Source organism: Sphingomonas sp. R-74633, assembly GCF_013416555.1.
In the GTDB taxonomy this organism is placed as follows: domain Bacteria; phylum Pseudomonadota; class Alphaproteobacteria; order Sphingomonadales; family Sphingomonadaceae; genus Sphingomonas.
Map to the genome: position 1 here is coordinate 1,186,169 of NZ_JACCFG010000001.1, position 55,452 is coordinate 1,241,620.

Annotated in this window: 54 protein-coding genes and 1 tRNA gene (2 of these 55 only partly in view); 24 read left to right on the forward strand and 31 right to left on the reverse strand. The window is 66.4% G+C overall.

Going from position 1 to position 55,452, the window contains the following annotated elements; all coding sequences use genetic code 11:
- Window positions 1-390 carry the 3' portion of a hypothetical protein gene (locus tag HZY97_RS05690; protein ID WP_257214881.1) on the forward strand. 225 nt of this gene lie to the left of the window's left edge, so only the last 390 of its 615 coding nucleotides appear in the window; its start codon lies off the left edge, out of view; it ends in the stop codon at window positions 388-390.
- Between the two features lie 88 nt (window positions 391-478).
- Here the strand turns inward: HZY97_RS05690 and HZY97_RS05695 are convergent, their stop codons facing one another.
- Window positions 479-850, reverse strand: a complete 372-nt coding sequence (locus tag HZY97_RS05695) for a dihydroneopterin aldolase (protein ID WP_180141408.1) — start codon at window positions 848-850, stop codon at window positions 479-481.
- Window positions 851-1,022: 172 nt separating this feature from the next.
- On the opposite strand from HZY97_RS05695, the gene HZY97_RS05700 reads away from it, so the two are divergent.
- The 4 genes from HZY97_RS05700 (at window position 1,023) to HZY97_RS05715 (ending at window position 4,199) form a co-directional block, all read left to right on the forward strand.
- On the forward strand, window positions 1,023-1,553 hold the full coding sequence (locus HZY97_RS05700) for a GNAT family N-acetyltransferase (RefSeq protein WP_218942951.1): 531 nt from the start codon (window positions 1,023-1,025) through the stop codon (window positions 1,551-1,553).
- Between the two features lie 317 nt (window positions 1,554-1,870).
- Window positions 1,871-2,437 carry a DUF1285 domain-containing protein gene (locus HZY97_RS05705; RefSeq protein WP_180141411.1) on the forward strand — a complete coding sequence of 189 codons (567 nt, stop codon included), beginning with the start codon at window positions 1,871-1,873 and terminating at the stop codon, window positions 2,435-2,437.
- The gene (locus HZY97_RS05710) at window positions 2,434-3,024 is read left to right on the forward strand and encodes a CoA pyrophosphatase (protein ID WP_180141412.1); all 591 of its coding nucleotides are present in this window, start codon (window positions 2,434-2,436) and stop codon (window positions 3,022-3,024) included. Before HZY97_RS05705 ends, HZY97_RS05710 begins: the two co-directional genes overlap by 4 nt.
- Window positions 3,012-4,199: a CCA tRNA nucleotidyltransferase gene (locus HZY97_RS05715; protein WP_180141414.1), complete on the forward strand. Its 1,188-nt coding sequence runs from the start codon at window positions 3,012-3,014 to the stop codon at window positions 4,197-4,199. The genes HZY97_RS05710 and HZY97_RS05715 overlap by 13 nt, the downstream gene beginning before the upstream one ends.
- Here the strand turns inward: HZY97_RS05715 and HZY97_RS05720 are convergent.
- The 5 genes from HZY97_RS05720 to HZY97_RS05740 form a co-directional block, all read right to left on the reverse strand.
- The gene (locus HZY97_RS05720; RefSeq protein ID WP_180141694.1) at window positions 4,172-5,788 is read right to left on the reverse strand and encodes a bifunctional diguanylate cyclase/phosphodiesterase; all 1,617 of its coding nucleotides are present in this window, start codon (window positions 5,786-5,788) and stop codon (window positions 4,172-4,174) included. The genes HZY97_RS05715 and HZY97_RS05720 overlap by 28 nt on opposite strands.
- A gap of 161 nt (window positions 5,789-5,949) precedes the next feature.
- Window positions 5,950-8,190 carry a DNA topoisomerase IV subunit A gene (parC, locus tag HZY97_RS05725; RefSeq protein WP_180141416.1) on the reverse strand — a complete coding sequence of 747 codons (2,241 nt, stop codon included), beginning with the start codon at window positions 8,188-8,190 and terminating at the stop codon, window positions 5,950-5,952.
- Between the two features lie 266 nt (window positions 8,191-8,456).
- Window positions 8,457-8,750 (reverse strand): hypothetical protein, encoded by a 294-nt coding sequence (locus HZY97_RS05730; RefSeq protein ID WP_180141418.1) that lies wholly within the window; start codon window positions 8,748-8,750, stop codon window positions 8,457-8,459.
- 31 nt (window positions 8,751-8,781) lie between these two features.
- Window positions 8,782-9,069 carry a hypothetical protein gene (locus HZY97_RS05735; protein ID WP_180141420.1) on the reverse strand — a complete coding sequence of 96 codons (288 nt, stop codon included), beginning with the start codon at window positions 9,067-9,069 and terminating at the stop codon, window positions 8,782-8,784.
- A gap of 22 nt (window positions 9,070-9,091) precedes the next feature.
- Complete coding sequence (locus HZY97_RS05740; RefSeq protein WP_180141422.1) at window positions 9,092-9,361, reverse strand: hypothetical protein; 270 nt, start codon at window positions 9,359-9,361, stop codon at window positions 9,092-9,094.
- Window positions 9,362-9,588: 227 nt separating this feature from the next.
- On the opposite strand from HZY97_RS05740, the gene HZY97_RS05745 reads away from it, so the two are divergent.
- Window positions 9,589-10,203: an outer membrane protein gene (locus HZY97_RS05745; protein WP_180141424.1), complete on the forward strand. Its 615-nt coding sequence runs from the start codon at window positions 9,589-9,591 to the stop codon at window positions 10,201-10,203.
- A 174-nt stretch (window positions 10,204-10,377) separates the two neighbouring features.
- On the opposite strand, the gene HZY97_RS05750 is transcribed toward HZY97_RS05745, so the two are convergent.
- Window positions 10,378-11,310 carry a LysR substrate-binding domain-containing protein gene (locus HZY97_RS05750; protein WP_180141426.1) on the reverse strand — a complete coding sequence of 311 codons (933 nt, stop codon included), beginning with the start codon at window positions 11,308-11,310 and terminating at the stop codon, window positions 10,378-10,380.
- A 115-nt stretch (window positions 11,311-11,425) separates the two neighbouring features.
- Between HZY97_RS05750 and HZY97_RS05755 the strand changes: the two genes are divergently transcribed.
- From HZY97_RS05755 to HZY97_RS05785, 7 genes are all read left to right on the forward strand, one after another.
- The gene (locus HZY97_RS05755) at window positions 11,426-11,746 is read left to right on the forward strand and encodes a UrcA family protein (protein WP_180141428.1); all 321 of its coding nucleotides are present in this window, start codon (window positions 11,426-11,428) and stop codon (window positions 11,744-11,746) included.
- A gap of 179 nt (window positions 11,747-11,925) precedes the next feature.
- Complete coding sequence (locus HZY97_RS05760) at window positions 11,926-12,849, forward strand: hypothetical protein (RefSeq protein ID WP_180141430.1); 924 nt, start codon at window positions 11,926-11,928, stop codon at window positions 12,847-12,849.
- A gap of 149 nt (window positions 12,850-12,998) precedes the next feature.
- On the forward strand, window positions 12,999-14,006 hold the full coding sequence (locus HZY97_RS05765) for a DUF4349 domain-containing protein (RefSeq protein WP_180141432.1): 1,008 nt from the start codon (window positions 12,999-13,001) through the stop codon (window positions 14,004-14,006).
- A gap of 104 nt (window positions 14,007-14,110) precedes the next feature.
- Window positions 14,111-14,893, forward strand: coding sequence for a phosphoribosylaminoimidazolesuccinocarboxamide synthase (gene purC, locus HZY97_RS05770; protein ID WP_180141433.1), 783 nt, complete (start codon window positions 14,111-14,113; stop codon window positions 14,891-14,893).
- A gap of 138 nt (window positions 14,894-15,031) precedes the next feature.
- Window positions 15,032-15,262, forward strand: coding sequence for a phosphoribosylformylglycinamidine synthase subunit PurS (purS, locus tag HZY97_RS05775; protein WP_180141435.1), 231 nt, complete (start codon window positions 15,032-15,034; stop codon window positions 15,260-15,262).
- Entirely contained in the window at window positions 15,259-15,924 is a 666-nt protein-coding gene (gene purQ / locus HZY97_RS05780) for a phosphoribosylformylglycinamidine synthase subunit PurQ (RefSeq protein WP_180141437.1), read from the forward strand. The genes purS and purQ overlap by 4 nt, the downstream gene beginning before the upstream one ends.
- A gap of 38 nt (window positions 15,925-15,962) precedes the next feature.
- The gene (locus HZY97_RS05785; protein ID WP_180141439.1) at window positions 15,963-16,505 is read left to right on the forward strand and encodes a PH domain-containing protein; all 543 of its coding nucleotides are present in this window, start codon (window positions 15,963-15,965) and stop codon (window positions 16,503-16,505) included.
- Window positions 16,506-16,571: 66 nt separating this feature from the next.
- Here the strand turns inward: HZY97_RS05785 and HZY97_RS05790 are convergent, their stop codons facing one another.
- The 4 genes from HZY97_RS05790 to HZY97_RS05805 all read right to left on the reverse strand — a co-directional run bounded on the left by HZY97_RS05790 (window position 16,572) and on the right by HZY97_RS05805 (window position 20,062).
- Window positions 16,572-17,909 (reverse strand): methyl-accepting chemotaxis protein, encoded by a 1,338-nt coding sequence (locus HZY97_RS05790; RefSeq protein ID WP_180141441.1) that lies wholly within the window; start codon window positions 17,907-17,909, stop codon window positions 16,572-16,574.
- 149 nt (window positions 17,910-18,058) lie between these two features.
- Entirely contained in the window at window positions 18,059-18,886 is an 828-nt protein-coding gene (locus tag HZY97_RS05795) for an alpha/beta hydrolase (protein ID WP_180141443.1), read from the reverse strand.
- Between the two features lie 84 nt (window positions 18,887-18,970).
- Complete coding sequence (locus tag HZY97_RS05800) at window positions 18,971-19,306, reverse strand: hypothetical protein (RefSeq protein ID WP_180141445.1); 336 nt, start codon at window positions 19,304-19,306, stop codon at window positions 18,971-18,973.
- Between the two features lie 6 nt (window positions 19,307-19,312).
- Window positions 19,313-20,062 (reverse strand): queuosine precursor transporter, encoded by a 750-nt coding sequence (locus tag HZY97_RS05805; RefSeq protein WP_180141447.1) that lies wholly within the window; start codon window positions 20,060-20,062, stop codon window positions 19,313-19,315.
- A 59-nt stretch (window positions 20,063-20,121) separates the two neighbouring features.
- On the opposite strand from HZY97_RS05805, the gene HZY97_RS05810 reads away from it, so the two are divergent.
- Together HZY97_RS05810 and HZY97_RS05815 are read left to right on the forward strand one after the other, a co-directional pair.
- Window positions 20,122-20,198: transfer RNA gene (locus HZY97_RS05810), tRNA-Arg, on the forward strand.
- Window positions 20,199-20,263: 65 nt separating this feature from the next.
- On the forward strand, window positions 20,264-20,638 hold the full coding sequence (locus tag HZY97_RS05815; protein WP_180141449.1) for a YidH family protein: 375 nt from the start codon (window positions 20,264-20,266) through the stop codon (window positions 20,636-20,638).
- A gap of 208 nt (window positions 20,639-20,846) precedes the next feature.
- On the opposite strand, the gene HZY97_RS05820 is transcribed toward HZY97_RS05815, so the two are convergent.
- Entirely contained in the window at window positions 20,847-21,077 is a 231-nt protein-coding gene (locus tag HZY97_RS05820; protein WP_180141451.1) for a hypothetical protein, read from the reverse strand.
- Window positions 21,078-21,160: 83 nt separating this feature from the next.
- On the opposite strand from HZY97_RS05820, the gene HZY97_RS05825 reads away from it, so the two are divergent.
- Complete coding sequence (locus HZY97_RS05825) at window positions 21,161-22,318, forward strand: aminotransferase (protein ID WP_180141453.1); 1,158 nt, start codon at window positions 21,161-21,163, stop codon at window positions 22,316-22,318.
- Between the two features lie 135 nt (window positions 22,319-22,453).
- A complete protein-coding gene (locus HZY97_RS05830; protein ID WP_257214882.1) occupies window positions 22,454-23,146 on the forward strand; it encodes a hypothetical protein in 693 nt (230 codons plus the stop codon).
- Between the two features lie 64 nt (window positions 23,147-23,210).
- Here the strand turns inward: HZY97_RS05830 and mtnA are convergent, their stop codons facing one another.
- The 5 genes from mtnA to HZY97_RS05855 form a co-directional block, all read right to left on the reverse strand.
- Window positions 23,211-24,257 (reverse strand): S-methyl-5-thioribose-1-phosphate isomerase, encoded by a 1,047-nt coding sequence (gene mtnA / locus HZY97_RS05835; RefSeq protein WP_180141455.1) that lies wholly within the window; start codon window positions 24,255-24,257, stop codon window positions 23,211-23,213.
- Window positions 24,254-24,895: an acireductone synthase gene (gene mtnC, locus HZY97_RS05840; protein WP_180141457.1), complete on the reverse strand. Its 642-nt coding sequence runs from the start codon at window positions 24,893-24,895 to the stop codon at window positions 24,254-24,256. Before mtnC ends, mtnA begins: the two co-directional genes overlap by 4 nt.
- Before the next feature lie 85 nt (window positions 24,896-24,980).
- On the reverse strand, window positions 24,981-25,529 hold the full coding sequence (locus HZY97_RS05845) for an acireductone dioxygenase (protein ID WP_180141458.1): 549 nt from the start codon (window positions 25,527-25,529) through the stop codon (window positions 24,981-24,983).
- The gene (locus HZY97_RS05850) at window positions 25,526-26,140 is read right to left on the reverse strand and encodes a methylthioribulose 1-phosphate dehydratase (protein WP_180141460.1); all 615 of its coding nucleotides are present in this window, start codon (window positions 26,138-26,140) and stop codon (window positions 25,526-25,528) included. Before HZY97_RS05850 ends, HZY97_RS05845 begins: the two co-directional genes overlap by 4 nt.
- Window positions 26,141-26,185: 45 nt before the next feature.
- Window positions 26,186-26,866, reverse strand: coding sequence for a L,D-transpeptidase family protein (locus HZY97_RS05855; protein WP_373684300.1), 681 nt, complete (start codon window positions 26,864-26,866; stop codon window positions 26,186-26,188).
- A gap of 296 nt (window positions 26,867-27,162) precedes the next feature.
- Here HZY97_RS05855 and HZY97_RS05860 point away from each other — a divergent pair, with 296 nt between their 5' ends.
- On the forward strand, window positions 27,163-27,876 hold the full coding sequence (locus tag HZY97_RS05860) for a murein L,D-transpeptidase catalytic domain family protein (protein ID WP_180141464.1): 714 nt from the start codon (window positions 27,163-27,165) through the stop codon (window positions 27,874-27,876).
- On the opposite strand, the gene HZY97_RS05865 is transcribed toward HZY97_RS05860, so the two are convergent.
- Entirely contained in the window at window positions 27,873-29,384 is a 1,512-nt protein-coding gene (locus HZY97_RS05865) for a hypothetical protein (RefSeq protein ID WP_180141466.1), read from the reverse strand. The two genes, HZY97_RS05860 and HZY97_RS05865, sit on opposite strands and share 4 nt — an antisense overlap.
- A gap of 96 nt (window positions 29,385-29,480) precedes the next feature.
- Between HZY97_RS05865 and HZY97_RS05870 the strand changes: the two genes are divergently transcribed.
- The 3 genes from HZY97_RS05870 (at window position 29,481) to HZY97_RS05880 (ending at window position 34,647) form a co-directional block, all read left to right on the forward strand.
- The gene (locus HZY97_RS05870; protein WP_180141467.1) at window positions 29,481-31,532 is read left to right on the forward strand and encodes an NAD(+) synthase; all 2,052 of its coding nucleotides are present in this window, start codon (window positions 29,481-29,483) and stop codon (window positions 31,530-31,532) included.
- A 70-nt stretch (window positions 31,533-31,602) separates the two neighbouring features.
- Complete coding sequence (locus tag HZY97_RS05875) at window positions 31,603-32,355, forward strand: hypothetical protein (RefSeq protein WP_180141469.1); 753 nt, start codon at window positions 31,603-31,605, stop codon at window positions 32,353-32,355.
- Between the two features lie 72 nt (window positions 32,356-32,427).
- Window positions 32,428-34,647 (forward strand): beta-glucosidase, encoded by a 2,220-nt coding sequence (locus tag HZY97_RS05880; RefSeq protein WP_180141471.1) that lies wholly within the window; start codon window positions 32,428-32,430, stop codon window positions 34,645-34,647.
- 114 nt (window positions 34,648-34,761) lie between these two features.
- On the opposite strand, the gene HZY97_RS05885 is transcribed toward HZY97_RS05880, so the two are convergent.
- On the reverse strand, window positions 34,762-35,796 hold the full coding sequence (locus HZY97_RS05885; protein ID WP_180141473.1) for an oxidoreductase: 1,035 nt from the start codon (window positions 35,794-35,796) through the stop codon (window positions 34,762-34,764).
- Between the two features lie 49 nt (window positions 35,797-35,845).
- On the opposite strand from HZY97_RS05885, the gene HZY97_RS05890 reads away from it, so the two are divergent.
- Window positions 35,846-37,063, forward strand: a complete 1,218-nt coding sequence (locus HZY97_RS05890; RefSeq protein ID WP_180141475.1) for a cysteine desulfurase-like protein — start codon at window positions 35,846-35,848, stop codon at window positions 37,061-37,063.
- A gap of 3 nt (window positions 37,064-37,066) precedes the next feature.
- Here HZY97_RS05890 and HZY97_RS05895 read toward each other — a convergent pair whose 3' ends face one another.
- The 6 genes from HZY97_RS05895 to HZY97_RS05920 form a co-directional block, all read right to left on the reverse strand.
- On the reverse strand, window positions 37,067-38,410 hold the full coding sequence (locus HZY97_RS05895) for a Gfo/Idh/MocA family protein (protein ID WP_180141477.1): 1,344 nt from the start codon (window positions 38,408-38,410) through the stop codon (window positions 37,067-37,069).
- An 18-nt stretch (window positions 38,411-38,428) separates the two neighbouring features.
- Entirely contained in the window at window positions 38,429-39,574 is a 1,146-nt protein-coding gene (locus HZY97_RS05900; RefSeq protein WP_180141479.1) for a Gfo/Idh/MocA family protein, read from the reverse strand.
- A gap of 14 nt (window positions 39,575-39,588) precedes the next feature.
- Window positions 39,589-40,032, reverse strand: coding sequence for a cupin domain-containing protein (locus HZY97_RS05905; protein WP_257214883.1), 444 nt, complete (start codon window positions 40,030-40,032; stop codon window positions 39,589-39,591).
- A 51-nt stretch (window positions 40,033-40,083) separates the two neighbouring features.
- On the reverse strand, window positions 40,084-42,036 hold the full coding sequence (locus HZY97_RS05910) for a glycoside hydrolase family 97 protein (RefSeq protein WP_180141483.1): 1,953 nt from the start codon (window positions 42,034-42,036) through the stop codon (window positions 40,084-40,086).
- Window positions 42,033-42,755, reverse strand: a complete 723-nt coding sequence (locus tag HZY97_RS05915) for a GDSL-type esterase/lipase family protein (protein WP_180141485.1) — start codon at window positions 42,753-42,755, stop codon at window positions 42,033-42,035. The genes HZY97_RS05910 and HZY97_RS05915 overlap by 4 nt, the downstream gene beginning before the upstream one ends.
- A gap of 210 nt (window positions 42,756-42,965) precedes the next feature.
- Window positions 42,966-44,297: an MFS transporter gene (locus HZY97_RS05920; protein ID WP_180141487.1), complete on the reverse strand. Its 1,332-nt coding sequence runs from the start codon at window positions 44,295-44,297 to the stop codon at window positions 42,966-42,968.
- A 224-nt stretch (window positions 44,298-44,521) separates the two neighbouring features.
- Between HZY97_RS05920 and HZY97_RS05925 the strand changes: the two genes are divergently transcribed.
- Together HZY97_RS05925 and HZY97_RS05930 are read left to right on the forward strand one after the other, a co-directional pair.
- The gene (locus HZY97_RS05925; RefSeq protein ID WP_180141698.1) at window positions 44,522-45,997 is read left to right on the forward strand and encodes a murein L,D-transpeptidase; all 1,476 of its coding nucleotides are present in this window, start codon (window positions 44,522-44,524) and stop codon (window positions 45,995-45,997) included.
- Window positions 45,998-46,014: 17 nt separating this feature from the next.
- On the forward strand, window positions 46,015-46,314 hold the full coding sequence (locus HZY97_RS05930) for a hypothetical protein (RefSeq protein WP_180141489.1): 300 nt from the start codon (window positions 46,015-46,017) through the stop codon (window positions 46,312-46,314).
- 39 nt (window positions 46,315-46,353) lie between these two features.
- Here HZY97_RS05930 and HZY97_RS05935 read toward each other — a convergent pair whose 3' ends face one another.
- From HZY97_RS05935 to HZY97_RS05960, 6 genes are all read right to left on the reverse strand, one after another.
- A complete protein-coding gene (locus tag HZY97_RS05935) occupies window positions 46,354-47,556 on the reverse strand; it encodes an MFS transporter (RefSeq protein WP_180141491.1) in 1,203 nt (400 codons plus the stop codon).
- 34 nt (window positions 47,557-47,590) lie between these two features.
- A complete protein-coding gene (locus HZY97_RS05940) occupies window positions 47,591-48,646 on the reverse strand; it encodes a LacI family DNA-binding transcriptional regulator (RefSeq protein WP_180141493.1) in 1,056 nt (351 codons plus the stop codon).
- Complete coding sequence (locus tag HZY97_RS05945) at window positions 48,633-50,174, reverse strand: tryptophan halogenase family protein (RefSeq protein WP_218942866.1); 1,542 nt, start codon at window positions 50,172-50,174, stop codon at window positions 48,633-48,635. The genes HZY97_RS05940 and HZY97_RS05945 overlap by 14 nt, the downstream gene beginning before the upstream one ends.
- Window positions 50,171-51,709: a tryptophan halogenase family protein gene (locus HZY97_RS05950; protein ID WP_257214884.1), complete on the reverse strand. Its 1,539-nt coding sequence runs from the start codon at window positions 51,707-51,709 to the stop codon at window positions 50,171-50,173. Before HZY97_RS05950 ends, HZY97_RS05945 begins: the two co-directional genes overlap by 4 nt.
- A 111-nt stretch (window positions 51,710-51,820) precedes the next feature.
- Window positions 51,821-54,964, reverse strand: a complete 3,144-nt coding sequence (locus HZY97_RS05955) for a TonB-dependent receptor domain-containing protein (RefSeq protein ID WP_218942867.1) — start codon at window positions 54,962-54,964, stop codon at window positions 51,821-51,823.
- Between the two features lie 88 nt (window positions 54,965-55,052).
- Window positions 55,053-55,452 carry the final stretch of a beta-glucosidase gene (locus HZY97_RS05960; protein ID WP_257214885.1) on the reverse strand. The gene runs 1,886 nt beyond the window's last position, so only the last 400 of its 2,286 coding nucleotides appear in the window; its start codon lies off the right edge, out of view; it ends in the stop codon at window positions 55,053-55,055.

Consider the following 55,452-nt stretch of genomic DNA (forward strand, 5'->3'; position numbering starts at 1 on the left):
GACGCCCAGGTCCGCGCTATCACCAAGGACGCGCTTGCGTCCAACGCGCCGCCCGCGATCACCGGCGTCGGCAACGCCTTTCACGTCCCCGGATCGCTGCCCGGCGAGGGCGAGACCCAGGTCTTCCTGCAGACCGCGAGCGGCCTGCCGGTCTCGCTCCAGATCCTCCGCCGCCCGGGCGAGACGACGCGCTGGAGTGTTTCATTGGGGGACATTGTCGACGATTCGGCCGGCGCGCCGAGCGCGAACACCTTCCTCTGGTACCGTCTCGCCTGCGGCCTGCCGCGCAGCCTGCCGGCGGAAGCGGTCGAGTCGGACGACGCCCAGAACGCAGGCAAGGCGCGCGAAGACTATCAGTACGTCCTGCGCTCGCTGGGGCCGTGCACGTAACAAAGCGTCACCCCGGCGAAAGCCGGGGCCTCGTGCCTCAGGCCGTCCGCTTACCGCCTGAGATCCCGGCTTTCGCCGGAGTGAACGATTAGCGGCGCCCGCGCACCAGCGTGATCCCGATCGATTCGCCCTGCTCGGCGATCGCCAGCTTCACGATTCGCACCTCGACACGGCGCACCCGCGCATCGCCGACGAACAGCGTGTCGCAGATATGCTCGGCCACCGCTTCCACCAGCGTGAAGTGCACGTCCTTGGGCAGCGCGTCGGTCGCGGCGTGCTTGACGTCCATATAGTTCTTCGACGCCTTGAGCGGCGTATCCGGCTCGAAGCGCTCGGGCAGGTCGATATCCACCGTCACCGAGATCCGCAGCGGCTGCGGCAGATGCGTCTCTTCCGAATAGACGCCGGTGAGGAGTTCGACTTCCAGGTCGTGCACCTGGAGCTGCAGGGAATCGGACAAGTGGCCTGAGCCTTTCAGGGGGAAACAGGCCGCGGCCAATAGCAGATGCGCGCCCGGGGGGAACCCCGCCCCTCCCGCAGGCGCCCGGGATACTTATATTCAGACTTGCGAAAGCGCCCATCGGCGCTATTGCGCGCGGCCCCGAGTTCGATCTCGGGGCGTTATGAAGGGAATGTATGAAGTGATCGCATTGCTGCCGCTCGAGACCGTGGATCCTCAAGCCGTCGAGACGCTGCTCGACCGCGCTTTTGGTCCGGGCCGACGCGCGCGCACTGCGTACAAGGTTCGCCTTGGCACGTCGCCTGTTCCCGAACTCAGCTTCGCCGCGGTGGCGGACGATGGCAGCCTGCTCGGCTCGATCCAGTGCTGGCCGGTCGCGCTCGACTGCGATGGCGGCGGCAGCGTGCCGATGGTCATGGTCGGCCCGGTCGCGGTCCAGCCCGATCGCCAGCAGGGCGGCATCGGCCGGATGCTGATGGAGCGGATGCTCGAAGCAGCCGAGAGCTCGGCGCTGCCCGGCGCCGACGCGCTGATGCTGATCGGCGACCCCGAATATTACGGCCGCTTCTTCGGCTTCGTTGCCGACAAGACCGGCGGCTGGCGCCTGCCCGGCCCCTTCGAGCCCCGCCGCCTGCTCGCCCGCGGCGCCGGCGTACCCGCCGGCCCGGGCGTGGTCGGGGCACGTCTTCGACGGGCTGCCTGATTCGATTGATTGAGGAAACTGCGCCCCGGCGAAAGCCGGGGCCCAGGGCTTCTCTGCTTCATCGCTTGTAATTCTGGGCCCCGGCTTCCGCCGGGGAACGGATAAGAGCGAGAGCAGATAAGGGGTACGGCCCCCTTCCAATGTAGGATTTTGTCTGCTTGGGTTTCCGGCATGGCCGATCCTTCGCAGCCTTTCGCTCCTCGGCTTCGTTCGCAGAGCTACAACCGTGCGAAGCGAGCCTCGCGCGCGCGCCCGCGCGTGAGTGTCGTGACTTTCGTGACTTTCCACGCCCCGCAGCCGGTGAACTGAGCGAATCGATGCCCGCCCCTCCCCCACCCGATTTCGCCAGTCTCTCGCTCGCCGAGATCGCCCGACTCGTGGAGGAAAACCGCCTGCCCCCGGTCGAGAGCTGGAACCCCAGCCACTGCGGCCATAGCGACATGCGCATCGCGCGCGACGGCACCTGGTTCCACCAGGGCTCGCCGATCGGCCGCGCGCCGATGGTGCGCCTGTTCTCGACGATCCTGCGCCGCGAGCCCGATGGCCGCTTCGTGCTGGTCACTCCTGTCGAGAAGCTCGACATCGACGTCGAGGACGCTCCGTTCCTCGCGGTCGAAATGAAGCGCGAGGGCGAAGGTGCGGCGATGAAGCTCGCCTTCCGCCTCAACACCGGCGATCTCGTCACTGCCGGTCCCGAGCATGCGCTGCGCTTTGAGGAGCGCGAGGACGGCCCCCGCCCCTATCTCCATGTCCGCGCCGGGCTGGAGGCCTTGGTCGGGCGCAGCGTTTATTATGAGCTCGCCGAGATCGCGCTCGCCAATGGCAGCACCCCGCCGGGCGTGTGGAGCAACGGCGCTTTCTTCGCGCTGGAGCCGGCCGAATGAGCCTGGCTGAGCGTCTGCGTACCGCGCTTGCGGTCGATCATTCGCCTTTGCTGCTCCCGGGCGACCATTTCGAGTTCGATCCTGCGGTGCGCGGCAATCCCGCCGCGGTGCTGATCGCCATCACAGATCGCACAGCGCCCGGCGTGATCCTCACTCAGCGCACCGAAACGCTGCGCAGCCATGCCGGCCAGGTCGCCTTTCCCGGCGGCCGTATCGATCCCGAGGATGACGGCCCGATCGGCGCCGCGTTGCGCGAAGCCAATGAAGAGATCGCGCTGCCACCCGCCGCGGTCCAGGTCGTCGGCACCACCGATTCCTATCGCACCGTCACCAACTATCTGGTCACGCCGGTGATCGGCGTGGTCCCGCCCGATCTCCAGCTCACCCCGTCCGAGGCCGAGGTCGCCAGCGTCTTCGAAGTGCCGCTCGACTTCCTGCTCGACAGCGCCAACCAGCGCGAGCAAGTGACGGAGTTCCTGGGCCGCGAGCGGCGCTATTACGAGATACTCTGGCAGGATCGCCGGATCTGGGGAGCTACGGCGGCGATGCTGGTCAATCTGTCACGACGGCTGCGATGGGCGGCATGATCCTGCCCGATGCCGACTGGCGCCACCGCGAGGGGCTGGACCGGCTGGTCGAAGTGCTCGGCGACGCGCGCTTCGTCGGCGGATCGGTGCGCGACACGCTGCTCGGCATCCCGGTCTCCGATCTAGACGTCGCGACCCCACTCTCGCCCCAGCGGGTGATCGAGCTGCTCAAGGCCGCGAAGATCCGCGTCGTGCCGACCGGCATCGATCATGGCACCGTCACTGCGGTGCTCGAGAGCGGCCATGTCGAAGTCACTACGCTCCGCCGCGACGTCTCAACCGACGGCCGCCGCGCCACGGTTGCCTTCACCGATGACTGGCGCGAGGACGCTGCGCGCCGCGATTTCACGATCAACGCGCTCTATGCCGATCCGGCGACCGGCGAAATCTTCGACTATTTCGGCGGCATCACCGATCTGGAGGCCCGCCACATCCGCTTCATCGGCGACCCGCTCCAGCGAATCGCCGAAGATCATCTGCGCATCCTGCGCTTCTTCCGTTTCCTCGCCCGCTTCGGCGATGTCGCCGATCCGGCAGCGCTGGAGGCCTGCACCGCGCGCGCCAGGGACCTGATGGCGCTCAGCCGCGAGCGGATCGCTGATGAGCTTTTGAAGCTGCTTGTCACCCGCGATGCCGTCCGCGTCGTCGGAATGATGATCGAGCGCGGCATCTTCGTGCCGGTTCTGCCCGAGATCACCGCTTCCGACCGCTTCGCCCATCTCGCCGCGCGCGAAGCCGAGGCGGAACTCGCCCCCAGCGCAATTCGCCGCCTGGCGTCACTGCTCCCGGCCGATGCAGCGATCGCCGACGGGATCGCCGCGCGGCTCAAGCTCTCCAACGTCCAGCGCCGGCGCCTCGTCGCCGCGGTGCTGCCGCCCGAGGAAGCGCCCCGGCCTCTCGCCTATCGCGTCGGCGTCGAGGCTGCGGTCGATCGGCTGCTCCTCTCCGATCGCCCGATCGCCGAGGCGCTGGCGATTCGCGACTGGCAACCGCCGCGCTTCCCGCTCAGCGGCGGCGCGATCGTCGCGCGCGGCATCAAGGCCGGGCCCGATGTGGCGCGACTGATGAAGCAGATCGAAGGGGGCTGGATCGCCGAGGGCTTTCCGGAAGAAGACCGCGTGGCCGAACTGGCCGATGCGGCAGTGGCTCAGGCGTTGCGCTCGACGAGCAGCTGATAGGCCTCGTCGCGGGCGAGCGCGCGCGAATAGAGGAAGCCCTGGCCATAGGTGCAGCCCAGCGCCGCCAGCGTCTGGGCGAGTTCGTTGGTCTCGATGCCCTCGGCGGTGGTCTGCATGCCGAGCGCCTGGGCGAGGCTGAGGATGGCGCGGACGATGGCGACCTTGTCGCGGTCGGCCAGCATGCCGGAGACGAAGCTGCGGTCGATCTTGAGCAGGTCGATCGGCAGCTTCTGGAGATAGGCGAGGTTGGAATAGCCCGTGCCGAAATCGTCCATGGCCAGCGTGGTGCCGAGGTCCTTGAGCGCGTTCATCGTCTGGGCGATGCGGTCCGGATCGGTGACGATCGCGCTTTCGGTCAGTTCGAGGGTGAGCTTGCGCCCCTCGACGCCGTGGCGCTCGAGCGCGCTCTTGACCATGGCCGGGATATGATCGCGCTGCAGCTGGATCGCCGAGAGGTTGACCGCGACCTTGACGCCGGCATCGCCGCCCGCCGCCCGGTCCCACGCCGCGATGGTCTGCGCTGCCTCTTCCATCGCCCAGCGGCCGAGCGGGATGATCAGGCCGGATTCCTCAGCGACGGGGATGAAATCATTGGGGGAGAGCGCCACGCCCTCCTCGTTGGTCCAGCGGGCCAGCGCCTCGAACGACGTGATCTTGCCGGTCGCGAGGTCGCAGATCGGCTGATAGCAGAGCGTCATCTGCCCATGCTCGATCGCCCGGCGCAGCTCGGTCTCGATGCCGAACTGCTCGCGGGCAATGTCGAAGGTGTGCGACTGGTAGATCTCGGTGCGGCCGCTCTTCTTGGCGCGCTTCACCGCGAACTGGGCGCTGCGGACCAGATCTTCGGGATCGCCGTCATTGTCCGAGCCGAGCGCGATGCCGATCGAGCAGTCGACGCGGATCTCGAAGTCGGAGAGGCGGAACGGGTTGGCGAGCGCGGCCTGGATGCGCTTGGCGACGTGCAGCGCGTCACTCGGCCCCTCGTCGAGAGTCAGCAGCACGCCGAACTCGTCTCCCCCCATCCGGGCCAGCGTGTCGCGGCTGCGCAGCGCACCCTTCACACGGCGCGCCACGGTGATCAGCAGTTCGTCGCCGGCCAGGCCGCCCATGCAGGCGTTGATCCGGCTGAACCGGTCGAGATTGACCACCAGCACGGCAAAATCGGTGATGTTGTCGGGCGAAATGGCGTGTTCGAGCGCGTCCGAGAATCCGGCGCGGTTGGGCAGGCCGGTGAGGCTATCGGTCGCCATCTCGCGGCGCAGGCTATATTCGGTGCGCAGTTCCGAGGTGTGGTCGACCAGGGTGACCATGCAGCGCGGAAAGGCGCGGCGGTCGGCGCGCTTGGCGAGCATCACCCGGAAATGGCGGCAATCGACTTCCTCGCCGAACTGCCAGCCGATCTCGCACTGCATCTCGTTCGACTCGACGAACTTCTTGAGCCGCGGGCCGAGCAGGCGGATCAGCGGCGATTCGCTGGCGACAGTGCCCAGACCGGCGAGGCGGAAGGGCCGGTTGACCGCGTCGAAGACGAAGCCATGCTCCTGCAGCTCGATGATCGCCGCCGGCACCGGCAGCATGTCGAGCATCATCGCCGAGGCGCCCGGGCCGAAGACATAGGGCTCCGGCTGCTGCGGCACGGGCAGCGGCGCCTCTACACGGCTCTTCTTCGACCTGGCGAACATCGTCACGCCCCGGCCTACCCCGCATTGGTTAAAACCGCCTGAAACAACAGCGGTTTAGGCGCGCCTCAGAAACGATTGTCGCGCGGGAACCCATTCGGCGCCATCCGGCCCGCCGCGCCGCGCGCTGCGCGCCAGGGCGAAAGGTCGGTTTCGGTGCGCGTCCGGCCGCTTTCGCCACCCATTGCCCAGCTCAGTCCCTCGGCCATCTTGAAGGTCCGTACATCGCTCAGGCCACCGTCGCGGTAGCGCTGGAGCTGCACGCCCTGCCCGCGCGCCAGCTCGGCGACTTCGGAGAGCGGGAAGACCAGCAGCTTGCGATTGTCGCCGACCGCCGCCACGGCATCGTCCTCGGCACCGATCGGGCGGATCAGCTTGAGATGCGCACCGGCGCGCGGCGTCACCACCTGCTTGCCCTTGCGGGTCTCGGCGACGACGTCCTCGGCCTTGACCACGAAACCGCGCCCGTCATCCGCCGCGACCAGCAGCCGAGGCGCCGAACTCGCCGGGAACAGCGCGATGATGTTCCGCTCACCCTCCAGATCGATCATCAACCGCACCGGTTCGCCGAAGCCGCGCCCGCCGGGCAGCTTGTCCGCGCCCAGCGTGTAGAAGCGGCCATTGTCGGCGGCGAGGAGCAGCTTGTCGGTGGTCTGCGCATGGAAGGCCAGGAACGCGGCATCGCCTTCCTTGAACTTCAGTGCGTCGCCCGAGAGGTCCTCGACATGCCCCTTCATCGCGCGGATCCAGCCGCGCGCCGAGAGGATCACGGTGATCGGCTCGCGCTCGATCATCGCCTCGAGCGGGATCTCACGCGCCGGCGCGGCCTCCTCGACCACGGTGCGACGCTTGCCGAGCACCGTCTCGGGGCCATAGCGCTCTATCATCTTGGCGAGATCGCGCTTCATCCGGGTGCGCTGGCGCGCATCGGAGGAGAGCAGCAGCTCGAGATCCGCCTTTTCCTTCTCCAGCGCGTCCTGCTCGCGCTTGAGCTCCATCTCCTCGAGCTTGCGCAGGCTGCGCAGCCGCATGTTGAGGATCGCTTCGGCCTGGCGATCGGTGAGCTGGAACTCGGCGATCATCACCGGCTTGGGCTCATCCTCGGTCCGGATAATCTCGATGACCCGGTCGAGGTTCAAAAAGGCGATGATATAGCCGCCGACCAGTTCGAGCCGGTCGGCGATCTTCGCCACGCGGTGCTCGGACTTGCGGCGCAGCACCACGAACTGATGCTCGATCCAGCCGAGCAGCGCTTCCTGCAGGCTCATCACCCGCGGCGTGCGGTGCTTGTCGAGCACGTTCAGATTGAGCGGCACGCGCGTCTCTAGGTCCGAGAGGCGGTAGAGGCTGTTGATCAGGTCCTCGGCCACCACCGTGCGGCTGCGCGGCTCGAGGACGATGCGGATGTCCTCCGCGCTCTCGTCGCGGACGTCGCCGAGGATCGGCAGCTTCTTCTCGTTGATGAGATCGGCGATCCCCTCGATCAGCTTGCCCTTCTGGACACCGTAAGGGATCTCGGAGACGACGAGGTGCCAGCCCCCGCCCTTCTCGGTCACCTTCTCGATCTTGGCGCGGACCCGGAAGCCGCCGCGGCCGGTGGTGTAGGATTCGGCGATCGAAGCCGGGCTGTCGATGACGATGCCGCCGGTCGGGAAATCCGGACCCTGGACGTAATCGAGGACATTGGCCGAGGGGTTGTCGATCAGCGCAACCGCTGCGTTCATCAGCTCGGCGGCGTTGTGCGGCGGGATGCTGGTCGCCATGCCGACCGCGATGCCGGCAGCGCCATTGGCGAGCAGGTTCGGGAAAAGACCCGGGAAGAGCTCGGGCTCCTCGTCCTCGCCATTATAGGTGGGGCGGTAATCGACGGCATTCTCGTCGAGGCCATCCATCAGGTCGATGGCGACCTGGGTGAGCCGCGCCTCGGTGTAGCGATAGGCAGCGGCGTTATCGCCGTCGATATTGCCGAAATTGCCCTGGCCGTCGACCAGCGGGTAGCGCAGCGCAAAGGTCTGGGCGAGGCGGACCATCGCATCATAGACCGACTGATCGCCATGCGGGTGGTATTTACCGATGACGTCGCCGACGACGCGGGCGCACTTCTTGTAGCCCGACGCGGGATCGAGGCGGAGCAACCGCATCGCCCAGAGCAGGCGGCGGTGGACCGGCTTCAGTCCGTCGCGGACATCGGGCAGCGAGCGCGCCGTGATCGTGGAGAGCGCATAGACGAGATAGCGCTCGGAAAGCGCGCTATCGAAGGGAACGTCGGAAGGCGTGCCGGGCTCGGCGAGATCGGTATCTAGGCTCATTTCCCGACCCGGATAGCAGCAGCGGAAGCAAAGCGCCAAGCCGGGCGATGCGATCGGGTGAAATCGCCCGAAAGACGGTCAGCGTGCCGCCGATATTCGCCGCGTTCGCCAGGGGCCGGCGGCAAAAACGTTGACTCCTTTGACTCGCCACACGCGCGACAAGCCCCGGCGCTGCCGAGGCGATGGAGACGGGCTTGGGCGGGAAAGGTCATTCAGGAACTAAAGCAGAACATTTCCAACATTGCCAGAGCCCGTCACGCCGTTCTTCAGTTCGCCAGGCCCGGCCCCGGCCCAGCACAGGAATTGAGCGTTCCGTTGCGGTTGCAGCCGATCGAGGTACGGTTGCGATAATTCTCGTTGCCGTTCTCGCTGGCGTCGAAAAGCTTCTTCCACTCGGCCTTGGTGAGGCAGGTGCGCTTGGGGATGATCGTCCCGACCGTGGTCAGCATGCGGCAGACTTTCTTTTCCGCATCGGGAGCCGGGGCCTGCCCCTGCGGCAGCGGCGAATGGCTCGCCATCAGCATCAGGCCCGAAATCGGCAACAGCATCAGTCGTAGCATGTAATCCCCCTTTGATTCGACCCGTGCCGGCTCAAGACCCCCCGCAGGAAGTATCCGCGCCAGGCTTCCCGCAACCGATCGAGGTGCGGTTACGATAATTCTCGTTCCCGTTCTCGCTGGCGTCACCGACCTTCTTCCACTCGTCGCGGGTCAGGCAGTAGCGCTTGGGAATGATCGTCCCGACCGGAGCGATCATGCGGCAGAGCTTCTTGCCGGGCGCGGGCGCAGGCGCCGCCGGAGCCGACGCTTCCTGTGGCGCCGCCTGGGCTGCCATCAACACCAGGCCGGAAACCGGCAACACCATCCATCGCAGCATCATGCTAACCCTCCCGTTCGCCGGCTCATTCGGGGACGCAGGAGGAAGCCGACATGTTCTTCCCGCAACCAAATGAGTTGCGGTTGCGGTAAATGTCGTTCTTGGGCTCGCTGACGTCGAAGAGCTGCTTCCACTCCGCCTTCGTCAGGCAGGTACGCTTGGGGATGATCGTCCCAACGGTGGTCAGCATGCGGCAGATCTTCTTCTCAGGCGCGGCAGCAGGCGCGTCCTGCGGCGCCGCCTGGCTCGCCATCAGCATCAGGCCGGAAATCGGCAACACCATCAATCGCAACATTTTTCGCCCCCTCGAAAAAACGGAGGCTCTCCGAACATGCGCGGAATTGCAAGTCCAGCCATGTTTCCGGATGTTTCCACATAGGGTCTTCGCGGCGATCGCGACCTTGGATCGGCTTCTGCTTGCCATCCACAGAGGTTTCGCAGCGAGATCCGCACAGCATTACGGGATCTTCGACACCGTTCCGTCTCCGAAACACAGGGGAACACGAACGAAAGTAAGCCCAAATGCGTAAAGCGATCCTGATTCTCGCCGCCACGACTTGCCTCGTCGGCGCGAACACTGCCTTTGCCCAGGAAGCCGACAAGACGCCGGCACAGGCCTTCGCCGGCCCGCGCGCCGAAGTCACCGTCGGCCTCGACCAGAGCGGCGACGATACCTTCTCCGGAACCGAGTTGACCGGCATGCGCGTGGGTGGTGCGGTCGGCTATGACGTGGCCCTCGGCAAGCGCGTCACCCTTGGCGTCGAGGCCGGTATCGGCTGGATGGTCGCCGGTCACGCCAACATCGGCCCCTTCCCGCCCTCTGACCCGCGCACCTACAAGATCAGCGCCGGGCGCGACAGCGATGTCTCCGCACGCATCGGCTATGCACTGAGCCCCAAGACACTGATCTTCGCCAAGGCGGGCTGGGCGGAGCAAAGCTACAGCGCACGCTCCAGCGAGGGCGGAGACTTTGGCGATCGCAAGTCAAACGGGGTGCGCGTGGGCGCCGGCCTCGAGCAGAAGCTCACTTCGAACGTCTATGCCAAGGCCGAGTATCGCTACACGAGCTACAGCGATGTCGGGAATCTCAAGAACGACCGCCACCAATTGCTGACCGGCATCGGGGTGCGCTTCTGACGTCTCTCAGGGGAGCGGCGCTGTTCGCTCCCCTATTGCGTTCCACGCATCGCGATAGCTGATCCCCGGCGAAGGCCGGGGCCCAGTTGCAATGTGGTTCGTGAACTGCGCGCGCCTGACCAGATGCGCCGAGACTGGGCCCCGGCCTTCGCCGGGGATCCGGTTTGCAAGCAACTACGCCAGGCCCTCCGGCGGCACCAGCGCGCCATGCGGGTCGTCCCCCATCGAGGTCCTTACTTCCTCGAGCAGCCAGTCGCGAAAGGCGCGGACCTTGGGCTGGTTGCGCTTGTTCTCGGCATACATCAGCCAGAAGCTGTTCCGGTAATAGGCGGTCTGCGGCAGCACCTGGACAAGCTGTCCCGATTGAACCGAAGGCAGCCACATCGGCAGGCTCAGGATCGAGACGCCGTGCCCCGCAATTGCGGCACTGCCATCGAGAATCTGCGAATCGAAGCGCACGCCGGCGTTCTGATCGGCCGCCGGCGCCTCACCCATCGCGGCGGCGAACCATAGATCCCACCAATCGTCGCGAGAGGATATCCGGGGCAGCGCGAGCAGGTCGGTCGGCGTGCGCACCGGCGGATGCTTTGCCAGCAAGGCCGGGCTGGCGAAGGGGGCAAATGGCATGCGCATCAGGAAATGGCTGACAAGGCCGGGCATCGGTCCGCGCGCGCCGCGCAGCGCGATATCGGCCTCTCCGGCGAGCAGATCGACCATCTCGTCGCCCACCTGCAGCCGCACCGCCAGCTCGGGCCGGGCGAGCTGGAACGAGCCGATCCGCCCGGCCAGCCAATTGGTGGCGAGCGTGCGCGGCGCGGTGATCCGCATCACGCTTTCGGATTCGGCGTGCACCGCGGCAAAGGCATCGCCCATCGTGTCGAACGCGGCGCTGATCTGCGGCGCGATACGCCGGCCGAGATCGGTGAGCGCGATGCCGCGCCCGCTGCGCGCGAACAGTGGCGCGCCCAGCCGCTCCTCGAGCAGCTTCATCTGATAGCTCACCGCAGCCTGGGTCATTCCAAGCTCCTGCGCGGCACGGGTGAAATTGCCGTGGCGGGCGGCGGCTTCGAACACGCGGACAGCGGCGAGAGGCGGAAGGCGGCGCATCGCTTCATATAAGCATGACTTATGAATTCTGGCCAACGATTTGTTGGCCTGAAACGGCTTCCGAGCGCAGATGGAGGGGGTGCCGAGCATGGCGCAGCATCCAAAGGACCAAGCCATGATGAAGACCCTGATCCCCCTCGCCCTGATCCTCGCTCCCGCCGGCGTGCCGCTGGCCGCCCAGGCGCAGCAGACCGAAGCGGGCGTTCGTGTTTCCTATGCCGATCTCGACCTGTCGCGCGCCGCGGACCGCGAGACGCTGGATCGTCGCCTCGACAGGGCGCTCGACACGGTCTGCCCGACCGCACGCGCCGGCTACATCACCCAGTCACCAGACGCGCTGCGCTGCCAGGCCGAAGTCCGTCAGCAGCTCGTCGGGGCACGCCAGCAGGCGCTCGCCCAGCGTGGCGGCGCCATCCGGATCTCCGCCAATCCCTGATTGATCCCTCGGACCGGCGAAGAGGCGGGCGGCCTGCAACGCCGCCCGCCACCCTTTATCCATAAGCGTTGTTGATGCCCGGCGCGCGGTTCCCGAAAAGGGATAGGCGGTGCGATCCAATCGGGTTGGGGCCGTCACAAAATATGGTTACTCCTTGGGCAAGGAACAGGGAGAAACCGATGCGAGTCGTTTGGGCATTGGCGGCGCTTGCGCTGCTCGCAGGGTGTGACGACGTCAGTCGCGGGCCCGCGGATGCCAAGGGCCAGTCCGAGTTCGCCTCGGCTGCCAATGCCGAGGCCTTCGCATCGACCGGCACCGGCTTCGACTATCGCTATGCCTATCGCCTGCCCGGCGCCAAGGTGAAGGGCGTGCTCCAGTCCAACGCCGACGCCTGCGACCGGATCGGTCCGGCGCGCTGCCGCATCCTGGCGATGCGCTACCGCGTGGACGACGGCAACAAGACCCGCGCGGTGCTGACCGTCCGCATCGATCCCTCGATCGCCCGGGCCTTCGGCGACGCCGTGACCCGCAATGTCACCGGATCGGACGGCGTGCTGACCGATACCGAGATCACCGGCGCCGATTCGACCGCCACGGCGCGCAGCGTCGCGGTGATCAAGCGGCTGCAGGACCAGCTGCAGAATGCCCGCTCCAGCGCCACGCCCGACGGCCAGGCGCGCGCGGCTCGCATCCAGAACGCGCTTTCGACGATCGCCGAGGTCGAGGCCAGCCAGGGCCAGACGCTGGCCAATGCGCCGATGCTGTTCACCTATGAATCGAGCAGCGCGCTGACCGGGCTCGGCTCGTCCGAGGCCAATTTCCGCACGGCCGGCGCGACGCTCGAGAATTCGGTCGCCCAGCTCGTCCAAGTGCTCGCCAGCGTCGGGCCGTGGTGCCTGCTGATGCTGCTGGTGGTGTTGCTGCTGCGCTGGATCATCCATGGCCGCGCCGTGGGCCCCGATGTCGAGCCGCGCCGCGACGACGGCTATGACGACATCCATAATGCTGGCCATGACGGGCATGACAGCCGTCCGCGCGGCGACAATCGCAACCTCATCCAGCGCTGGTTCTCGCGCGACGACGAGGAAGAGCACGCGCGTTGAAGTTCAAGCGCGGGCTCCGCGCATTTGAGGACTTGAGCGCAGGCTCCGCGCACGGATCTTTCGGCAAGCGGGGACGGCATCCGCCTCCCCGCTTGCTTTTTGCCTCGATTATGTAATGTTATATCATAATTTGAGGGAGAGATGCCGTGGTGAAACCGAAACGATGGGTGTTGCTGGGCAGCGGCGGCCTTGCGGCGATTGCGGTCGCCGGGGTGTTCGCGATGTTCGTCCAGTCGACGCAGCAAAATTACGTCAAGAAACCCGGGCCGGCGCTCGAGGCCTTCAGCGTGCAGATGCCTCCGCCCCCGCCGCCCGCGCAGGCAATGCGCTCCACCTCGGCGGACGTGACGATGCCGGCGATGACTGCGCCCGCCACCGCGCCCGAGGGCGAAGGCGTACCGGCGACCGAGGCAATCCCGATCAGCGTGCCGCAGGTCGCATACCGCTACATCCTCGGCTATCGCCTGCCCGCCAGCGCGATCGCCGGCGCGCAACAGGCGCATCTCGACCTGTGCAACCGGCTGGGACCGCGTTGCCAGCTGGTCGCGATGCAGCGCGGGAGCAATGACAACGGCGCGAGCCAGGGCGGCCTGAGGTTGCGCGTGGCAACCAGCCTGGCGCAACAGGTGTCGGCGGACTTCACGCGGCTGGCCGGCAAGGCCGGCGGGCGCGCGGTTGATACCCAGATCTCGGCGGAAGACGTCTCGAAGGACCTGGTCGATACCGGCGCGCGCATTCGCCAGCGCGAGATCCTCGTCGCCCGCCTCACCGACATGCTGCGCGGCCGCGCCGGCCGGGTGAGCGAGCTGGTCGAGGCCGAGCGCAGCGTGGCGCAGGCGCAGGAGGAGCTCGACCAGGCCAAGGGCTGGATGGGCGAACTGCAGGGCCGCGTCGCCTATTCGGACTTCACGATCACCTATACACCCGTCACCGCGCCGATCGACGCACCCGTGACGCGCCAGGGCTTTTTCGGGCAGCTGGGCGATGCGATCGCGCAATCGGGCGCGCTGGTCGCCAATATGGGGCGCGGCCTGTTGCTGCTGCTCATCTTCCTCGGCCCCTGGCTGGCGATCCTCGGGCTGTTCGGCTGGTTTGCCCGCCCCGCGATCCGCAAGTGGCGCAGTGCCGGTTTGGCACCCGTTAACGAGGATGCCTGATTGCGCGGGGAACCCCCTTTGGGTATAGCGCGCCTCTCGCCCCGGCAGGCTTACGGATTCCCCGTGCCGCCGGGGCAAGGTTTTTCCAGGGGAAAAGGCACGCGATGGCACGCCGCCGGCAGATCTACGAAGGCAAGGCAAAGATCCTCTACGAGGGTCCGGAGCCCGGTACGCTGATCCAGTATTTCAAGGACGATGCGACTGCCTTCAACGCCCAGAAAAAGGGCACGATCAACGGCAAGGGCGTGCTCAACAACCGGATTTCCGAGCACGTCTTCACGCTGCTCGCCGGCATCGGCATCCCGACCCACTTCATCCGCCGCCTCAACATGCGCGAGCAGTTGATCCGCCAGGTCGAGATCGTCCCGATCGAAGTCGTGGTGCGCAACGTCGTCGCCGGGTCGCTGGCGAAGAAGCTCGGCATCGAGGAAGGCACGCCGCTGCCCCGCACGATCGTCGAATATTATTACAAGGACGACGCGCTCGGCGACCCGATGGTCACCGACGAGCATATCCTGTGCTTCGGCTGGGCGAGCCAGGAAGAGCTGCACGACATGGCCGACATGGCCATCCGCGTGAACGACTTCCTCTCCGGCCTGTTCGCCGGGATCGGCATCCGCCTGGTCGACTTCAAGCTCGAGTTCGGCCGGATCTGGGACAATGATTACGGCCGGATCATCCTTGCCGACGAGATCAGCCCCGACGGCTGCCGCCTGTGGGACATGACCACCGGCGAGAAGCTCGACAAGGACCGTTTCCGGCGCGACCTGGGCGGCGAAGTCGAAGCCTATCAGGAAGTCGCCCGCCGTCTGGGCCTGTTCCCGGAAGGCGAAGCGGATTCGGCGGTGCTCGACATGGAAAGCCACCGGAAGCGCCGGGGCAAGTAAGCCATACCCGTCATCCCGGCGAAAGCCGGGATCTCGTGCGGCTCTTTCCCGGCTATATCGCCTGAGATCCCGGCTTTCGCCGGGATGACGGCTAGATGGGGTTGCAGCCCGGCGCGCTCCGCGCCATAGGCCCTGCCCATGAAGCTCCGCATCATCGTCACCTTGAAGAACGGCGTGCTCGACCCCCAGGGCAAGGCCATCCAGCACGCTTTGGGCGGCCTCGGTTTCGAGGGCGTCGAGGACGTTCGCGCCGGCAAGATCTTCGAGCTCGAGCTCGCCGACGGCACCAGCGACGAGGCCGTCGACGAGATGTGCCGCAAGCTGCTCGCCAACACGGTCATCGAAAACTACCGGGTGGAAACGCTGTGAAGACCGCAGTCATCGTCTTTCCGGGCTCCAACTGCGATCGCGACATCGCAGTCGCGCTGGAGGCGGTGACGGGCGTGAAGCCCGAGATGGTGTGGCACGGCGAGAGCGAACTGCCCGCCGGCCTCGGCCTGATCGCGCTGCCCGGCGGCTTTTCCTATGGCGATTACCTGCGCTGCGGCGCCATTGCCGCGCGCTCGCCGGTGGTGAAGGCCGTGGTGGAGGCAGCCGACAAGGGCATGCCCGTGATCGGCATCTGCAACGGCTTCCAGGTACTCACCGAGACCGGACTGCTGCCCGGCGCGCTGATGCGCAACTCGGGCCTCAACTTCGTGTGCCGTGACGTGCCGCTGACTGTCGACAATTCGCAGTCGATCTTCACCTCGGGCTATCGCTCGGGTGAGCAGATCACCGTGCCGGTGGCGCATCACGACGGCAATTATTTCGCCGATGCCGAGACGCTCGACCGGATCGAGGGCGAAGGCCGCGTCGCGTTCCGCTATGCCGCCGACATCAACGGTTCGGCGCGCAACATCGCCGGCGTGCTCAACAAGGCAGGCAATGTGCTGGGCATGATGCCGCACCCCGAGCGCCGGATCGAAGCCGCGCATGGCGGCACCGACGGCCGCCGGCTGTTCGAGGGCTTGCTCGAGGCCGTCGCCTGAGCCATTCCCGCCCCGGGTAGCAAATCCCGGGGGATAGCATGATCGAAAGCCGGTTGTTCGCGGGCGAGAAGCTGCTGTGGAGCGGCCAGCCCTGGCAGGGCCTGTTCCTGCTGCGGCCGATGGACCTTTTCCTCGTTCCATTCAGCCTGCTCTGGGCCGGCTTCGCGCTGGGCATCCCCGGCACGATCGTCATCGGCGGCGGCCAGATTCCGCCTTTCCCCTTCATCCTCGTCGCGCTGATCTTCCCGATCGTCGGCGTGTACGCGGTAATCGGCCGCTTCCTGGTCGATGCCTGGCTGCGCGGGGCAACCACCTATGCCGTGACCAACCAGCGCGTGCTGATCGAGCGCAGCGGCCTGTTCCGCTCGAACAAGTCGCTCGACATCGACCGGCTGCCCGCGCTCGAATTCAGCGAACGCGCCGACGGATCCGGCACGATCCGCTTCGGGACAATGTCGTGGTTCGTCGGCAACGGCATGGGGATCTGGTCGCCCGCGACCGACCCGGTGCCGCAGTTCCTGCGGATCGAGCATGTCCGCAATGTCTATGAGTTGATCGCGCAACAGCGCCGGCGCGGCTGAGCCTGCACAAACGAAAGGGCGGCCGCGGGAAACCCCGCGACCGCCCTGCCCCGTGACGAAACTTGTTTAGTGCATCGAGCCGAATTCGACGCCCGTCGATGCGGCGAGGCCCGGCGTCGGGTAGGACAAAGGCTTGCGCCCGCCCTCGATCTGGAAGCGCGCGGCCTGCTCGGCGAGCATCGCGACTTCGCCGGTGAGATTGCGTGCGGCGGCCGAGGTTTCCTCGACCATCGCGGCATTCTGCTGGGTCGAAACGTCCATCGTGCCGATCGCGGTGCTGATCTCGCTGATCGCAGTCGACTGGGCCTGGTTGTCGGCGGCCATCTGGTTGAGCAGTTCGTGGACGCCGTTCACGTCTCCCGAGATATTCTCGAGCGCGCCATCGACCTTCTCGACCATCTCCACCGCGGCAACGATGTCGACCTGGGTGGCGGTAAGCTGTTCGCGCGCGCGGCCGGCTTCTTCCTCGGCGCGCATCGCAAGTGCGGAGACGAGATCGGCGACGACCGCAAAGCCCCTGCCCGCCTCACCGGCGCGACCGGCTTCGACGGCGGCATTCATTGCGAGAACGCGGGTCTGGAAGGCGATCTTGTCGAGACCCTCGATGACCGAATCGATACCCTTGGCGCTGTCATTGACACGCTTCATCGCCTGCACCGCCTGATCGACGACTTCGCGGCCGCCGGCGACCGTCGCCGTGGCACCGTCAGCACGCGCCACGGTGCGGCTGGCGGCTTCGGCGGTGGCCTTGAGGCGCTGGTCCATCTGGGTGATCGCTGCCGAGGTCTGCTCGAGGCTGGCGGCATTGGCTTCGGTGCGGCGCGCCAGATTCTCGGAAGCCTGGGCGATCTCGCCCGAGCCGGTGCGGATCGCGATCGTGCTCTCGGTGACCGAGCCCAGCAGGTTGCGCAGCGAGGAGAGCGCTTCGTTGAAATTGCCGCGAAGGCCGGCATAGACCGCCGGATATTCCTCGGTAATGTCTGCGGTAAGATCGCCCTCTGCCAGCCGGCGGAGGTTGCCGGTCATGCCGCGCACGATCTCGCCGTGACGTTCGGATTCGGCATTGGCCGTGATCTGCGCCGCCGCGGTGTCGCGGAACGCGAACATCGCCTTGGTCAGGCGGCCGACGCAGTCGCGATATTCGGTGAACTGGATCGGGCTGGCGAGATCGCCTGCAGCCAGTGCCTCCATGCGCAGCACCGTGGTGACATAAGGCGTGGCGATCGCGCTGCGATACCAGGTGCCGAGGCCCGCCGCTGTCAGCGTAGCGCCCAAGCCGATAATCAGGGCGAGCTTGGGAAGCAGCAGCAGCGCGAGCGGCGAAATGCCGGCAAGCACCGTCATCGAGCCAAAGGCTACGAACAGCTTCTGGCGAATGGGCGCGTTGGCGGTGAACCAGTGCATGGGCGGTCCTCAGGAGGAAGCAACAAGATGGTTGCCACTTCCTCCACTATAGAGGCTTCCGTAGGGGAAGGTGCCGATGCACCAAATATAGTTTTAGATTAGCGCAAGTTAGTTTGCGCAATTACGTAAATTACGCAAATGCTGTATTGTTACGTTCGCGCCTCGACCCATTCCAGAATGTCGCCCATCACGCTTTCCTTACCCAGATCGGCGAGCAGGTCGTGATAATGGCCCTGATAGATCTTGATGGTCTTGTCGCTAGATCCGGTAGTCTCATAGAAGAACTCGCTGCCGTGGCACACAGTCGCGTGATCCTCAGTTCCATGCAGGATCAGTACCGGGATAGTGATCGTGGGAAACTCTTCGCGCAGCCGCTCATCGGCGCGCACCAAAGCAGCGACCGTAGCCGCGGGCTGGGTCTCGTCTTTGATATAGGGATCGGCGTTCAGCGCGGCGACCACGTCCGGATCGCGGGAGAAATCCTCGTTCTTCAGTTTGAGCACGCCGAGATGCGGCGCGATGTGGCTCAGCCCCTTGATCGCAGCGAGCGCGAAGCCGGGCGCCGGCACCTGGAACGCGAAGCTTTCGCAGATGAAGCCGGCCAGTTCAGCCTGGTTGTCCAGCACATAGGAGGCGCCGGTGACGCCGCCGGCGCTGTGACCGAGCAGGAAGGCCTTGAGGCCCGGATGACGCGACTTGGCGATCGCCACCGCGCCGCCGAGATCATCGGTATATTCGGAGACATGCTCGACATAGAAGCGCTCGCCTTCGGAGCGCCCGCGCCCGCGCAGATCGGCGGCATAGACGGCATAGCCCTTTTCAACCAGCCGCTCGGCGACCCATTGATACTGGCCGCTATGCGAATTGAAGCCGTGGCAGATCACCACCACCGCGCGCGGCGCGCCATCAGGCAACCAGGAGCGCAGAAAGATATTGGAGTGCGCGCTACTGCCGAAAGTCTCTTCCGTCGCTGTCATCTGCCTGCCCTCTTGCCCTGGAATTCGCGCGGAGGATGACAAAGCCGGCAGCGCCCGTCTGCCTACTCCTTCGGGTATTCGCAGCTATTGGGCGCCGGTTTCGCGCGCCTTGCCGAACAGCGATGTAGTGCGGGCAAGGATCAGCAGCGCGCTGGGCCAGAACAAGGTGTTCCAGATATCGTGCCAATTGCCCCAGGGATCGATGCGCGTGTGATAGACCAGGCTGTCGCGCAGGTCCCAGGCCTCGCCGAGAAGCGCCGCCGCGGCAGCCACCGCCCAGGGCTTCCAGCTCCGGAGCGGCCATCGGAAGGCGAGCGCGGTGCTGAGGAACAGAGTGAGCCCGACATAGATGTGGAGCGCATCCTTGGCGAGAGCGAGATGCTGCACCAGCCAGAATTTGACCGCCTGAAGCGGGCTCATCCCCGGTTACACGCGGGTGGCGAAGGGGGTGAAATCGGTGTCGGTGTCGAATACGTCGACGCCCTCGCGGCGCTTGAGGAAGCCGACGACGAGATAAGTGACGGGCGTGAGGATCACTTCCCAGGCCACTTTGAGCGCCCATTGGGTGAAGAGCACCTGGATGACGAGCTCGGTGGTCCAGCCCACCGCGCCCAGGAAGGCGAGCGGGTAGAAGATCAGGCTGTCCACGCCCTCGCCCGCGATCGTCGAGCCGATCGTGCGGCTCCACAGCATCTTGCCGCCGGTCCAGATCTTCATCCGCGCGAGGACATAGCTGTTGACGAACTCGCCCGCCCAGAAGGCGCAGACCGAGGCGAGCACGATGCGCGGCACCTGGCCGAAGATCGTATCGTACGCGGCCTGGTTGCCCCAGCTCGGCGCGGGCGGCAGCGCCACGACCACCCAGGCCATGAACGCCATGAACAGCACCGCGCCGGTGCCCGCCCAGATCACCCGGCGGGCGCGGGCATAGCCATAGACTTCGGTCAGCACGTCGCCGATGACATAGGAGACGGGGAAGAAGAGGATGCCGGCGCCGAACGGCCAATAGCCGATGTAGAAGGGTAGCCAGATCTGCGAGACCTTGCCCGCGCCCAGCACGTTCGACAGCAGGATGATCGCGACGAACGCGGCCATCACGAAGTCGTAATAGCGGAAATGTCCGCCGGCGATCGTATTGGCGGCCACGCGGGCCGGCCGGTTATCCCCCTCGCTCATCGAGGAATTATGATCCCGGTTCCGCTGCCGCGCAATCCACGCTAGGGGCGATTCTGCGCGCGCCCGTAGCTCAGTTGGATAGAGCACGTGCCTTCTAAGCTCGTGGTCGCTGGTTCGAATCCAGCCGGGCGCGCCAATCCCCGACAGAAGCGCGGGTTTATCCCGATTGTGGCCTCAGGCCCTGCGGCGGGAAAAAGCCCCATGCACTTGCGCCCCATCCTCCCCGCCGATCTGGGCCAGAAGCGGACGATCATGGCGGCGGACCGCACGCTGATGGCGTGGGTCCGCACCTCGCTCTCGATGCTGAGCTTCGGCTTCACGATCTACAAATTCCTGGATGCGCTTGCCGATAATCATCAGATCGCCAATTCGAGCAGCCCGCGCCACATCGGCATGTTCCTGGTCGGGATGGGAACGCTGACCATGGTGATGGGAACGATCAGCTACTGGGTAACGCTCAGGGATCTGGAGCGCATCGAGCCGTTCAGGCTCGGCCGACCGGTGCTGTTCATCGCGCTGGTCATGGCCGTCGCGGGATCGGGGCTTTTCCTGACGATCACCACCCGGCTGGTCTGAACGCAAAACGGGCGTCCCAGCTGCCAGGACGCCCGTCAGGCACCAACTCGGGCGTCGAATCCAAGCGGCACAGGGATTGTGCCGGCGCAACAGTCGGGTTCAGGCCGCGCCGGCACGCGGCGATCTGCGCCGGGCGAGTGCCTGGAAACGAGCATCGTGCGATGGAAGCCGAGGATCGGGCGACGAAGGCCGCCCCCGGCGGCGCGGCTTACTTCTTGCCGCCGCGCCAATAGAGCAGGCCGGCGACGATCGCTGCCGAGCCGATGCCGATCGCAGCGCCCATGCCGATCTGCTTGGCATCGGGCTTCCAGCGCTTCGTGGCCTCGACGATATCCTTGACCGCCTGCAGCGCCTCGCTCCCCTGACCATGGTCGTGGGGCGGTTCCTCGATCGGATAGGGCGACTGGGCTTCCTGCGGCTTGGGCGGGGTCTTGCTCATGATCTTCCTTATATTGGTGCAAGCCTGAACGTCAGGCTAATGCGGCGGTTGCACCCAAAGATGCAAGCCGTCACAAGCCGGGGATGAACCCGCTTTACGCTCAAATGGGCACCACCATCTTCGAAGCGATGTCCGCACGGGCGCGCGAGACCGGGGCGATCAACCTGGGCCAAGGCTTTGCCGACGGGCGCGGGCCCGAGGCGGTGCTCGAAGCGGCGGCGAAGGCGGTTCTGGAGAAGTCGAACCAATATCCGCCGATGATCGGCCTGCCCGAGCTGCGCGGCGCGGTGGCGGACCATTATGCGCGGCACCAGGGGCTAAACCTCGCCGCCGAGGAAGTCGTGGTAACCTCGGGCGCGACCGAGGCGCTGGCGGCGGCGATCTTCGCCTGCGTCTCGCCCGGCGACGAAGTGATCTGCTTCCAGCCGCTCTATGACGCCTATGTGCCGCTGATCAAGCAGGCCGGCGGCGTGCCCAAGTTCGTGCGGCTGAGCCCGCCCGAGTGGAAGATCGACAAGGCGGCACTCGAAGCGGCGGTGTCGAGCAAGACGCGCGTGCTGCTGCTCAACAATCCGCTCAACCCCGCCGCGACGATGTGCGGCGCCGACGAGCTGGCGATGCTGGCGGACTTCTGTGTCAGCCATGACCTGATCGCGATCTGCGACGAGGTCTGGGAGCATGTCACCTTCGACGGCGCCCGCCATCTGCCGCTGATCGGCTTCCCGGGCATGCGCGAGCGGACGGTGAAGATCGGATCGGCGGGCAAGATCTTCGCGCTGACCGGCTTCAAGGTCGGCTGGATCTGCGCTGCCCCTGCCCTCGCCCGTGTGATCTCCAAGGCGCACCAGTTCCTCACCTTCACCACCCCGCCCAATCTGCAATGGGCAGTGGCAGAGGGCTTGGCGATGCAGGATGGCTGGGTGCAGGACTCGCGGCACCGCTTCCAGGCCGGGCGCGACCGGCTGCGCGCAGGGCTTGAGGGTGCCGGCTTCGCGGTGCTGCCGAGCGCGGCGACTTATTTCCTGTCGGTGGATCTTACCGCATCGGGCATCGGCCTTGATGACGTGACATTCGCCAACAGGCTGATCGACGAGGCGGGCGTCGCCTCGATCCCGGTCTCGGCCTTTTATGCCGAGGACGCGGTGACCAATGTGCTGCGCTTCTGCTTCGTCAAGGAAGACGCGACGCTCGACGCCGCGATTGCCCGTATCGCCGAGGCGCGAGACCGGCTGGCCGGCTGATCCGGCGCTCCGGGCGCGATCGTCTTCCTTCGCTTCGTCGGCATCCGCGACCGCTTCACCGTGGCGGAGGCAACTCGTCGCATTTGCGGCACGTTCGCCGGCCGCGGGATCAGAAGATCTACTGGAGTAGTACCCATGCGTAACATGAAGTTCCTGATGCGCGGCGCCGCGGTTGCCGCCATTCTCATCGCGACGCCGTCGCTTGCCCAGAGCCGTATCGACCGGGCACGCACCGCCGTCGCCGAAGCCACTGCCAAGGTCGACGCCGCGCAGACCGCGGGCGCCGAGAAGTTCGCGCCGGAAGCCTATGCGCGCGCGGCTGAGTCGCTGCGTACCGCCAAGGACCAGCTGGCACGCGACCATCGCGATTCGACCATCAACGAAGCGCGTCGCGCCTCGGGCCTGGCCGACCAGGCTCTAGCCGAAGCCGAGAGCCACAAGCAGAACGCCATGGCCGCCGAACGCGATGCGCGCCGTGACGCCCAAGCCACTGCTGCGGCGGAGGCGAGCGAGAAGGCCGCTGCGCAGGATGCCGCGCTGAACGCGCAGACTGATGCGCAGGCGGCAAATGCCCGCGCCGATGCGGCGGCGATGGCGGCGAACTCGGCAGCGGCCGATGCGGCGGCGGCGCGTGCCGCGGCAGCCCAGCCGGTCGCGACCACGATCGAGACCACCACGACCCAGCCGGCCGCGACGCGTACCTATTCGTCGACGCGCAAGACCACCACGGTGAAGAAGGCGGCGCCTGCGAAGAAGACCACCACGACCGTGGTCAAGCCGACGGCGTCGACCACGACCAAGACGACCGTGACGACCGCGCCGCAATAAGCCGACGTTTCCACTTTCAGTCTTCCTCGTCCGGGAACTCCACATTCCCGGGCGATGAGGCTGTTCAGATCCTGTCCAGCACCCCACGCTCGGTGATGTAACCCGTCACCAGGCGTGCGGGAGTCACATCAAATGCTGGATTGGCGGCGGGGGAATCGGTTACCCGGACAGTGCTGATTTCCCCGCTTGCGGAGGGCCCGGTCAAGCGGGTCAGCTCGTCGGCGCTGCGTTCCTCGATCGGGATGTCGGCGCCGCTTTCGGTATTGGGGTCGAAGGTCGTGTAGGGCAGCGCGACATAGAAGGGCACGGCGTTGTCCGCTGCCGCGAGTGCCTTCAGATAAGTGCCGATCTTGTTGCAGACGTCGCCGTTGCGCGTGACGCGATCGGTGCCGACGACGACGGCATCCACCTGCCCCTTCATCATCAGCAGCCCGCCGGCATTGTCGGAGATCACGGTGTGCGGAACGCCGTGGTTGCGCAGCTCGAACGCAGTGAGCAGCGCGCCCTGGTTGCGCGGCCGCGTCTCGTCGACCCAGACATGGACCGGGATGCCCGCATCATGCGCAAGATAGATCGGCGCGGTGGCAGTGCCGTAATCGACCGTCGCCAGCCAGCCGGCGTTGCAATGCGTCAGGATGTTGAGCGGGCGATCGGGGTTCTTCGCGTGAAGCTCGCGGAACAGCTCGAGGCCATGTTCGCCGATCGAGCGGCAGAGTTCGGCGTCCTCGTCGCAAATCTCGTCGGCGCGGGTGAAGGCGGCCTCGGCGCGCTCGGCCTCGGGGAGATCAGCGACTGCGGCGCGGACGGCGTCGAGTGCCCAGCGCAGGTTGATCGCAGTCGGGCGGGTCTCGTGGAGCGTGGCGTAGGCGGCGTCGAGGTTGGCATCGCTGGGATCCACCGCGAGCGCCATCGCATAGCCATAGGCGGCCGTCGCGCCGATCATCGGGGCACCGCGCGTCCACATCTCGCGGATCGCCACGGCAGCGGCATCGACGTCGCGCAGTTCGACCCACTTCACTTCCCAGGGCAGCTTGCGCTGGTCGAGGATGACGATGCCCTTGCCGTCTTCGGTGCGGCGGATCGAGCGCGTGGGCTGGCCTTCGAGGATCATGGAAGCACTTCCGCGAGAGAATGGATGTCGGCCGCCGCATCGTCGCGCGCGATCAGCAGGGCCTGGAGGCCCGCTTCGCGCGCGGCATCGACTTCGGCGGGCATATCGGAGACGAAGAGCAGGTCCGAGGGCGCAAGATCGAGGGCGTCGACGATCTTCGTGTAGGAGTCGCTGTCGCGCTTGGGGCCGGTGGTGGTGTCGAAATAGCCGCTGAGCAACGGCGTCAGGTCGCCGGCGATCGAGTGGCCAAAGATCAGCTTCTGCGCGGCGATCGAGCCCGAGGAATAGATGTTCACCTTGAGGCCCGCGCCTGTCCAGCGGCGCAGCGCATCAGGCGTGTCGGGATAGACATGGCCCTTGAGCTCGCCATCGGCATAGCCCTGCGCCCAGATCAGCCCCTGGAGCGTCTTGAGCGGGGTCTCCTTGCGGTCCTCATCGATCCACTGGATCAGCGTGGCGACCGGGTCGTCGCCCCCCACTTGGGCAAGGATCGGCGCGGCGGCCTCGGGATTGGCCGCAACGAATTCCGCCAGATGCTTGCGCGCATAAGGAAAAAGCTCGTCGGCGACGAAGCTGATGCTGCTGGTCGTGCCTTCGATGTCGAGGAGGATGGCTTTGGGGGCGTGGTGTTTGGTCATTCAACTCTCGTCATCCCGGCGAAAGCCGGGATCTCAGGCGAAGGCGCGATATGGCACGAGATCCCGGCTTTCGCCGGGATGACGGCTAAACCTCGAGCGGCTCATGCCGCGGGAAGCGCTCGGCGATCGTGTCACCGGTGAAGTTGGCGACCCAACCATCGGCATTGGTGAACAGGCGGATCGCAGTGAAGCGCGGGCTCGGGCCCATGTCGAACCAGTGGCGGGTGCCGGCGGGGACCGAGATCAGGTCGCCCTCCTCGCAAAGGACCGCGTAGATCTTCTCGCCCTCGCGCAGGGTGAACAGCCCCTCGCCTTCGACGAAGAAGCGGACCTCGTCCTCCGAATGGCGGTGCTCGGAGAGGAACTTGGTGCGCAGATTGGCCTTTTCGGGATGGTCGGGAACCATGCGGATCACATCGACCGACTGATAGCCATTCTCTGCCTTCAATCGCTCGACCTCGGGGGCGAAGGCCTGGAGGACCTCGTCCTGCCCGGCATCGTCGGCGAGCGGGCGCGACGGCCATTGCTCGAAGCGGACGCCGATCGGCTTGAGCGCCGCGGCGATGGCACCGGCATCGCGCGTGTCGGTGAGCGGCGCGCCGCCCGCTTCGTCGAAGATGCGGAGATGGGTCATCGTTTCCACGCCCTTTCGGCCAGCTCGGCGGCAATCAGCCATTCGGTGCCCTCGAGCACGCGCTCGGCCTCGGCCAGATCCTTGCCCCAGGCATAGAGCCCATGGCTGCGGATAAGATAGGTCGGGGCCGCGTTCGGCGCCAGCAGCGCGGGGCGGATCGCTTCCTCGATCACCGCCATGTCCTGGCTGTTGTCGACGATCGGCAGGCGGATCTCGGCCTCATGGGTGGTGTTGCCCGGAAAGACCTTGAGCATCTCATGCCCGGCGAAGACCCATTCATTCGCTTCGGTGGCGCGGCTCATGCCGACGGCCTCCGGCGAATGGCCGTGCAGGACGGCGCCGACATTGGGGAACAGGCGGTAGATCGCGAGATGCAGGTCGGTCTCCGCCGAGGGCTTGCCGGGAGTGAGCCCCTTCCCTTCCAGGTCGACGCGCATGATCCCATCGGGCGTCAGGCGGCCCTTGTGCCAGCCGGACACGGTGACCGCGATGCTGCCGTCGTCGAGGCGGACGGAGTAGTTGCCGGCCGTGGCGGGCGCCCAGCCGCGCGCGTCGAGCCGGCGGCCGACCTCGACCAGTGCATTGGCTGCGTCTTCGAAGGACATCGTCATGCGCCCGGCCTTAGCCGATCCAAAGCGACGGGCGCATTACAGAATTTATTTCGAGCCGCGACGCCCGATCGGCTGGACGATCTCGCGGGCCGGGCCGGTCACATAGGTGGCGGGTCCGATCTCGGGGCGCGGGGCGTTGCCGGGCATCGTCACCATGTTGAACGCCTCTCCGCCCAGATTGCGGGCATCGGCCATCAATAGCGGCGTCGAGGGGCCGGAGCGCTCGGGGTTCACCACCGGCTCGTCAGTGACCATCACGTCGCCGCCCAGCTCGGTCAGCGTGTAGAGCTGCTTGGCGAAGGCGGCCGGGAAGCGGATGCAGCCATGCGAGGCCGGATAGCCCGGCAGGCGGCCGGCATGGAGCGCGATCCCGTCCCAGGTCAGCCGTTGCATGTAGGGCATCGGCGCGTTCGAATAGAGATTGGAGCGGTGGAACACCTTCTTCTGGAGAATGGTGAAGGCGCCCACCGGCGTCTCATGCCCGTCCGAGCCGGTCGAGACGGTGCTCGCCCCGACGAGGTGCCCGCCGCGATAGACATAGGCGCGCTGGTCCGGGATGCTGACCACGATCGAGACCGGATCCCATTCGCTGGTGCTCGCCTTGATCAGCTGCGGCTCCTCGTACCACGCCCATTGTCCGTTGCGCAGCGCGTCGGGGCCGACCTGCATCCTGTCCGATGCGGCGACCTGTGCGGCGGCGGGAGTGATGGGAAGAATCGTGGCCAAGGCCAGGAGAAGGACGGCAAAGGTGCCGGAACGCATCAAACAGCTCTCCGAATCTCGAGCCAGGACGGCTCAGGGCGATTCCTTAACGAAATTAACCTAATTTCGTGCCGCTGCCGAATCGGAGATAATTCGGGTGCGCAAAACGCTGGCAACGTTGCGGATTTCGCCCTGACTTCGGCGAACCGGGCAATCGTTGCGGCGAGTCGCGCAACTTGGGACAGTTGTTAAGCAACGCGCTCACCATCTGTCTGATATAAAGTTCCCCTAGGGGCAGAGCAGCGGGCAAATTGGAACATATGCACAGTCTCGAGACGATTCAGTCGCGTCGCGCCTTGTTGAAGGCGGCGCTGGTAATGGGTAGCGGCGCGGTGGTTTCCGCCTGCGCCTCGCGCACGATCACAACCGCAATGGCGCCGGCTCCGGTGCCGGTTCCGACTCCCGTGGCAGCGATCCCCAAGGCACCCGAACTGGCCGCGGCCCGTGTGCCCGGCGTGCCCCAGGGCGTCCGCCCCGACCTGTTCAAGAAGGCGCTGGCAGCGCTCAACCGCCACTCGATGCGCATCCCGTCGCACGACCGGATCGCGATCGCCGACTTCGCCACCTCGTCGAACAATCCGCGCTTCCATGTCGTCAATCTCGGCAGCGGCCAGGTCGAGCATTTCCTCGTCGCGCACGGCATCGGCTCGGACCCCGAGCATAGCGGCATGCTGCAGCGCTTCTCCAACGAAGTGAATTCGGAAGCGACCTGCGAAGGCGCGTTCCTGACCGCCGATTACTACATCGGCAAGCATGGCGACTCGCAGCGCCTGCTCGGGCTCGATCCGACCAACAACAACGCGCTCGACCGCGCGATCGTGGTCCATTCGGCCTGGTATGCGAATGCCGACATGATCGGCAAGCACGGCAAGCTCGGCCGCAGCCAGGGCTGTTTCGCGGTCGGCGAGACCGAGCTGGCCAAGCTGTTCGAACAGCTTGGGCCGGGCCGGATGATCTACTCCGCCAAGGTCTAGTTTTTCGGTAGCCCCGGCCCCGGCCCGGTCCCGCACGGGAAGGGCGGCGCCCAGCACGGATAGCCGAAGCTCAGCCTGGTCGCGTAGCGCGCGAGCGGCTTTTGCGGCCATGCACCCGGCAGCACGACATCTTCCTTGCCGCTGCCCTTGGGCCAGGTCGCCACGCTCGGCGGCGTGACGCCGTACCAGAGCGCATCGCCCTCGAACGGGCGCTTGAAGGCGATGGCCATCACGCGGTCGCCCATCCAGAGCTGGTGATAGTCGGCCGGGCTGCGCTGGGCGCCGTGCGCGTCCACGACCGCTGAACGAGCGAAATAGATATCCTGCCACGGGGCATTCGGCGCGGCGAAGGCGAGCGCCTTGGCGGGCTCCTGTGGCTCGGCGGGGCGCGGCACGATGCGGAAGCTCGCGAGCAGCACCAGCGCCACGACCACGGCCAGCCCGCGCAGGTCGCGCCACGTAAACAGCAGCCAGGTGAACAGCGCCGCCATCGGGAACAGCCATTTGAAATAATGCGCGTTGAAGAAGCGCCACATGCCGCTCGGCACCAGATCGACATAGGCGAGCATCATCAGCGTGTAGATCAGCGCGGAGAGCGCCATGCCGAGCGTCAGCCAGCGCGCCGGCCCGTTGAGGCGCCACACGCCGAGGATCAGGCCCGCCGCGCCGGTGAGCAGCCAGGGCAGCTCGCGGAGCAACCCGGTCTCGCCGGGGAACCAGGGCGCGGGATCGACCAGCAATATGCTCGCCTTCCAGCCGAGATCGGCGAAGGCGAAGCCATAGTCCCCCGACAGGATCGTATAGTCGGTGAGGCGCCAGCCATAGATTGCGAGATAGAGCGCCGCGTACGGCAGGAACGCCGCCCCTGCCCCGCCGATCGCCCTTGCGAGATCCAGCCAGCGCTTCTCGATCAGCACCGGACGCCACAGCGCGAAGCCGCCGATCACCGCGGCGATCACCACATCCGCCGGGCGGACCAGCGCGATCGCCATCAGCAGCGAGCCGAGCAGCCAGGGCCGGCGGCGCTCGCCGAACATCATGTCGGCCGCTTCGGCAAAGGCCAGCCAGATGAAGGCCGTGGACATCGTCGTCGTCCACGGCTCGAGCCAGAATTTCGAAATGCGCAGGTCGCCGATCGTCGCGGCGAGGAAGAGCAGGCCTGCAGCGAAGCTCCCCACGCCGAAGCGCGAACAGACTCGCCAGAAGCCCCAGAAGGCGGCGGCGTAACAGAGCAGGTTGATCGGTACGAAGGGCGTCGGCGCCCAGGCGAAGGGCGCGCCGGCGAGCGGATAGAGCAAGGGATACCAATGCTGGTCCGGGCTCAAATCGAAGCGCAGCAGAGCCCTGGCCGACTTCAGATACTGCATCTGGTCGTGCCAGCCGCGCCACCAGGGGCCTGCCGGTGCGAAGAACTTCAGGTTGATCTTGAAGATCGTATAGGCGGCGAACACCACCATCACGGCGCGCACCGGACGGTCGTCAAATTGGCGGCGGATCCAGGTGAGCATGGCGAGCGGGTAAAGCCTGACTGGGGTTGGCACAAGGCGAGCGGAACGACTAGGTAACGGGCCGTGATCGAAACATTCCGTAGCAAGACGGAGACAATGACCCAGTCCCACCCCTTTTATTCGATCCACCGCCAGGGGATGATCCGCGCGGGCGTGTGCACCCCGGTGACCACGGTGGGCGATCCGCGCGCCAATGCCGAACAGGCGATCGCGCTGGCGCGCGAGGGCGAGGGCCTGGGCGCGGATTTGCTCGTCTTCCCCGAGCTCAACGTCACCAGCTACGCGATCGACGACCTCCATCTGCAGGACACGATCTGCGACGCGACCGAAGCCGGGATCGCGGTGATCGTCGAAGCCAGTGCAGAGCTGAAGCCGGTGCTGCTCGTCGGCGCGGCGCTGCGGCGCTGCGGCCGGCTGTACAATTGCGCGGTGGTGATTGCGCGCGGGCGCATCCTGGGCGTGGTGCCGAAGAGCTACCTCCCCAACTACCGCGAATATTATGAGAAGCGCTGGTTCGCGCTCGGCGCCGGGCTCGCCGGGCTCGAGATCGAGGTCGCCGGGCAGACCGTCCCCTTCGGCACCGACCTGATCTTCGCGGCCGAGGAACTGCCCGACTTCGTCTTCCATGCCGAGATCTGCGAGGATTACTGGGCGCCTTTGCCCCCCTCGACCGAGGGCGCGCTCGCGGGTGCGCTGGTGCTGTGCAACCTCTCCGCCTCGAACGTCACGATCGGCAAGGCGCGCGAGCGCGAGATGCTGTGCGCGGCGCAATCGGCGCGGGCGGTGGCGGCCTATGTCTATTCGGCCTCGGGGCCGGGCGAGAGCACGACCGACCTGGCCTGGGACGGCCAGGGCATGATCCACGAGTTGGGCGAGCTGATCGCCACCACCGAGCGCTTCGATATCACCACCGAAGTGGTGTGCGCCGACATCGATCTCGAGCGGCTGCGGCTCGAGCGGATGCGGATGGGCACGTTCAACGACTGCGCCGCCGCCAATGGCGATCCCGAGACGCGCTTCCGCCGGGTGGTCTTCCAGCACCGCCCCGACTTCGCCGACAAGGGACTGCTGCGGAAGCTGCGCCGCTTCCCGTTCGTGCCCAATACGCCCTCCAAGCTCGAAGAGGATTGCTACGAGGCGTTCAACATTCAGGTGGAGGGGCTGCGCAAGCGGCTGGCCTCGACCGGATCAAAGCATCTCGTCATCGGCGTTTCGGGCGGGCTCGATTCCACCCATGCGCTGATCGTCGCGGCCAAGGCGATGGACCGGCTCGGGCGCCCGCGCACCGACATCCTCGGCTTCACCATGCCCGGCTTCGCGACCAGCGACGCGACCAAGGCCAATGCCTGGGCGCTGATGAACGCGCTGGGCGTGACCGGCGCGGAGATCGACATCCGCCCGACCGCGCGGACGATGCTCGAAGGGATCGGCCATCCGTTCGCCCAGGGCGAGCCGGTCTATGACGTGACCTTCGAGAACGTCCAGGCGGGGCTGCGCACCGATTACCTGTTCCGGCTGGCCAACCAGCGCCAGGGCTTCGTGCTCGGCACCGGCGACCTCTCGGAGCTGGCGCTCGGCTGGTGCACCTATGGCGTCGGCGACCATATGAGCCATTACGGCATCAATGCCGGCGTGCCCAAGACGCTGATCCAGTACCTGATCGGCTGGAGCGTGCAGACCGGCCAGTTCACGGGCGAGGCGACGCAGGTGCTGACCAGCATCCTCGACACCGAGATCTCGCCCGAGCTGGTCCCCGCGGATGCGGATGGAAAAATGCAGAGCACGCAGGACCGGATCGGGCCGTACGAGCTGCACGATTTCTTCCTCCACTATACGATCCGGCACGGGCTCAAACCCTCCAAGATCGCCTTCCTCGCCTGGCATGCGTGGAAGGATGCCAAGGCGGGGCAATGGCCGATCGGCTTCCCCGAGGATGGCCGCCATCAGTACGACCTGGCGGCGATCGCGAAGTGGCTCGAGGAATTCCTGTTCCGCTTCTTCCAGACCAGCCAGTTCAAGCGCTCGGCGCTGCCCAACGGCCCCAAGGTCTCGGCCGGCGGCGCGGTGAGCCCGCGCGGCGACTGGCGCGCGCCCTCCGATGGCGTGGCGCGGCCGTGGATCGACGCGCTCAAGGCCAGTCTCCCCTAAACGGTGCCATCCGCGCTCGACGCGTTGGAAGTTCGCGATAAGGTCTCGTCCGGGCAGCGGGGGATGAAAAATGGCGGCGATGCCGGGGCTTGAGCGTTTCGAGACGCGCTGGTTCCTGCCCGAATATCGCCCGATGCGCAGCGGCGACTGGGGAATCCGCACCGATGGCGGAGTGCTCGCGCAGGGCTATTGGAGCCCCGCGCGGCTGATGATGACGATGCCCGCGCTGCTGCGCGGCGACGATGTCTGGATGTCGCTCAGCCCGATGGAGATCGAGAGCCAGGAGATCGGGCTGGCGCTGTCGCACGGCCATGTCGTGATCATGGGCATGGGCATGGGCTGGGCAGCAATGGCCGCGGCGTTGCGCGACGAGGTGACGCGCGTCACCGTGGTCGAGCGCGACAGCGACGTGCTGGCGATCCACCGCGAGCTCGACCTGTTCGCCCAGCTGCCCGATGCGGCCCGCGCCAAGCTGCGCATCGTTCAGGCCGATGCGCTGGAATGGCAGGCGGACGTGCCCGTGGACTTGCTGATGCCCGACATCTGGCTGCCGATCGTGAGCGACGGGCGCGTGGAGGAAGTGCGGCGGATGCAGGCCAATGTGCAGGCCGCCGAAATCTATTTCTGGGGTCAGGAGCTCGAGATTGCCCGCCACGCCCGCGCCGCCGGGCGCGCGTTCGATGCAGACGGCATCGCCGCGACGATCCGCGCCTTCGACCTGCCGCTGATCGGCCCGGACTATCCCGGCTATCCGGAGATCGTCGCCACAGTAAGCCAGCGCTGGATGCGCGACCGCTGGCTGCCAAGCGCCTCGCTTATCTGAGTGGTAGCGTTACCAAGGCTTGACCTGTATACCCTTCCCGACAACGCTGACAAAAAGCGCGGGAGAGGGAATATGAAATTGCATCGCCATGCCCTTGCGGGTTCGTTGATTGCTCTCGGGATGGCGCTCGCCGCGACGCCCGCCACCGCCCAGCAGGCGCCTGCCGCCCCGTGGATGAACGCCAAGGCCTCTACCGACGAGCGCGTGCGGCTGGTCCTCGCGCAGATGACCGATGAGGAGAAGCTGACGCTCGTCTTCGGCTATTTCGGCACCGATTTCCCGCCCAGGAACGGCTACAAGGCGCCTGCCGAGGCGCGGCCGGGTTCGGCAGGCTATATCCCCGCGATCCCGCGACTCAGCATTCCCGCGCAGTGGCAGACCGATGCCGGCGTCGGCGTCGCCACCCAGGGCGGCGCGGCGCGGAAGCGCGGGCGGACCGCCCTGCCCTCGGGCCTCGCCACCACCGCGAGTTGGGATGTCAACCTCGCCCATGCCGGCGGCGCGATGATCGGCGCGGAGGCCCGGGCATCGGGCTTCAACGTGATGCTCGCCGGTGGCGTCAACCTGATGCGCGAGCCGCGCAACGGGCGGAATTTCGAATATGGCGGCGAGGATCCGCTGCTCGCCGGCACGATGGTCGGCGCGCAGATCGCAGGCATCCAGTCGAACCATATCGTCTCGACCGTGAAGCATTATGCCGTGAATGATCAAGAGACCGATCGCGACACCGGCAACTCGATCATCGATCCGGTAGCAGCTCGGATGAGCGACCTGCTCGCCTTCCAGATCGCGATCGAGAAGGGTGATCCCGGCTCGGTGATGTGCAGCTACAACCGGGTCAACGGCACCCATGCCTGCGAGAACCCCTGGCTGCTCACCGACGTGCTGCGCCGCGACTGGGGCTTCAAGGGCTTTGTGATGTCCGACTGGGGTGCGACCCACTCGACCGCACCGGCCGCGAATGCCGGGCTCGACCAGGATTCGGGCTTCCCGTTCGACAAGGAGCCCTATTTTGGCGCGCCGCTAAAGGCCGCGGTGGCTACGGGCGACGTCTCGAAAGCCCGGCTCGACGCGATGGCCGGAGCGATCCTGCACGGGATGTTCGCCAACGGCCTGTTCGACAAGCCGGTGACCGAGGCACCGATGGACCTCGCCCCCGCGATGCTCGCCGCGCACGCCAATGTGACGCGCAAGGATGCCGAGGGCGGCGCGGTGCTGCTGCAGAACAACGGCGCGATCCTGCCGCTGTCGCCTGCGGTGAAGAAGATCGTCGTGATCGGCGGCCATGCCGACAAGGGCGTGCTGGCGGGCAGCGGATCGTCGCTGGTCTATCCCGTGGTGCCGAACGGCGTGCCCGGGCTCAAGCCGACCGGCTGGCCGGGGCCGGTGATGTATTATGCCGATGCGCCGCTCGCCGCGATCAAACGCCAGGCGCCCAACGCCGAAGTGGTGTTCGCCGACGGCAAGGACACGGGAGGCGCTGCCAAGCTCGCCAAGGATGCCGATGTCGCGATCGTGTTCGGCACGCAATGGGCGGGCGAGAGCTTCGACGTCGAGCTCAGCCTTGACGACAATCAGGACAAGCTGATCGCCGCGGTGACCAAGGCCAATCCGAAAACGGTGGTGGTGCTCGAGACCGGCGGGCCGGTGCTGACGCCGTGGCGCGGTCAGGTCGCCGGCATCCTTGCCGCCTGGTATCCGGGCACGCAGGGCGGCAGCGCGATCGCCAACCTGCTGTTCGGCAAGGTGAACCCGTCTGGCCATCTGCCCGCGACCTTCCCGGCCAGCCTCGACCAGCTGCCCAAGCCCTCGACCCCGAACAAGGGTGACACGACCTACGGCGAAGGCGCGACGGTCGGCTACAAATGGTACGACGCCAAGGGGCTGACCCCGGCTTTCCCGTTCGGGCACGGCCTGAGCTATGCCGCGTTCCTCTATGACAAGCTGAGTGCGCAGGCCGCGGGCGGCACGATCACCACGAGCTTCACGATCCGGAACAACAGCCAGATCAAGGGCAAGGCCGTGCCGCAAATCTATGTGGCGGGTGCCGGCTGGGAAGCGCCCAAGCGGTTGGGGGCGTTCACCAAGGTGGCGCTGGTGCCGGGCGAAGCGAAGACGCTGACGCTGACCATCGATCCCCGGCTGCTGGCGACGTTCGATGGCGCGAGCAACAGCTGGAAGATCACCGGCGGCACCTATCAGGTTATGCTGGGCACCTCGGCAAAGGACATCGTCGCGACGGTACCGGTGACGCTCGAAGCGCGGACGATCGCGGTGGGGTGGCGGCCTTGAGCTAGTGCGGAAAGCTGATCCCCGGCGAAGACCGGGGCCCAGTTGCCACGTCGTCCGCGAGGATTCCGCAATTCTCCAAATGCGCCGATACTGGGCCCCGGCCTTCGCCGGGGATCAGTTCGGGGACTGAAAAGCAAGCCGCCGCCCTTCCCTGGCGCTTTCGCGCGCCATTTCGATGATGCGCAGCCCCATCACTGCTTCCTCGCCCGTCACCGGCGGCGGCGTGCCGTCGGCGATGGCGCGGGCGATGCCGGCGTAGAACAGGCGATAGTCGCCGGTCTCGGTCGGCACGATCTCGCTAGATCCGTCAGCGCGGGTGAGCGTGCCGTGGTAGCGCGCCTCCTCGTCTCCTACGCCCGGATCGTTATAGCGCGCGCCGTCCTTCACGCGTGGCTCCTGCGGATCGAGGCCGTGCTTGGCGAAGTCGGCCTTGGTGCCGTGCAGCCAGAAGCGCGGGCGCGGGGTGACGAACAGCCGGCCGGCGGAAATCGTGACGCGGCGCGCGCCGTAGAACAGGGTCAGCTCGAAATAATCGTCGGTGCGCCCATTCTCGCGCTGGACGGCGATGTCGGCGGAGAGCGCCTCGGGCGTGCCAAACAGCTGGAGCGCCTGGTCGATCAGATGCGGGCCGAGATCGGCGAGGATGCCGGCCCCGGCATCGGGATCTTCCTTCCATGCCTGGGCGAGGTCGGGGCGGAAACGGTCCCAGCGCAGCTCGGCGAGCATGACCTCGCCCAGCGTCCCCGCCTCCACCAGCTTGCGCACGGTCAGGAAATCGCCGTCCCAGCGGCGATTATGGAAGGCGCCGACCAGCAGGCCCTTCTCCTTCGCCAGCGCGACCAGCGCCTCGCCATCGGCGAGGTTGGTGGCGAAGGGCTTGTCGATCACGACATGCTTGCCCGACTCCAGCGCCCGACGCGCGAGCGGGGCGTGGGTGTCGTTTGGCGTGGAGATCACGACGAGCTGGATGCTCGGGTCCGCGAGTACGGCATCCGGCGTAGTGACGGTCACGTCCGGATAGCGCGCATGGACTACCTCGGCACGCGAGCTGGCTATGGCGGCGAGCTCGAGCTCGGGGACCGCGTCCACCAGCGGCGCATGGAAAGCCATGCCGCCCAGGCCATAGCCGATCACTCCCGTGCGGATCATGCGACGCTCCTTTTTTGCCGATTGCGCGCGTCCGCTCTATGCCAGTGCCATGGACTTTCCAATCGAAGCCGTGCGCGCCGAGTTCCTGGCGCTCCGCCCCGACCGCGTCTATTTCGACGCGCCCGGCGGCACCCAGATCTGCGAGGCTGCGGTGGCGCGGATGGTCGAGCACCTCCACGCCGGCACGGCCAATGCGGGCGGCGCGTTCATCACCTCGGTCGAGACCGATGCCGTGAGCGAGACCGCGCACCAGGCGATGGCGGATCTGCTCGGCGGCAAGCCCGACGAAATCGCCTTCGGGCAGAACATGACGTCGCTCACCTTCGCCGTCTCGCGCGCGCTGGCGCGGGAGTGGAGCGAGGGCGACGAGCTGATCTGCACCCGGCTCGACCATGACGCCAATGTCTCGCCCTGGCTCCACGCCGCGCGCGACAAGGGCATGACGGTGCGCTGGCTGGATTTCGATCCCGAGACCGGCCGCTGGAAGCTCGACGAGCTGGTCGGGCTGATCGGACCGCGCACCCGGCTGGTGGCGCTCGGCATGGCGAGCAATGCGCTCGGCACGATCAACCCGGTGGCCGAGGCCGTGAAGATCATCCGCGCCCATTCGGATGCGCTGATCTTCGTCGACGCGGTGCAATCGGTGCCGCACATCGCGACCGACGTGGTGGCGCTCGGCGCAGACTTCCTCGCCTGCTCGCCCTACAAGTTCTTCGGCCCGCACCAGGGCGTGCTCTGGGCGCGCGCCGAGACGGTCGAGCGCGTCGAGGCCTATCGCGTGCGCCCGGCGGGCAATCACGGCGCGCATCGCTTCGAGACGGGCACGCCGTCGTTCGAGGGGCAGGCGGCGGTGCTCGGCACGATCGAATATCTCGAATGGCTGGGCACGCAGCTCGATCCGATGGCCAATAGCCGCCGCGCGAAGCTAGTCGCGGCGATGCAGGGCTGCGTCCATTACGAGCAGGATCTGGGCGACCGGCTGCTGGCGGGTTTGGCGGGCATTCCGGGGCTCAGGCTCTGGGGGCCGTCGACGATGGAAGGCCGGGTGCCGACCTTCTCCTTCACGATCGAAGGCCACCACCCCGACGCGATCGCCGCGCATCTGGCGGAGCACGGTATCTTCGCCTGGTCGGGCAGCTTCTACGCGATCGAAGTGACCGCACGGCTGGGCGTCGATCCGACCGGCGGGCTGCTGCGCGTCGGGCTCTGCCACTATAACACCGCCGAGGAAGTTGACCGGCTTATCGCCGCGCTTGCCGAGCTCTGACCCCTAGATCGCGTATTTCGTCCGCTGCGGGCGGCCGAGCATCGCATTCGCCGCATCGTCGCCGATGAACTTCTCCGCGACGGGATCCCATTTCAGCCTCCGGCCGGTCTTCATCGCGATGTGATGGAGCAAGCAGGTCGAGCAGGCGCGGTGGCCGATCTCCGCAGGCGCGCTGACAACCGCGCCTTTCAGGATCGCGTCGAGCCAGTTCCGGTGCTGCTCGGGTGCCTTGTAGAGGTGGATCTCGTTGGGCCCGATCACGCTGTCGAGCAGCTTCGGGTCGCTCGCCGTCAGCGGAATATCGGCGGGCTTTGAGGGATCGGAGGACGAGACCGAACCGGTGCGCTGGACGAACACCCAACCCTTGTCGCCGATGAACTTCACCCCGTTGGGCAGCGCGCCCGAGATCGTCATCGTCACGCCATTGGCATAGCGCGCATGCGTCTCGAACGGGCCGTGGACGTTCCACAGGCCGCTCCTGGGAAACTCAGCGCTGCCCCAGATCTCGACCGGCCCGGAATGCTCCATGTCCATGCCCCAATGGGCGATGTCGACATGATGCGCGCCCCAGCCGGTGATCATGCCCGCGCCGAACTGTTCGATGCGCAGCCAGCCGGGGCGATCCTCGAAGCTGTTCTGTGGATGTACGCCGATCTCGGTGTATGGGATCTCGGGCGTCGTCCCCAGCCATGCATCATAGTTGAGGTTGGGCGGGATGGGCATCGGCGGCGCCTCTGGCCCCGAGGGGTCGCCGGGCAGACCGATCTCGACATGCTTGAGCTTGCCGATCCGACCGTTGCGAACCAGCTCGCAGGCGCGGTGGAATTGCGGCCAGGGGTCCTGCCCGCGCTGCTGCGAGCCGATCTGAAGGATCTTACCCGATTTCTTCACTTCGTCGGCCATGCGCCGGCCCTCGGCGATGGTCAGCGAAGCGGGCTTCTGGAGATAGACATGCTTGCCCGCCTGCACTGCGCGCACCGCGAGCGGCGCGTGCTGGTGATCGGGGGTCGAGACCAGCACCGCATCGATATCCTTGGCGGCGAGCAGCTCATGATAATCGGTATAGCCGCGCGTGCCGGCGTAGTTCTTGCCGGTGCTGGCGGCATAGCGGTCATCGACCAATTGCATGCCGGCGCCGAGCCGCTTGGTATCGACATCGCACACCGCGACGATCTGCGCGTCCGCGTGCTTGTGGATTTCCTTCATGTCGTGGACGCGGCTGATCCGGCCGACGCCGATCGCGCCGATCGTCACGCGATTGGAAGGCGCGTTCTGGCCGAACACGCTGGAAGGCACGATCATCGGCGCCGCGATGGCACCCAAGGTCTGGCGTCTGGAAAGCCGCATGGCCCCTCTCCTCCTCGTTCAGGCCGTGATCGGCCGCGTGGCGTTCTTCTGTGCGGTGAGCACCAGCTCGGCGGCGAGCAGCGCCTGGTCCTGGTCCTGCGCGACGCTACTGCGCTCGACGACATCGGCGATGAATTGCGGGCCGAAGGGCAGATGGACCTTGGAACAGTCCATGTAGCGCACGCCCTGCTTGTCGCAGATCAGCAGGTGGTTGCCGCCCGGTCGCCCGGCGATGTCAACATATTTGCGCAGCTCGATGTAACCCTCGGTGCCGAGGATGAAGAGTCGGCCGTCGCCCCAGGTCGGCAACCCGTCGGGGGTGAACCAGTCGACACGGACATAGCCAGTGCCGCCGTCACCGGTGAGCATCATGTCACCGAAATCCTCGAAGTCCGGCTTGCCCGGCCAGTTGCGGTTGCCGGTCTGCGCGGCGACGACATGCGCGGTCTTCGAGCCGGTGTAGAACAGGAACTGGTCGGCCTGGTGGCTGCCGATATCGGTGAGGATGCCGCCATAGCGCGCCTTGTCCCAGAACCAGTCCGGGCGGCCGGTGCCGACGCGGTGGGGGGCGATGTTGATCGTTTGGATGACCTTGCCGATCTGCCCCTGCCGGACGAGTTCGCCGGCCTGGACCGCGGCGCGCACCTCGAGCCGCTCGGAATACATGATCGCGAACTTGCGCTTCGTCTCGGCGATCGTGCGGCGGACCTCGGCGAGTTGGTCGAGGCTGGTGATCGCAGGCTTGTCGCCGAGATAGTCCTTGCCCGCGCGCATCGCCCGGATGCCGAGCGGGGCGCGGAGGTCGGGGATCGGCGCGCCGATGATCAGCTTGATCGACTTGTCGCCAAGGATCTCGTCCTCGCTGCGCGCGAGCTTGATCGCATTGCCGTAGCGCTTGCGGAACGTGTCGACCTGCTTCGGATCGGCTGCATAGAATGCCTTGAGCACGCCGCCGCCGCGGAGCATCGCGTCGGTCATCGAATAGATGTGCGCATGATCGAGGCCGATCACGCCGAAATCGGCCTTGTGGGTTACGCCCGGCTCGGGGCCGACGGGCGCGGCATTCTCTGATGGCGCGTTGCCCGAGCTCTGCGACTGGGCGAATACTTCGGGCGGCAACATCGCGGCGAGGCCGGCAATGCCGAGGATCGAACGGCGGTCCATAACGCGCTCTCCTGTTACTTTGCCGGCGTCGCGGCGGTCTTCCAGTTGATCACGTGATAGGTCGCCGGCGTGTCACCGACATTGCGCAGCGCATGCGGCGAATTGGAAGCGTTGAAGATCACCGAGCCGGGGCCGAGCCGCTCCCATTTGCCGGCCGAGAGCGTCTCGACCGTGCCGCGATCGATGATCACCAGTTCCTCATTGGGATGCTGGTGCGGCGGGTGCGAAGCGAGGCCCGGATTGAGCGTGGTGATGTGCATCTCCAGCTCGGAAAGCGTCGCGGTGGGCTGGCGGACGAGGTTGCGGAGTTCGCCGACATCGGTTTTCTGGACGGCGAGCTTGTTCCAGTCCCACACCGCCGGACCGAGCACGGCCTGCTGCTGGGCAAGCGCGCTCGCACCCCAACCGCAGACTATCGCGACCGCGGCGATGCCGAAATCCCTTTGCGTGATCCGCATCATCCCTCTCCTTTTCGGAGAGGCTACACCAATTGTACGAGTTTTGAAGCGCTATTTCTCAAAGATCGCCGCAGCCCCGCCATTGGCGGCGAGATCAAGCGTGAGCGTCTCGCCATCTGCCACGCGCTTCTCGGTGAGGACCGGCGCATCCGGCTTGTCGCCATCGCTCCACAGCCGCATCGCCGCACCCTTCTTGTCGAGGAAATCGAGCGGCACGGTGACCTTGCGCGCGGTCTCGCTGTTCATCGCGCCGAGGAACCAGCGGCTGCCCTTGCGGCGGGCGAGGACGATATACTCACCCGTCTCGCCGGCCAGATAGCGGGTCTCGTCCCAGGCCGAGGGCACTGCCTTGATGAAGTCGAAGCCGGCCGGGCTGGCGGCATAGGTATCCGGGCTGTCCGAAACCGCGGCGAGCGGCGAGAGGAAGACGACATACATCGCCAGCCCGTGCGCCCGGCTGGTCTGGACGAAGGGCAGGTCTCCGCGGACGCGGAAGGCCTCGGGGGTCGTGTTGCGGAAGCCGCCCGGCGTATAGTCCATCGGCCCGATCAGCCCGCGGGTGAAGGCGAGCATGACATTGTGGCGGGAGGTCACCCGCTTGCTCCACTTGTTATACTCGGCGCCCATCACCCCTTCCTGCGTCATGAAATTGGGCCAGGTGCGGTTGAGCCCGCGCGGCGGATAGGCGCCGTGGAAATCGACCATGATATGGTGGCGCGCGGCGGCACCGAGCAACCGGGTGTACCAGTTGACCATCCACTGGTCGTCGCGGTCCATGAAATCGACCTTGATGCCGGCAATGCCGAGCTTCTCATATTCGGCGAGCGCGTCTTCCTGCTGCTCGTCCAATGCCTGCCAATGCATCCACAGCCACAGGCGGACCTTCTTCGACTTCGCGTACTCAACAACTTCCTGGAGATTGAGCGAGTCGGTCCATTTGGTGATGTCGACGCCCGGGCGGCGCACCCCGCCCCCGCCGGCGCCGGCATACCAGCCCTCATCGATCATCGTATAAGGCAGGCCATTGGCGGCGGCGAAGTCGATCAGCGCCTTGGCGACGGCCGTGGTGCTGCGCTGGCCGGGGAGCGCGGCGATCACCGGGCCGCTCCACCAGTCCCAGCTGGTCAGGCCGGGCTTGATCCAGCTCGTGTCCTCGATCCGGCTCGGGCTGGAGAGATTGGCGATCAGCGTGCTCTCGTTGAGCTTGCCGAGCTGATCGGCGAGCATCACCACGCGCCAGGGCGTGACGATCGGGCTGCCGATGCGCGTGTGGACGGCGATGCGATAGTCATCGAGCGAGGGCGAGAGCTTGACCTGAAGCCCGGGTCCGCCGTCACCACGCCCGGTGAGGTACATGCCGGCAAAGTCGAGCAGGTCGGCCTCGGCGATCGCGAAGGCGGCCTTGCCGGTCTCGCAGGCGAAGGGGACGTCGAACAGATTATGGTCGCGCAGATGCGGCACGTCGACAGGATCGAACTCGCCCTCATGGCTCGAGCCGAACTTGCCGACATTGAAGCCCCAGCATTTGTAGCTCGGCGGGAAATAGAAGCCGGTGCGATCGTAGCGGACGATCGCGGCGGCAGTGGCCGGCTGGACGGGGATCACGGTGCGGAAGGCGACGCCGTCGTCATAGGCGCGCAGGACGATGTCGAGCTTGCGCTTCGCCCCGCCCTTCTCCTGGAAATGGACGGTGAGCTGGTTGTAATGATCGCGCCCTTCGGAGGCGATACCGGCGACAATCGGGTAGCGCGCGTCGGCGGTGGCGCTCTCCGAGCCGGTGATCGCCAGGCCATAGCCGAGCGTATCGACGTCGAGATCGAGCAGGATCGGCGACGGCGCGATCACGATATTGCCGGCACGCGAGATAGCATAGACCGGCGTGCCCGATCCGCTGAGCTGCATCGAGATGCGGTTGCTGCCATCGGGCGAAACGGCGGTCAGCACCTGCTGCGCGGAAGCGGGCGCCGCGGCGAGCAGCGCAAGCGCGGCCAGGACCAGCCTCACGCCTTGTGCGCCTTCAGGATCGGAAGCAGCAGCTTCTCCATCGCGGCATAGCCCGCTTCGGTGGGGTGGACGCCGTCAAAGGCGAGGCCCGGTTTCATCGCACCCTTCGCGTCGGCCAGTGCGGGGGTATAATCGATCCAGGTCGCGCCGGCGCCGCGGGCATAACCGGCCAGCCAGGCATTGATCGCGCGGATCGGCTTGACCGTCTCGAGGCCCGGCCGCCACGGGAAATCGCCGGCCGGCGGCACGGAGGCGAGCAGCACCTGGATACCGTTGGCGCGCGCCAGCTCGGTCATCATGCGAAGATTGTCGCAGCTTTGCTCGAGTGTGATCTTGCCGGTGTTGCCGGCGATATCATTGGTGCCGGCCATGATGTGGACGAGGCGCGGGCGGAGCGCGATCACGTCGGCCATCATCCGCAATACCATCTGCGGCGTAGTCTGGCCGCCGATCCCGCGGCAGAGCCGGCCGGAGGTGAAGAAGGCGGGATGCTTGCTCTGCCAGCCCTCGGTGATCGAATCGCCCATGAAGACGATATCGACCTTGCGGCGCGCGGCGATCAGCTTGCGGTTGTCGTCGGCATAGCGACCGAGCCAGGGCCAGTCTTCCTTGAGCTGGCGCTGGTGCTGGTCCTCCCAGCTTTCCTGCGTCCGCGCGACGCTGGAAGCGACGGGGAGGAACAGCACGCCCCCAAGAAACCCACGGCGGACGATCGGCATCACGGCTCTCCGGTATCGAACGGTCGCCGCTACCCTAGCCTTCGAAGAAAAGCCCGCAAGTTCTCGGAGAGCCGGCCGTTTAGTGGGGCGATCCGGCATTGTGCGCGAATGACCGGATACTGTTGAGAGCGTACCGCGCACCAGTTCGTTTCCCTGCCGCCGGATGGGTGAAAACCGGGGGTCCGGCGGCAGGTGAACGACTTTCCCTTATCAGTGGACCGAGGCCATCTCGCCTTCTGCGCGAACCACCGGCGCACGGCCGGCCGCGATCGCGAACACGCACAGCGCGACATAGCAGGCCGCCGGCAGGATCAGCGCGAAGGCATAGCCATGCGCGCCCGAGAGCACACCGACGAGCAGCGGCAGCACCGCGCCGCCGACGATGGCGGTGCAGAGCAGGCCCGAAGTCGATTCCTCGCTCGCGGTGGAACGCTCGAGCGTCAGCGTGAAGATCACCGGGAACATGATCGAGTTGAACAGGCCGATCGCCAGCGCGACGAAGCCGGCGGTGACACCGCCCACCACGAAGACATAGACGCACATCGCCGCGGCAATCGCGGTGAACAGCGCGAGCAGCTTGTGCGCCTTGATCTGGGTGAGCAGGCCCGAGCCGATCAACCGGCCGACCATCGCACCGCCCCAGTAAAAGGCGACGGCCTTGCCGGCTTCCTGCAGCGAGACCCCCGGAACACCGTCGCTACCCATCAGGTAACCGAGCAGCGGCACGTTGAACGCGGCGTCGCTATGGCCCCAGATCGCATTCGAATTGAGGAACAGCGCCATCTGCGTGCCGATCGACACCTCGGCGCCGACATAGAGGAAGATCGCCAGGCCGCCGAGCAGTGCCCATTTGGACGAGAAGGCCGAGAGCAGGCCTGCGCTCGAGGCCGGTGCCGGCGCGGCTTCGGTGACGACGCGGCGGCTCAGATAGAAGAAAACCGCGAGCGCCGCGATGAGGCCGCAGATCCAGAAATAGGCCGAATCGATGCCATGCAGCGCATCGGCGCGGATTTCCGGGGTGATCACCGTGCCGGCCTTCACCTCGACGCCCTTGAGGAACAGATGCGCGCCGAGCAGCGGCCCGAGGAAGGTGCCGACCGAGTTGAAGGTCTGGCTGAGCACCAGGCGGAAATGGCTGCCCTTGGGATCGCCCAGCGCCGCGGCGAGCGGGTTCGCCGCCACCTGCAGGATGGTGATGCCGCTCGCCAGCACGAACAGGCCGAGCAGCACGAGCCAGTAATTGGCGACGTTCGCCGCGGCGAGCATGATCAGGCAGCCGGCGATCATCGTGCACAGGGCCGCAATGATCGAAGGCACGGCCTTCAGCTTGCTGACGAGCGCGGCAGCGGGCAGCGAGACGACGAAATAGGCGAAGAAGAAGGCGAAGGCGCTGGCCTGGGCCTGCACGTCGGTGAGCGTGAAGATGCCCTTCACCGCGGCGACCAGCGGGTCGACCAGCGAGGTGATGAAGCCCCATGCGAAGAACAATGTGGTGACGGCGGCGAATGCCAGCGTCGTCTGCGTAGAGCGTGCGGATGCCAAAATATCTCTCCCTGCCGGTTTTCGCCCGTCCCCGGTTCCGGCAGGCGTTTGACTGCAGCGTGGTCCGACAACGTTGCCACTGTCAAGGCGCTGCAAGCATGGGTGTAAATTCCGCGCTCGCCAGCGGCAACTGCTTTGGCATAATAGCAATCTGCGATTCAGGTCGTCCGATGCAGGGCGGCCGCGAAGGAGATTTGCGAGTGACGAAGGTGTTTTCGGGACGGATGGCCCGCCGGGCCGCGTGGAGCGCGGTGCTAGCCGGGATCGCGGCGCCGGTCGTCGCGCAGCAGGTGGCGCCCGCGCCGCAGAGCACGCCGGCCCCGCAACAGGTCGTGCCGGTGCCGCCGTTCGTGCCCAACCCGCCGGTCGTGCTGCCGGTACTGACCCCGGCCCAGGCCGCCGAGCTCGCGCCGATCCTCACCGAGGCCGGTTTCGCCCAGGGCCTGCGCCGCGTCGGCGATCCCACGCCGAGCTTCAAGGATAACGACACGCTGGTCCGCGCCGCGCTCGACTATGCCAAGGCCGTGCATTCGGGCCGTCTCGCCGAGTCCGACTTCGACCCGAACTGGGGCCTGCGCCCCACCGGCTATGATCCCCTGCCCGCCTTTGCCGAGGCAGTGAAGCAGAACCGCGTCGGCGCCTGGCTGCGCCAGCTGCCGCCGCCCTGGGCCGGGTACGATACGCTCCAGGCCGGCCTGGCGACCTATCGCAAGATCGTGGCGAACGGCGGCTGGGATAAGCTGGCGGCCGGCCCTGACCTCGCCGTCGGCGCAAGCGGCGCGCGGGTCGCGGCGCTGCGCAAGCGGCTCGCGGTGGAAGACAGCCAGGTGGCTGCCACCGGCGACAAGTTCGATGCCGATCTGAAGGACGCCGTGGTCCGCGCCCAGCGCCGCTACGGGCTCAACCCCACGGGTGTGGTCTCGTCGGGCACGCTTGCCGCGTTGAACGTGCCGGCGCAGGACCGGGTCGGCCAGATCATGGCCAACATGGAGCGCTGGCGCTGGCTCCCGAGCGAGATGCCGGCCAAGCGGATTCAGGTGAACATCGCCGCCGCCGTGCTCACCGTGTTCGAGGGTGATTCCCCGATCGCGTCGATGAAGGCCGTCACCGGCCGTCCCGGCAACGAGACGCCGATGCTCCAGTCCAAGATCCACTCGATCGTGCTCAACCCGCCGTGGAACGTGCCGACCGGCATTGCGCAGAAGGAGCTGTGGCCGAAGGGCGAGGCGGCGCTGAAGGCGCAGGGCTACAAGATCATCGGCACCGGCGCGAACCGCCGCCTGCAGCAGCAGCCCGGGCCGAAGAGCGCGCTTGGTCGCTACAAGTTCGACTTCCCGAACAACTATGCCGTGTACCTGCACGACACGCCGTCGCAGTCGACCTTTTCGAGCTTCAGCCGCCTGGCCTCGCATGGCTGCGTCCGCCTGGAGAAGCCCGGCCCGCTTGCGCAGCTGCTGCTGCGCAATGATCCTAACTGGCAGCCCGAGCAGATCAACGCCGCGCTCGCCAAGGGCGATACACTGCGCGTGAGCCTGCAGGAGCAGGACCAGGTCTCGGTCTATCTGCTCTACTGGACCGCCTTCGCCAACGCGAACGGCACGATGAACTTCCGCGGCGATCCCTATGGCTGGGACAAGGACCTTGCGGCAAAGATCGAGAAACGCTCCGCGATTACCGCGGCGGCCGTTTCCGCACGTTGAGAAAAAGGGGAAATAGAATGAAGATCCGCACCATCGCGCTGGTCGGCGCCGCCGGCCTGGCGCTCGCCGCCTGCTCGGGCAACAAGTCTGAGGACACGACCGCGAACGAGACGATCGTCGCCAATATCGGCGCCCCGGACAATTTCGCCAATGTCACGATCGATGAGCCGGTCGCCCCGGTGACGACCAACACCACCGCCGCAACCCCGCCGCCGGTCGCCGAACTCGCACCCGACGAGCAGACCCAGGACGACGCCGACGCGACGGGCATGACCGCCAAGGTCAACCGCAACACCAGCGAGCAGCCGGCGCAGTAAGCTACGAGCGGGCGGGTCTACGGGCCCGCCCCTCCCTTCTCAATCCTGGGTCCGGATGCAGAGCGCCACCGCGCCGCCGGCCAGCGTGCCGCCCGCCAGGATCAGCAGCCAGACCATGTACCCCGTCTTCTCCGGCGCCAGCGCGAGCGCCAGCAGCGGCGCGACCATCGCCGGCAGTGTGTTGGTGAGGTTGAGGATGCCTAGGTCGCGGCCGCGATGCGCGGGATTGGGCAGCAGCTGCATCGCCATCGCCGAATGAATGGCGAGGAACACGCTGAGCCCCGACATCGCCATCGCGTGCCCGATCGCTGCCACGCCCCAGCTCTTCGCAAACGCCATCGTCGAAAGCCCTGCCGCCATCCCTACCGCGCCGGCGGCAAGGAACGGTTTGCGGCGCAGGATGCGGTCGGAAAGCTTGCCGGCCAGCAGGGTGAGCATCACCGCGACGATCGTCGATCCGGTCATCGTCGCGACGATCGGGCTGGCCTCGACGCTGGTCTTGCTGATGTCCTCGCGGTCGAGCACCGCCAGGAAATAGAAGAAGCCATAAGTGGCGAGGCCATTGCCCGCGACCTGGAACAAGATGCGCGAGGTCCAGGCGAGGACGAAGTCGAAGCGGCGAAGCTCGCGCTGTGGCGCGGGCGGCGGTGGCGGCAGCGCGGCGCCTTCGCGGGCGAGCAGCAGGAAGGGCGCGGTCATCGCGACGAAGAGCAGGCAGAGCAGAATGTAGCGCACGGTGTCGCCGCCGAGCCCCGGCAGCGTGATCAGCACCGCAGACATCGCCCCGATCGGGTGCGCGATGCCGGTCAGCGCGGCGACCATGCCCTTTTGCGCATCGGGGATCTCGTCGGCCATCACCGCGGCGATCGGCGCGAACATCATGTTGATGCCGATCTGGATGCAGGTGACGGCGATGAGCAGGCTCACCGGATCGGCGGCAACGCGCAGCAGGCCATAAGACCCGCAGAGCACGCCCAGCCCGACGGTGATCCACGGACGCCGCGTGCCGCGAAGCCGCCGCGTGCGATCGCTCAGCGCACCGAAGATGACATTGGCGACGCTCGCCACTGCCGCGCCGCCGAGCGCGCCGGCGCTGAGCAGCTGCACGGCATGCCCCCCACCCGCCATCGCGGCCTTCAACGGTAGCAGCACCATGACGAACGGCATGAAGCTGACGAACATGCCCGAATAGGCCAGCGCGTAGAGAAGGATGAAGCCGCGGCCGGGAGAAGCGAAACGCATGGACGGCGGACCATCGTTCCCGGCGGGGACCAAGTCAACGCCGCGGCGGCGCAGTCGAGTCACGAACGACGAAGTCGAAGGGCAGCAGATAGCGACCGTTCCCGGCTTCGTCGCGCGCCTTGGTCTGGATCAGCAGCTCGGCGGCCTTGGCGGTCATCGCGGCGATCGGCTGGCGGATCGCGGTGAGCGCCGGCACGCTCATCCGCACCGTCGGCGTATCGTCGAAGCTGACCACCGAGATGTCGCCGGGCACAGCGAGGCCAAGCTGGCCGGCAGCGTGGAGCACGCCCAGCGCCATCTCGTCGCTGCTCGCCAGGATCGCGGTGGGCGGCACGGGCAACCCCGCCAGCGTCTGGAGCGCGGTCACGCCCGCCTCATAGGTGAAGTCGCCGGGCTGGAGATATTCGGGCGACACCTTGTGCCCGCGCGCCTCGATCGCGCTGGTGAAGCCGTGGAGGCGATCCGGGCTCATCGCATAGTCGGGGTGGCCCTGGACATAGGCTATACGGGTGTGGCCGAGGTCGAGCAGATGCTCGGTCGCCCGCCGCGCTGCCGCCTCGTCGTCCATATAGACCGCAAAGCCCTCGCCCTCGCGGTGCGAGCCGAGCCGCGCGAAGATCAGCCCGGCCTGGTGGAGCAGGTTGGTGATCCGGTCGTCCTCGCTGTGCGGCGGGGTCAGGATCACGCCGTCCGGATGCAGCGCCGAGAGCGCGGCGCGGACCTGCGCCTCGAGCTGGTCCGAATGCGAATCGACCAGCTCGAACAGCATCCGATAGCCATGCTCGGCGCATTTGAGCATGCCGCCGAACAGCATCTGATCGACCCAGTCATTGCCGCGCCGCGACTGCCAGCCCTCGACCGTCGGGCGCTCGTCGTTGAAGGCGAGGACGAGATAGGAACGCGACCCGCCCAGCCGACGCGCGGCAAGGCTGGGAACATAACCAAGCTTGTCGATCGCGTCCTGGACGCGGGCCTGCACGCCGGGGGTGACGTTCGGCCCCTTGTTGATGACGCGGCTCACCGTCTGCAGCGAGACTCCCGCCTCCGCCGCCACATCCTTGATCGTGATCGCGCGCTTACGCAGCTGCATTGGCGGGCCGCGCGAGATCGACCTTGTCGGCGCGGCAATGCGCATCGATGAACTGCTGGTGGGTCGGCAGCTGCTGGACCATCGCCGCAAGCTGATCGCGCGCCTTGTCCATTCCGGCCCAGAGCGCGACCTCGTCGATCCGGTCGACCAGCGGGTGATAGCCGCGCGGACGCACGCCCATGCCGTCGAACACCGAGAACCAGCTGACCGAGCGGAACAGCTCGTCGAGCCCTTCGCGCAGCGATCCGTTGCTGCGGAACAGCTCGACCCGCTCCTTCAGGCTGTCCGGCCATTCCATGTCGCGCACCTTGCGCCAGAACGGCGTGTCGTCGCGTGCGCTCAGGCAATAATGGAGCACGATGAAGTCGCGGATCTCGGTATAGTCCGCCACCATGCGGCGGTTATACTCGTCCGCCAGCGCCGGATCGCAGTGGCGATCGGGCAGGAAGCGGAAAAAGAAGTCCATGCCGCGATAGACCAGGTGGATCGCGGTCGATTCGAGCGGCTCGATAAAGCCCGAGGCAAGGCCGAGCGACAGCACATTCTTGTGCCAGATCTGCTCGCGCACGCCGGTCTTGAACGGCACCACCATCGGGCCGGCGACCACTTCCCCTTCGACCTTGTCGAGCAGGATGCGCGTCGCTTCCTCGTCGCTCATGAACTCGGAGGAGAAGACATGGCCGTTGCCGGTGCGGTGCTGGAGCGGGATGCGCCAGCGCCAGCCGGCATCCTGCGCCTCGGCAAGCGTATAGGGCGATGGCGGGCCGACATTCTCGGTCTGCGCGGCGATGGCACGGTCGCAGAAGAGGTAGTTGGACCAGTCGGTATATTTAGTGCCGAGCGTCTTCTCGATCAGCAGCGCGCGGAAGCCCGAGCAATCGATGAAGAAATCGGCTTCGACGGTGCGCCCGTCCTTGAGTGTCAGCGCCGAGACGAAACCGCGATCGTCGAGCGACACATCGGTGACCATGCCCTCGGTGCGCTTCACCCCCCGCGCTTCGGCATGGCCGCGGAGGAACTGGGCGACGCGCTTGGCATCGACATGGAGCGCATAGGATGCGCCGGCGATCGGGGTCTTCTGCGCCTTGAACGGCAGCATGAAGCGCCCCTCGCGCGCCATCACGCTGGCGGGTGCGAAATCCTGGAGCGGGAAGTCGTGGCCGGAGAGCGTCGCCTTGCGCCAGCACTGGTAGAATTCGCTGAGCTCGACCCGCTGGCCGATATCGCCGAACGGATGGAAATAGCGCTCGCCCTTCTTGTGCCAGTCCTTGAACTCGATGCCGAGCTTGAAGCTCGCCTTGACCTGGCGGACAAAATCCTGCTCGTTGATGTCGAGCTTGGCGATCAGTTCGAGGAACGGCGGGATCGTGCTCTCGCCTACGCCAATCGTGCCGATATCGTCGCTCTCGACGAGCTCGATCTCGAAGAGCTTGCCCTTCATGTGATGCGCCATCACCGCGGCGGCGATCCAGCCGGCGGTACCGCCGCCGACAATGCAGACCTTACGCAGCGCGTCGGGGTTGTTCATGCGGATGTCCTTACGGGCTCGGCAGCGGCGCCATCGACCGTCGCGAGAAATTCGGAATGGGTGGGCGTGTCCTGGACCGCGCGGGCGACCGCTGCACGCATCTGCTCCAGCCCCTGGGCAAGCTCGGCGGGGTCGACCGCGGCAAGCGCAGGATCGATCCGATCGGGCAAATGCTCGAACCCGCCATAGATGGCGAGCCAGGATGCAGGCGAGAACATCTCCCAGCGATAGCGCAGGAATGCGCCGCGCGCGCGCCAAAGGTCGAGCTTGGCGTTCAGGCTGTCGGGCAAGCGCATGTCACGACACGCCTGCCAGAATGGCCCTTCGCGCGTGCTGAGATGATAATGAAGGATGATGAAGTCGCGGACGCGCTCCATCTCCTCGGCCGACTGCGTGTTATATTCGGCGACCACTGCGGGATCGAAGCTCTTGTCGGGAAAGAGCTGCTTCAACCGCTCGATGCCCGTCTCGATCAGCGCGATGCTGGTCGATTCCAGCGGCTCGAGAAAGCCCGAGGCCAGGCCGAGCGACACGCAATTCTTCGCCCAGGCGACCGCGCGACGGCCCGGCGTGAAGCGCAGCTTCCGCGGCTCCATTGTCGTCTTGCCCGCGACGTTGGCGAGCAGTTCGGCGCGCGCGTCGTCGTCGCTCTGAAAGTTGCTCGAGAAGACGATGCCATTGCCTTCGCGGGTGCGCAGCGGGATGCGCCATTGCCAGCCGGCGCTGCGCGCGGTGACCGTGGTGCAGCTTGGCGGCTCCCCTACCCGCTCGCTCTGCACCGCAAAGGCGCCATCGCAGAGCAGCCAGTGCGACCAGTCCTGATAGCCGACGCCCAGCGCCTCGCCGATCAACAGGCCGCGAAAGCCCGAGCAGTCGATGAACAGGTCGCCCTCGATGCGTTCGCCGCTGTCGAGCGTCACGCCCTCGATAAAGCCGCTCTCGCCGTTCAGCGCGACATCGGTGATCCGCGCATCGATCCGCTGCACGCCGATCCGCTCGGCAAAGCCGCGCATGTGCGCGGCGAACAGCGACGCGTCGAAATGGAGTGCCCAGTCGAACACCGAGAGCTGGCTCGGCGGATTGGGCATCGGCACGCTGGCATGGCCTTCGCGCGCCAGCATCGCGCCGAGCGAATATTCCTCGAGCGGCGCGGCCTGTCCGGCGGCACGGGCCTTCAGCCAATAATGGTGGAAATCGACGCCGCGCAGGTCCTGCCCGAAACGGCCAAAGGGATGGACGAAGCTCGCCCCCGGCTTCCAGTCGACGAAGCGGATGCCGAGCTTGGCGGTCGCCTCGCAGGCGCGCATCACTTCGGCATCGGTCATGCCGAGGCTGGCATAGAAACGGCGAATGGTCGGGATCGTCGCCTCGCCGACGCCGATCGTCCCGATTTCGGAGCTTTCGATCAGGGTGATCCGGGTGCCCGTTCCCGCCAGATAGGCGCCGAGCGCCGCCGCCGCCATCCAGCCCGCGGTGCCCCCGCCGACGATGACGACACGCTCGATCGCGCCGCTGGCCATACCCCCGTCTTTCATTACGTCATCTGATCGTCTTGGTAGCGGTATCGCAAGCGAAACCGCCGGTTCCAGTTCTTGAAAAATGGGCCGGCAGCCTCTGGGAGACTGCCGGCCCAGGAGGGTTGGCTCTTAGAAACGGTAGCGGATGCCCACCGAGTAACGCGGCTCGAAGCGGTTCTGCGAGTGGAACTGCTGCGAGTCCTTGTCGAACTGGAAGTAATAGCGCTCGCGCTCGCCCAGCAGGTTCGAGACGTTGCCGTAAAGGGCGAACTGCTCGGTGATATTGGCCGTGAGATTCACGTCCACATAGTCGCTGGCCTGCTGCATCACCGGGATGTTGCGCTGATCGACCGCGGGGCCCGGATCCACGTCATAGCCGAGGCCCATGTTCGCAAGGCGATCGGTACGGTGGTTCCATGCGACGCGCGCCTGGAAGATGTCGTCCTGGTACCAGGCGACCAGATTGATCTGGTGCTTGGAGTTATCCTGGAACGGCAGCTTCTTGCCATCGAGCCCCCGCGCCGACTGCGAGGAGTCGGAGTAGGTGTAGTTGGCGTCGATGCCGAAGTTGCGCAGGAACGGCACTTCCGGGAACAGGTCGGTGAAGGCCAGCTTGGCGCCGGCTTCCAGGCCCTGCAGATTGCCGCCGGCACCCTGCGCCGGCTGCGTCACCGGCACCGTGCGGCGGATCACGCCGTCGGCATCCGGATAGCGGCCGGTCATCGTGGTCGCGGTGGTCACGAAGCTGTCGATGTCGAGCTTGAACAGGCCGACATTGAGCATCGAGGCACGGCCCAGATAATATTCCAGGCTGATGTCGTAGTTGTTCGAGCGCCACGGGTTCAGATACGGGTTGCCGCTCGAGCTGGCACCGGTGACCTGACGGACGCCGAGCGGCGCTGCCGTCGGGTTGGCAGGCGTCGGGCCGGCCGAGTCCGCCGTGCTGATCGTGAGACCGCCGCCATAATTGCCGAGATCCAGCGGGATCATCGTCTTGGCGAAGGCCGCACGCAGGCGCAGCTTGTCGTTGATGTCGTAGGACAGGGTCACCGTCGGCAGCCAGTCGGTATAGCTGCGGCGGGTGACGCTATCGCCCACGTCGAGGTTGGTATCGCCGTATGCCCGGGTGTCGCCGGTCAGGTTCTGCTTCACGTCGATGCTGGTCTTGATGACCTTCACACCGACATCGGCCTTGAACCCGCCGCTCTTCCAGTTGGTGTTGATGTAGGCGCTCTCTTCGATGAGATCGACGTCATACGTATTGCCCGGGACGATGACTTCGTCGGCACCGCCGAACACGCGAGTCATGAACGACTTGATGTCGTCAAAGTCCTTGGGGTTGACCACCCACATGCCCGGCATGCCGTTGACCACGCCGCCCCAGTTGGTCTGGAAGGTGACGTTGTTATAGGCATTGAGCGGCGTGGGCCGGTTGACGGTATAGCCCTGGAAGCAGGTCGGCACGTTGGCCGCAGAAGCGCCGCAGGCCGAGGGGCCCGTCGCAGCCGGAAGTGCCGCGTTATAGCCCGGGTTGGAGACGAACTCGCCCGCGGAGCATTGCGGGTTGTCCATCACCACGTCGATCGCCTTCCACTGCGCAGCACAGCCCTGCGGCGTCGCGGCGCCGTTCCCGCCATAGAAGTTCGAGAATAGGTGGAAGTTCTTGATCTGGGTCGAGCGATCCGAACGGCGCACGCCGACATCGACGCGGTTGAGCAGGCCGAACAGGCCGCCGCCCTGGAACTCATAGCTGCCATCGGCACGGAACACGCCGAGATCGGACGTATTCTCCTGATTGCCCTCGGACGAGAAGGCCGCAACCGCATAGCTGTTGAGGTTGGCCATATAGTCCTTGAGCGACTTGCCGGCGCCCAGGCCGCCCGAGATCGGGGTGTCGAAGCCGCTGAAGGTCGGGTTGCTGCCGCGCAAGTCGAGATGCAGCAGCGGATCCTGGCCATAGCCCAGCGGGTTCGGATCGATATAGCGGCCGCCGTTCGAGCCGATCACGCCATTGGTGTAGCGCGACGCCGGATATTGCGACGCGATGTTCGCCGGATAGAACGGCCCGCGAGTCAGGTCGTTCGGATTGCGGAACAGGGTGAAGGCGCGGCTGCCTGCACGCCAGTTGCTCAGATCGCCCTGCACTTGGCCGTTCATGCTGCGAAGGCTCGCATCCGAACGCAGCGCACGCGCCGTGAAGGTGAACGGTCCGCCGGTGTTGTATTCCAGCTCGAGATTATAGTTGGTCGACTTCTCGTGCGCGGTGCGGTTGACCGAGAAGCTGTTGAACCACCAGACATTGAGGTCGTACTGCGACACGTCAAGCCAGGGCTGGCCATTGCCGCCGGTCTGGCCCGAAGGCGTCGACTCGGTCGGGTTGGTCCAGGTCAGGCCGTTCCAGCGGTTCGAGATGTTCACTCCCGAGGCACGGTTATGCTCGACCAGCTCGGTGTGGAACACCTCGCCCGTCAGCGTCCAGCCTTCGGCGAACTTGAGCTGCACGGCACCGTTGATGCCGAAGCGGTTGCGCTCGACTTCGCGGCTGAACAGCTCATAGCCGTGCGGCGCGATCCAGTTGGCGCCGGCGCCGCCCCAGTCATTGTTGCCGAACGGGCTGCCGCCGATGCCGGCATAGTTGTTGCCGAGATGCGACTGGCTCTGCGTCGCGCCGACCATCACGCCGATCGTGTCGTTGCGCCAGCTGAACAGGCCGCTGATCAGGTGATCGTTCTTCTTGGTATAGTCGCCGCGCGAATATTCGGCCTGATCGGCGAGCGTGAGCCCGCTCTTGAGGTCGAACGGACGGCGCGTGCGCAGATCGACGGTGCCCGAAATGCCCGACAGCGCGTTGCGCAGGTCCTGCGACTTGTACACCACCACGGCGTTCATCAGCTGGGCGGGGATGTCGTTGAGGTTCGGCTGCGCGGTGCCGAGGTTGCCCGGGCTCAGATACTGCTCGCCGTTGAGTAGCGTGATCACCTGCGGCAGGCCGCGGATGTTGACGCTCGAGCCCTCGCCCGCGTCACGCTTGATCTGGACGCCGGAAATACGCTGCAGCGCATCGACCACGGTGACGTCGGGCAGCTTGCCGATGTCTTCCGAGGAGATTGCGTCGACGATCGCCGTTTCGGTGCGCTTGATGTTGATCGCGCTCGCCTGCGAGGCGCGGATACCGGTGACGACGATCTCGTCGGCCTGATCCTCCTGCGGCGTGACCGTATCCTGGGCCCATGCCGGCGCGACCAACGCGGTCGACGCCAGCAAGCCGGCCATCAAACTGGATAATCCCTTCATTCCCTAGTCCTCCCACTCTGTTTTCTGCACCCCGGCGCATCTACGCGCGCCTCACCCGGTGCTTGTCTCAGGGCGCCAGCCGGCGTTCCTGCAAATCCGCCGCGCCCGTGAGCACCGGTTGACCGGCATCCCGCGCAATCGCGACACGATAGGTTCCCGCCGCCAGGTGCCATCCGGGCTGGGCGGTGTCGTAGTCCGCGACGATGCGCGGCTCTGCGATGAGGGTGACGCGGCGCGTCTCGCCGGGCTTGAGCGTCACGCGCTCGAAGCCGGCCAGGCGCAACGGGCGGCTGCCCGTCGCCGGCGTCACGTAAAGCTGGGGCACGTCGGCGCCTTCGCGCTTGCCGCGATTGGTGACGTCGAAGCTCACCGTGAGCGCGGCGCCGCCTTCCACCTTGAGGTTCGCATAGGCGAAGCGCGTGTAGCTGAGGCCGTAGCCGAACGGGAAAGTCGGGCGGTGGCCCTGC

Excerpts from the sequence above, each read along its gene's own strand:
- HZY97_RS05700 (WP_218942951.1), top strand. The coding sequence starts at position 1,023 with ATGTATGAAGTGATCGCATTGCTGCCGCTCGAGACCGTGGATCCTCAA.
- HZY97_RS05705 (WP_180141411.1), top strand. The coding sequence starts at position 1,871 with ATGCCCGCCCCTCCCCCACCCGATTTCGCCAGTCTCTCGCTCGCCGAG.
- HZY97_RS05710 (WP_180141412.1), top strand. The coding sequence starts at position 2,434 with ATGAGCCTGGCTGAGCGTCTGCGTACCGCGCTTGCGGTCGATCATTCG.
- HZY97_RS05715 (WP_180141414.1), top strand. The coding sequence starts at position 3,012 with ATGGGCGGCATGATCCTGCCCGATGCCGACTGGCGCCACCGCGAGGGG.
- HZY97_RS05720 (WP_180141694.1), bottom strand. The coding sequence starts at position 5,788 with ATGCTCGACATGCTGCCGGTGCCGGCGGCGATCATCGAGCTGCAGGAG.
- parC (WP_180141416.1), bottom strand. The coding sequence starts at position 8,190 with ATGAGCCTAGATACCGATCTCGCCGAGCCCGGCACGCCTTCCGACGTT.
- HZY97_RS05730 (WP_180141418.1), bottom strand. The coding sequence starts at position 8,750 with ATGCTACGACTGATGCTGTTGCCGATTTCGGGCCTGATGCTGATGGCG.
- HZY97_RS05735 (WP_180141420.1), bottom strand. The coding sequence starts at position 9,069 with ATGATGCTGCGATGGATGGTGTTGCCGGTTTCCGGCCTGGTGTTGATG.
- HZY97_RS05740 (WP_180141422.1), bottom strand. The coding sequence starts at position 9,361 with ATGTTGCGATTGATGGTGTTGCCGATTTCCGGCCTGATGCTGATGGCG.
- HZY97_RS05745 (WP_180141424.1), top strand. The coding sequence starts at position 9,589 with ATGCGTAAAGCGATCCTGATTCTCGCCGCCACGACTTGCCTCGTCGGC.
- HZY97_RS05750 (WP_180141426.1), bottom strand. The coding sequence starts at position 11,310 with ATGCGCCGCCTTCCGCCTCTCGCCGCTGTCCGCGTGTTCGAAGCCGCC.
- HZY97_RS05755 (WP_180141428.1), top strand. The coding sequence starts at position 11,426 with ATGATGAAGACCCTGATCCCCCTCGCCCTGATCCTCGCTCCCGCCGGC.
- HZY97_RS05760 (WP_180141430.1), top strand. The coding sequence starts at position 11,926 with ATGCGAGTCGTTTGGGCATTGGCGGCGCTTGCGCTGCTCGCAGGGTGT.
- purC (WP_180141433.1), top strand. The coding sequence starts at position 14,111 with ATGGCACGCCGCCGGCAGATCTACGAAGGCAAGGCAAAGATCCTCTAC.
- purS (WP_180141435.1), top strand. The coding sequence starts at position 15,032 with ATGAAGCTCCGCATCATCGTCACCTTGAAGAACGGCGTGCTCGACCCC.
- HZY97_RS05785 (WP_180141439.1), top strand. The coding sequence starts at position 15,963 with ATGATCGAAAGCCGGTTGTTCGCGGGCGAGAAGCTGCTGTGGAGCGGC.
- HZY97_RS05790 (WP_180141441.1), bottom strand. The coding sequence starts at position 17,909 with ATGCACTGGTTCACCGCCAACGCGCCCATTCGCCAGAAGCTGTTCGTA.
- HZY97_RS05795 (WP_180141443.1), bottom strand. The coding sequence starts at position 18,886 with ATGACAGCGACGGAAGAGACTTTCGGCAGTAGCGCGCACTCCAATATC.
- HZY97_RS05800 (WP_180141445.1), bottom strand. The coding sequence starts at position 19,306 with ATGAGCCCGCTTCAGGCGGTCAAATTCTGGCTGGTGCAGCATCTCGCT.
- HZY97_RS05805 (WP_180141447.1), bottom strand. The coding sequence starts at position 20,062 with ATGAGCGAGGGGGATAACCGGCCGGCCCGCGTGGCCGCCAATACGATC.
- HZY97_RS05815 (WP_180141449.1), top strand. The coding sequence starts at position 20,264 with ATGCACTTGCGCCCCATCCTCCCCGCCGATCTGGGCCAGAAGCGGACG.
- HZY97_RS05820 (WP_180141451.1), bottom strand. The coding sequence starts at position 21,077 with ATGAGCAAGACCCCGCCCAAGCCGCAGGAAGCCCAGTCGCCCTATCCG.
- HZY97_RS05825 (WP_180141453.1), top strand. The coding sequence starts at position 21,161 with ATGAACCCGCTTTACGCTCAAATGGGCACCACCATCTTCGAAGCGATG.
- HZY97_RS05830 (WP_257214882.1), top strand. The coding sequence starts at position 22,454 with ATGCGTAACATGAAGTTCCTGATGCGCGGCGCCGCGGTTGCCGCCATT.
- mtnA (WP_180141455.1), bottom strand. The coding sequence starts at position 24,257 with ATGATCCTCGAAGGCCAGCCCACGCGCTCGATCCGCCGCACCGAAGAC.
- mtnC (WP_180141457.1), bottom strand. The coding sequence starts at position 24,895 with ATGACCAAACACCACGCCCCCAAAGCCATCCTCCTCGACATCGAAGGC.
- HZY97_RS05845 (WP_180141458.1), bottom strand. The coding sequence starts at position 25,529 with ATGACCCATCTCCGCATCTTCGACGAAGCGGGCGGCGCGCCGCTCACC.
- HZY97_RS05850 (WP_180141460.1), bottom strand. The coding sequence starts at position 26,140 with ATGACGATGTCCTTCGAAGACGCAGCCAATGCACTGGTCGAGGTCGGC.
- HZY97_RS05860 (WP_180141464.1), top strand. The coding sequence starts at position 27,163 with ATGCACAGTCTCGAGACGATTCAGTCGCGTCGCGCCTTGTTGAAGGCG.
- HZY97_RS05865 (WP_180141466.1), bottom strand. The coding sequence starts at position 29,384 with ATGCTCACCTGGATCCGCCGCCAATTTGACGACCGTCCGGTGCGCGCC.
- HZY97_RS05870 (WP_180141467.1), top strand. The coding sequence starts at position 29,481 with ATGACCCAGTCCCACCCCTTTTATTCGATCCACCGCCAGGGGATGATC.
- HZY97_RS05875 (WP_180141469.1), top strand. The coding sequence starts at position 31,603 with ATGGCGGCGATGCCGGGGCTTGAGCGTTTCGAGACGCGCTGGTTCCTG.
- HZY97_RS05880 (WP_180141471.1), top strand. The coding sequence starts at position 32,428 with ATGAAATTGCATCGCCATGCCCTTGCGGGTTCGTTGATTGCTCTCGGG.
- HZY97_RS05885 (WP_180141473.1), bottom strand. The coding sequence starts at position 35,796 with ATGATCCGCACGGGAGTGATCGGCTATGGCCTGGGCGGCATGGCTTTC.
- HZY97_RS05890 (WP_180141475.1), top strand. The coding sequence starts at position 35,846 with ATGGACTTTCCAATCGAAGCCGTGCGCGCCGAGTTCCTGGCGCTCCGC.
- HZY97_RS05895 (WP_180141477.1), bottom strand. The coding sequence starts at position 38,410 with ATGCGGCTTTCCAGACGCCAGACCTTGGGTGCCATCGCGGCGCCGATG.
- HZY97_RS05900 (WP_180141479.1), bottom strand. The coding sequence starts at position 39,574 with ATGGACCGCCGTTCGATCCTCGGCATTGCCGGCCTCGCCGCGATGTTG.
- HZY97_RS05905 (WP_257214883.1), bottom strand. The coding sequence starts at position 40,032 with ATGCGGATCACGCAAAGGGATTTCGGCATCGCCGCGGTCGCGATAGTC.
- HZY97_RS05915 (WP_180141485.1), bottom strand. The coding sequence starts at position 42,755 with ATGCCGATCGTCCGCCGTGGGTTTCTTGGGGGCGTGCTGTTCCTCCCC.
- HZY97_RS05925 (WP_180141698.1), top strand. The coding sequence starts at position 44,522 with ATGGCCCGCCGGGCCGCGTGGAGCGCGGTGCTAGCCGGGATCGCGGCG.
- HZY97_RS05930 (WP_180141489.1), top strand. The coding sequence starts at position 46,015 with ATGAAGATCCGCACCATCGCGCTGGTCGGCGCCGCCGGCCTGGCGCTC.
- HZY97_RS05935 (WP_180141491.1), bottom strand. The coding sequence starts at position 47,556 with ATGCGTTTCGCTTCTCCCGGCCGCGGCTTCATCCTTCTCTACGCGCTG.
- HZY97_RS05940 (WP_180141493.1), bottom strand. The coding sequence starts at position 48,646 with ATGCAGCTGCGTAAGCGCGCGATCACGATCAAGGATGTGGCGGCGGAG.
- HZY97_RS05945 (WP_218942866.1), bottom strand. The coding sequence starts at position 50,174 with ATGAACAACCCCGACGCGCTGCGTAAGGTCTGCATTGTCGGCGGCGGT.
- HZY97_RS05950 (WP_257214884.1), bottom strand. The coding sequence starts at position 51,709 with ATGAAAGACGGGGGTATGGCCAGCGGCGCGATCGAGCGTGTCGTCATC.
- HZY97_RS05955 (WP_218942867.1), bottom strand. The coding sequence starts at position 54,964 with ATGGCCGGCTTGCTGGCGTCGACCGCGTTGGTCGCGCCGGCATGGGCC.